The organism is Halorhodospira halophila SL1, assembly GCF_000015585.1.
GTDB classification, from domain to species: domain Bacteria; phylum Pseudomonadota; class Gammaproteobacteria; order Nitrococcales; family Halorhodospiraceae; genus Halorhodospira; species Halorhodospira halophila.
The window spans coordinates 955,001-1,010,184 of the sequence record NC_008789.1 but is presented as its reverse complement, the minus strand read 5'-3'; the positions used below and the strand labels follow the sequence as shown (position 1 = coordinate 1,010,184).

The 55,184-nt window shown below is 71.2% G+C and carries 56 protein-coding genes (2 of these 56 running past the window's edge); 34 read left to right on the top strand and 22 right to left on the bottom strand.

Annotation, left to right across the window (positions count from 1 at the left end):
- Positions 1–1,305: the 5' portion of an adenosylmethionine--8-amino-7-oxononanoate transaminase gene (locus tag HHAL_RS04755; RefSeq protein ID WP_011813731.1), read on the bottom strand. It extends 54 nt beyond the left edge of the window; the window shows 1,305 of its 1,359 coding nt (coding positions 1–1,305); the start codon lies at positions 1,303–1,305; its stop codon lies off the left edge, out of view.
- Positions 1,306–1,485: 180 nt separating this feature from the next.
- Between HHAL_RS04755 and HHAL_RS04750 the strand changes: the two genes are divergently transcribed.
- The 5 genes from HHAL_RS04750 (at position 1,486) to HHAL_RS04730 (ending at position 8,505) form a co-directional block, all read left to right on the top strand.
- Entirely contained in the window at positions 1,486–1,947 is a 462-nt protein-coding gene (locus HHAL_RS04750; RefSeq protein WP_011813730.1) for a hypothetical protein, read from the top strand.
- An 11-nt stretch (positions 1,948–1,958) separates the two neighbouring features.
- Positions 1,959–2,975: a DUF2169 family type VI secretion system accessory protein gene (locus HHAL_RS04745; protein WP_011813729.1), complete on the top strand. Its 1,017-nt coding sequence runs from the start codon at positions 1,959–1,961 to the stop codon at positions 2,973–2,975.
- Entirely contained in the window at positions 2,972–4,000 is a 1,029-nt protein-coding gene (locus HHAL_RS04740; protein WP_011813728.1) for a hypothetical protein, read from the top strand. The genes HHAL_RS04745 and HHAL_RS04740 overlap by 4 nt, the downstream gene beginning before the upstream one ends.
- Positions 3,997–7,680: a PAAR-like domain-containing protein gene (locus HHAL_RS13490; protein WP_011813727.1), complete on the top strand. Its 3,684-nt coding sequence runs from the start codon at positions 3,997–3,999 to the stop codon at positions 7,678–7,680. The genes HHAL_RS04740 and HHAL_RS13490 overlap by 4 nt, the downstream gene beginning before the upstream one ends.
- Before the next feature lie 276 nt (positions 7,681–7,956).
- A complete protein-coding gene (locus HHAL_RS04730; RefSeq protein ID WP_144446094.1) occupies positions 7,957–8,505 on the top strand; it encodes a hypothetical protein in 549 nt (182 codons plus the stop codon).
- A 14-nt stretch (positions 8,506–8,519) separates the two neighbouring features.
- On the opposite strand, the gene HHAL_RS04725 is transcribed toward HHAL_RS04730, so the two are convergent.
- Positions 8,520–9,794, bottom strand: coding sequence for an FGGY-family carbohydrate kinase (locus HHAL_RS04725; protein ID WP_011813725.1), 1,275 nt, complete (start codon positions 9,792–9,794; stop codon positions 8,520–8,522).
- 75 nt (positions 9,795–9,869) lie between these two features.
- Here HHAL_RS04725 and HHAL_RS04720 point away from each other — a divergent pair, with 75 nt between their 5' ends.
- Positions 9,870–11,132, top strand: coding sequence for a M20/M25/M40 family metallo-hydrolase (locus HHAL_RS04720; protein ID WP_011813724.1), 1,263 nt, complete (start codon positions 9,870–9,872; stop codon positions 11,130–11,132).
- 101 nt (positions 11,133–11,233) lie between these two features.
- Here the strand turns inward: HHAL_RS04720 and HHAL_RS04715 are convergent, their stop codons facing one another.
- A complete protein-coding gene (locus HHAL_RS04715) occupies positions 11,234–12,445 on the bottom strand; it encodes a DEAD/DEAH box helicase (protein WP_011813723.1) in 1,212 nt (403 codons plus the stop codon).
- A gap of 229 nt (positions 12,446–12,674) precedes the next feature.
- Between HHAL_RS04715 and HHAL_RS04710 the strand changes: the two genes are divergently transcribed.
- The 3 genes from HHAL_RS04710 (at position 12,675) to HHAL_RS04700 (ending at position 14,739) form a co-directional block, all read left to right on the top strand.
- Positions 12,675–13,292 (top strand): SDR family oxidoreductase, encoded by a 618-nt coding sequence (locus tag HHAL_RS04710; protein ID WP_011813722.1) that lies wholly within the window; start codon positions 12,675–12,677, stop codon positions 13,290–13,292.
- Between the two features lie 118 nt (positions 13,293–13,410).
- Complete coding sequence (locus HHAL_RS04705; RefSeq protein WP_011813721.1) at positions 13,411–13,803, top strand: YajD family HNH nuclease; 393 nt, start codon at positions 13,411–13,413, stop codon at positions 13,801–13,803.
- Between the two features lie 57 nt (positions 13,804–13,860).
- Positions 13,861–14,739: a PfkB family carbohydrate kinase gene (locus HHAL_RS04700; protein ID WP_011813720.1), complete on the top strand. Its 879-nt coding sequence runs from the start codon at positions 13,861–13,863 to the stop codon at positions 14,737–14,739.
- 293 nt (positions 14,740–15,032) lie between these two features.
- Here HHAL_RS04700 and HHAL_RS04695 read toward each other — a convergent pair whose 3' ends face one another.
- Both HHAL_RS04695 and metK read right to left on the bottom strand, forming a co-directional pair.
- Positions 15,033–15,809, bottom strand: coding sequence for an SDR family oxidoreductase (locus HHAL_RS04695; protein ID WP_011813719.1), 777 nt, complete (start codon positions 15,807–15,809; stop codon positions 15,033–15,035).
- A 32-nt stretch (positions 15,810–15,841) separates the two neighbouring features.
- On the bottom strand, positions 15,842–17,002 hold the full coding sequence (metK, locus tag HHAL_RS04690) for a methionine adenosyltransferase (RefSeq protein WP_011813718.1): 1,161 nt from the start codon (positions 17,000–17,002) through the stop codon (positions 15,842–15,844).
- Positions 17,003–17,205: 203 nt separating this feature from the next.
- Between metK and gap the strand changes: the two genes are divergently transcribed.
- Positions 17,206–18,216, top strand: a complete 1,011-nt coding sequence (gene gap / locus HHAL_RS04685) for a type I glyceraldehyde-3-phosphate dehydrogenase (RefSeq protein WP_011813717.1) — start codon at positions 17,206–17,208, stop codon at positions 18,214–18,216.
- A 120-nt stretch (positions 18,217–18,336) separates the two neighbouring features.
- Here gap and HHAL_RS04680 read toward each other — a convergent pair whose 3' ends face one another.
- The 7 genes from HHAL_RS04680 to HHAL_RS04650 all read right to left on the bottom strand — a co-directional run bounded on the left by HHAL_RS04680 (position 18,337) and on the right by HHAL_RS04650 (position 25,735).
- The gene (locus HHAL_RS04680; RefSeq protein ID WP_041595061.1) at positions 18,337–19,029 is read right to left on the bottom strand and encodes a Crp/Fnr family transcriptional regulator; all 693 of its coding nucleotides are present in this window, start codon (positions 19,027–19,029) and stop codon (positions 18,337–18,339) included.
- 155 nt (positions 19,030–19,184) lie between these two features.
- Positions 19,185–20,072 (bottom strand): phosphoribosylaminoimidazolesuccinocarboxamide synthase, encoded by an 888-nt coding sequence (locus tag HHAL_RS04675; protein ID WP_011813715.1) that lies wholly within the window; start codon positions 20,070–20,072, stop codon positions 19,185–19,187.
- 10 nt (positions 20,073–20,082) lie between these two features.
- Positions 20,083–21,516 carry a cryptochrome/photolyase family protein gene (locus HHAL_RS04670; RefSeq protein ID WP_011813714.1) on the bottom strand — a complete coding sequence of 478 codons (1,434 nt, stop codon included), beginning with the start codon at positions 21,514–21,516 and terminating at the stop codon, positions 20,083–20,085.
- Positions 21,517–21,521: 5 nt separating this feature from the next.
- Positions 21,522–22,418, bottom strand: coding sequence for a MerR family transcriptional regulator (locus tag HHAL_RS04665; protein ID WP_011813713.1), 897 nt, complete (start codon positions 22,416–22,418; stop codon positions 21,522–21,524).
- Entirely contained in the window at positions 22,411–23,634 is a 1,224-nt protein-coding gene (locus HHAL_RS04660; protein ID WP_011813712.1) for an SAM-dependent methyltransferase, read from the bottom strand. The genes HHAL_RS04665 and HHAL_RS04660 overlap by 8 nt, the downstream gene beginning before the upstream one ends.
- Entirely contained in the window at positions 23,631–24,395 is a 765-nt protein-coding gene (locus HHAL_RS04655; RefSeq protein WP_011813711.1) for a DUF1365 domain-containing protein, read from the bottom strand. The genes HHAL_RS04660 and HHAL_RS04655 overlap by 4 nt, the downstream gene beginning before the upstream one ends.
- Positions 24,392–25,735 (bottom strand): NAD(P)/FAD-dependent oxidoreductase, encoded by a 1,344-nt coding sequence (locus HHAL_RS04650; protein WP_011813710.1) that lies wholly within the window; start codon positions 25,733–25,735, stop codon positions 24,392–24,394. The genes HHAL_RS04655 and HHAL_RS04650 overlap by 4 nt, the downstream gene beginning before the upstream one ends.
- Before the next feature lie 146 nt (positions 25,736–25,881).
- Between HHAL_RS04650 and djlA the strand changes: the two genes are divergently transcribed.
- The 3 genes from djlA to HHAL_RS04635 all read left to right on the top strand — a co-directional run bounded on the left by djlA (position 25,882) and on the right by HHAL_RS04635 (position 28,720).
- Positions 25,882–26,688: a co-chaperone DjlA gene (djlA, locus tag HHAL_RS04645; protein WP_011813709.1), complete on the top strand. Its 807-nt coding sequence runs from the start codon at positions 25,882–25,884 to the stop codon at positions 26,686–26,688.
- Positions 26,689–26,766: 78 nt separating this feature from the next.
- Positions 26,767–27,312 carry a macro domain-containing protein gene (locus HHAL_RS04640; protein WP_011813708.1) on the top strand — a complete coding sequence of 182 codons (546 nt, stop codon included), beginning with the start codon at positions 26,767–26,769 and terminating at the stop codon, positions 27,310–27,312.
- Positions 27,305–28,720 (top strand): M20/M25/M40 family metallo-hydrolase, encoded by a 1,416-nt coding sequence (locus tag HHAL_RS04635; RefSeq protein ID WP_011813707.1) that lies wholly within the window; start codon positions 27,305–27,307, stop codon positions 28,718–28,720. The genes HHAL_RS04640 and HHAL_RS04635 overlap by 8 nt, the downstream gene beginning before the upstream one ends.
- A gap of 3 nt (positions 28,721–28,723) precedes the next feature.
- On the opposite strand, the gene HHAL_RS13435 is transcribed toward HHAL_RS04635, so the two are convergent.
- Genes HHAL_RS13435 through trhA form a run of 4 tightly spaced genes read right to left on the bottom strand, consistent with a single transcriptional unit; the run spans position 28,724 to position 31,230 of the window.
- Positions 28,724–28,876 carry a hypothetical protein gene (locus HHAL_RS13435; RefSeq protein ID WP_011813706.1) on the bottom strand — a complete coding sequence of 51 codons (153 nt, stop codon included), beginning with the start codon at positions 28,874–28,876 and terminating at the stop codon, positions 28,724–28,726.
- A 2-nt stretch (positions 28,877–28,878) separates the two neighbouring features.
- A complete protein-coding gene (gene gloA, locus HHAL_RS04630) occupies positions 28,879–29,424 on the bottom strand; it encodes a lactoylglutathione lyase (protein ID WP_011813705.1) in 546 nt (181 codons plus the stop codon).
- Between the two features lie 33 nt (positions 29,425–29,457).
- On the bottom strand, positions 29,458–30,522 hold the full coding sequence (locus HHAL_RS04625; protein ID WP_011813704.1) for a calcium/sodium antiporter: 1,065 nt from the start codon (positions 30,520–30,522) through the stop codon (positions 29,458–29,460).
- Positions 30,523–30,552: 30 nt separating this feature from the next.
- Positions 30,553–31,230, bottom strand: coding sequence for a PAQR family membrane homeostasis protein TrhA (trhA, locus tag HHAL_RS04620; RefSeq protein WP_011813703.1), 678 nt, complete (start codon positions 31,228–31,230; stop codon positions 30,553–30,555).
- A 466-nt stretch (positions 31,231–31,696) separates the two neighbouring features.
- On the opposite strand from trhA, the gene glyA reads away from it, so the two are divergent.
- The 14 genes from glyA to lnt all read left to right on the top strand — a co-directional run bounded on the left by glyA (position 31,697) and on the right by lnt (position 44,238).
- Entirely contained in the window at positions 31,697–32,947 is a 1,251-nt protein-coding gene (gene glyA / locus HHAL_RS04615; protein ID WP_011813701.1) for a serine hydroxymethyltransferase, read from the top strand.
- Positions 32,948–32,967: 20 nt separating this feature from the next.
- Positions 32,968–33,435: a transcriptional regulator NrdR gene (gene nrdR / locus HHAL_RS04610; RefSeq protein WP_011813700.1), complete on the top strand. Its 468-nt coding sequence runs from the start codon at positions 32,968–32,970 to the stop codon at positions 33,433–33,435.
- Positions 33,422–34,537: a bifunctional diaminohydroxyphosphoribosylaminopyrimidine deaminase/5-amino-6-(5-phosphoribosylamino)uracil reductase RibD gene (gene ribD / locus HHAL_RS04605; protein ID WP_011813699.1), complete on the top strand. Its 1,116-nt coding sequence runs from the start codon at positions 33,422–33,424 to the stop codon at positions 34,535–34,537. The genes nrdR and ribD overlap by 14 nt, the downstream gene beginning before the upstream one ends.
- Positions 34,538–34,541: 4 nt before the next feature.
- Positions 34,542–35,201: a riboflavin synthase gene (locus HHAL_RS04600; RefSeq protein ID WP_011813698.1), complete on the top strand. Its 660-nt coding sequence runs from the start codon at positions 34,542–34,544 to the stop codon at positions 35,199–35,201.
- Positions 35,202–35,205: 4 nt separating this feature from the next.
- A complete protein-coding gene (gene ribBA / locus HHAL_RS04595) occupies positions 35,206–36,327 on the top strand; it encodes a bifunctional 3,4-dihydroxy-2-butanone-4-phosphate synthase/GTP cyclohydrolase II (protein ID WP_041595059.1) in 1,122 nt (373 codons plus the stop codon).
- Between the two features lie 96 nt (positions 36,328–36,423).
- Complete coding sequence (gene ribH / locus HHAL_RS04590; protein ID WP_011813696.1) at positions 36,424–36,894, top strand: 6,7-dimethyl-8-ribityllumazine synthase; 471 nt, start codon at positions 36,424–36,426, stop codon at positions 36,892–36,894.
- Complete coding sequence (gene nusB, locus HHAL_RS04585) at positions 36,894–37,361, top strand: transcription antitermination factor NusB (protein WP_011813695.1); 468 nt, start codon at positions 36,894–36,896, stop codon at positions 37,359–37,361. The genes ribH and nusB overlap by 1 nt, the downstream gene beginning before the upstream one ends.
- Positions 37,358–38,332: a thiamine-phosphate kinase gene (thiL, locus tag HHAL_RS04580; RefSeq protein ID WP_011813694.1), complete on the top strand. Its 975-nt coding sequence runs from the start codon at positions 37,358–37,360 to the stop codon at positions 38,330–38,332. The genes nusB and thiL overlap by 4 nt, the downstream gene beginning before the upstream one ends.
- Positions 38,329–38,829 carry a phosphatidylglycerophosphatase A family protein gene (locus HHAL_RS04575; RefSeq protein ID WP_011813693.1) on the top strand — a complete coding sequence of 167 codons (501 nt, stop codon included), beginning with the start codon at positions 38,329–38,331 and terminating at the stop codon, positions 38,827–38,829. Before thiL ends, HHAL_RS04575 begins: the two co-directional genes overlap by 4 nt.
- Positions 38,830–38,919: 90 nt before the next feature.
- Positions 38,920–40,290, top strand: a complete 1,371-nt coding sequence (gene miaB / locus HHAL_RS04570; RefSeq protein ID WP_041595401.1) for a tRNA (N6-isopentenyl adenosine(37)-C2)-methylthiotransferase MiaB — start codon at positions 38,920–38,922, stop codon at positions 40,288–40,290.
- Between the two features lie 4 nt (positions 40,291–40,294).
- A complete protein-coding gene (locus tag HHAL_RS04565; protein ID WP_011813691.1) occupies positions 40,295–41,374 on the top strand; it encodes a PhoH family protein in 1,080 nt (359 codons plus the stop codon).
- Positions 41,371–41,835, top strand: a complete 465-nt coding sequence (gene ybeY, locus HHAL_RS04560) for an rRNA maturation RNase YbeY (protein WP_011813690.1) — start codon at positions 41,371–41,373, stop codon at positions 41,833–41,835. Before HHAL_RS04565 ends, ybeY begins: the two co-directional genes overlap by 4 nt.
- An 8-nt stretch (positions 41,836–41,843) precedes the next feature.
- Complete coding sequence (locus HHAL_RS04555) at positions 41,844–42,719, top strand: CorC family transporter (protein ID WP_011813689.1); 876 nt, start codon at positions 41,844–41,846, stop codon at positions 42,717–42,719.
- Positions 42,706–44,238 carry an apolipoprotein N-acyltransferase gene (gene lnt / locus HHAL_RS04550; protein WP_011813688.1) on the top strand — a complete coding sequence of 511 codons (1,533 nt, stop codon included), beginning with the start codon at positions 42,706–42,708 and terminating at the stop codon, positions 44,236–44,238. The genes HHAL_RS04555 and lnt overlap by 14 nt, the downstream gene beginning before the upstream one ends.
- On the opposite strand, the gene HHAL_RS04545 is transcribed toward lnt, so the two are convergent.
- Genes HHAL_RS04545 through HHAL_RS04535 form a run of 3 tightly spaced genes read right to left on the bottom strand, consistent with a single transcriptional unit; the run spans position 44,224 to position 45,987 of the window.
- Positions 44,224–44,955, bottom strand: coding sequence for an LrgB family protein (locus HHAL_RS04545; RefSeq protein WP_011813687.1), 732 nt, complete (start codon positions 44,953–44,955; stop codon positions 44,224–44,226). The genes lnt and HHAL_RS04545 overlap by 15 nt on opposite strands.
- Positions 44,948–45,319: a CidA/LrgA family protein gene (locus HHAL_RS04540; protein WP_011813686.1), complete on the bottom strand. Its 372-nt coding sequence runs from the start codon at positions 45,317–45,319 to the stop codon at positions 44,948–44,950. The genes HHAL_RS04545 and HHAL_RS04540 overlap by 8 nt, the downstream gene beginning before the upstream one ends.
- A complete protein-coding gene (locus HHAL_RS04535) occupies positions 45,304–45,987 on the bottom strand; it encodes a histidinol-phosphatase (RefSeq protein WP_011813685.1) in 684 nt (227 codons plus the stop codon). The genes HHAL_RS04540 and HHAL_RS04535 overlap by 16 nt, the downstream gene beginning before the upstream one ends.
- 123 nt (positions 45,988–46,110) lie before the next feature.
- On the opposite strand from HHAL_RS04535, the gene HHAL_RS04530 reads away from it, so the two are divergent.
- The 4 genes from HHAL_RS04530 to bfr all read left to right on the top strand — a co-directional run bounded on the left by HHAL_RS04530 (position 46,111) and on the right by bfr (position 49,832).
- Positions 46,111–46,656, top strand: a complete 546-nt coding sequence (locus tag HHAL_RS04530) for an RNA pyrophosphohydrolase (protein ID WP_011813684.1) — start codon at positions 46,111–46,113, stop codon at positions 46,654–46,656.
- Positions 46,657–46,667: 11 nt separating this feature from the next.
- Positions 46,668–48,935 (top strand): phosphoenolpyruvate--protein phosphotransferase, encoded by a 2,268-nt coding sequence (ptsP, locus tag HHAL_RS04525; RefSeq protein WP_011813683.1) that lies wholly within the window; start codon positions 46,668–46,670, stop codon positions 48,933–48,935.
- Positions 48,936–49,004: 69 nt separating this feature from the next.
- Positions 49,005–49,277, top strand: coding sequence for a bacterioferritin-associated ferredoxin (locus tag HHAL_RS04520; RefSeq protein WP_011813682.1), 273 nt, complete (start codon positions 49,005–49,007; stop codon positions 49,275–49,277).
- Between the two features lie 48 nt (positions 49,278–49,325).
- On the top strand, positions 49,326–49,832 hold the full coding sequence (bfr, locus tag HHAL_RS04515) for a bacterioferritin (protein WP_011813681.1): 507 nt from the start codon (positions 49,326–49,328) through the stop codon (positions 49,830–49,832).
- A gap of 78 nt (positions 49,833–49,910) precedes the next feature.
- On the opposite strand, the gene hemJ is transcribed toward bfr, so the two are convergent.
- Positions 49,911–50,336 (bottom strand): protoporphyrinogen oxidase HemJ, encoded by a 426-nt coding sequence (hemJ, locus tag HHAL_RS04510; protein ID WP_011813680.1) that lies wholly within the window; start codon positions 50,334–50,336, stop codon positions 49,911–49,913.
- Positions 50,337–50,474: 138 nt separating this feature from the next.
- Here hemJ and argC point away from each other — a divergent pair, with 138 nt between their 5' ends.
- Positions 50,475–51,509 carry an N-acetyl-gamma-glutamyl-phosphate reductase gene (gene argC / locus HHAL_RS04505; RefSeq protein WP_011813679.1) on the top strand — a complete coding sequence of 345 codons (1,035 nt, stop codon included), beginning with the start codon at positions 50,475–50,477 and terminating at the stop codon, positions 51,507–51,509.
- A 99-nt stretch (positions 51,510–51,608) separates the two neighbouring features.
- Positions 51,609–51,980: an iron-sulfur cluster insertion protein ErpA gene (erpA, locus tag HHAL_RS04500; protein ID WP_011813678.1), complete on the top strand. Its 372-nt coding sequence runs from the start codon at positions 51,609–51,611 to the stop codon at positions 51,978–51,980.
- An 18-nt stretch (positions 51,981–51,998) separates the two neighbouring features.
- Here erpA and HHAL_RS04495 read toward each other — a convergent pair whose 3' ends face one another.
- Together HHAL_RS04495 and HHAL_RS04490 are read right to left on the bottom strand one after the other, a co-directional pair.
- Positions 51,999–53,123, bottom strand: a complete 1,125-nt coding sequence (locus tag HHAL_RS04495) for an anhydro-N-acetylmuramic acid kinase (protein WP_011813677.1) — start codon at positions 53,121–53,123, stop codon at positions 51,999–52,001.
- Positions 53,120–54,544 carry a peptidoglycan DD-metalloendopeptidase family protein gene (locus HHAL_RS04490; protein WP_049751446.1) on the bottom strand — a complete coding sequence of 475 codons (1,425 nt, stop codon included), beginning with the start codon at positions 54,542–54,544 and terminating at the stop codon, positions 53,120–53,122. The genes HHAL_RS04495 and HHAL_RS04490 overlap by 4 nt, the downstream gene beginning before the upstream one ends.
- A gap of 230 nt (positions 54,545–54,774) precedes the next feature.
- Here HHAL_RS04490 and tyrS point away from each other — a divergent pair, with 230 nt between their 5' ends.
- A protein-coding gene (tyrS, locus tag HHAL_RS04485) for a tyrosine--tRNA ligase (protein ID WP_011813675.1) crosses the window boundary here: on the top strand, positions 54,775–55,184 show its 5' end (the start). It continues 793 nt past the right edge of the window; the window shows 410 of its 1,203 coding nt (coding positions 1–410); it begins with the start codon at positions 54,775–54,777; the stop codon falls past the right edge of the window.

Here is a 55,184-nt window from a genome sequence, read left to right as displayed (position 1 = left end):
GATCTCGTCCGGCTCGATCACGTAGGGCGGCATCCAGTAGAGCACATTGCCGATCGGGCGCATCAGCACGCCGCGCTCCAGGGCGTGGCGGTAGGCGATCAGACCGCGCCGTTCCTGCCAGGGGAAGGGCGTCTTGCGGGCCGGATCGCGCACCATCTCCATGGCCAGGATCATGCCCTGCTGGCGGACTTCGCCGATCCGCGGGTGGTCGGCCAGGGGTGCGGCGGCCTCGGCCATGCGCCGGGCGGTGTCGCGGTTGTGCGCCAGCACCTGGTCGCTTTCGAAGATCCCCAGCGTCGCCAGGGCGGCCGCGCAGGCCAGCGGGTTGCCGGTGTAGCTGTGCGAGTGCAGGAAGCCGGTCAGCCGGGTGAAGTCGTCGAAGAAGGCCTGGTAGATGGGCTCGCTGAGCAGGACCGCGGCCAGGGGTAGGTAGCCGCCGGTGATGCCCTTGGAGACACACATGAAATCCGGCGCGATGCCGGCCTGCTCGCAGGCGAATAGCGTGCCGGTGCGGCCGAATCCGGTGGCGATCTCATCGGCGATCAGGTGCACCCCGTGGCGGTCGCAGGCCTCGCGCAGGCGCTGCAGGTAGACCGGGTGGTACATGCGCATGCCGCCGGCCCCCTGGACCAGGGGCTCGAGGATGACCGCCGCCGTCTCGTGGCCGTGCTCCTGCAGCGCCGCCTCCATGTGGGCGAACATCTGCTCGGAGTGCTCCGCCCAGTCCGTGCCGGGTTCACGGTGGAAACAATCCGGCGACGGCACGGTGATCGGCTCCATGAGTAGCGGTTTGTAGGCGTCCTTGAACACCCCTACATCGCCGACGCTCAGCGCACCGATGGTGTCGCCGTGGTAGCTGTTGGAGAGGTTGATGTAGCGCGTCTTCTCCGGGTGGCCGGTGTTGCGCCAGTAGTGGTGGCTCATCTTCAGGGCCACCTCGATGCTCGACGAGCCGTTGTCGGTGAAGAAGACCCGCTCCAGCCCCGGCGGGGTCAGGTCCACCAGGCGCTCGGCCAACTCCACCGCCGGCTCGTGGGAGCAACCGGCCAGGATCACGTGCTCGAGCCGGTCGAGCTGGTTGCGGATCGCTTCGTTGATCCGCGGGTTGCAGTGGCCGAACAGGTTCACCCACCAGGAGCTGATGGCGTCCAGGTACCACTTGCCGTTGCGATCCTGGAGCCACGCACCGCGGCCGGCCTCCACCGGGATCAGGGGCAGCCCGTCGTGGTGGTCCTTCATCTGCGTGGTCGGATGGAACAGGACGTTGAGGTCGCGGCGGATCAGTTCGCTGTTGCGGTCGTTCATGGCCGGGCTCCGGGCAGTGGTGGGTCGCGGCTCGCCGGGCGGGAGTCTGCCTCGTGCCGGCGAATGGGTCCAGCGTGCCGGCGACAATCCGCGCGCCCTGTCGGGTTGACGGGACGCTGGCGAACGGTGTTCCTTAATAACAACCACCAAGGATGGTCTACCACAGGGAGCACGATCGTCATGGAAGATGATCCGGTTCTCGGCCCCGTACCCGTGGGCCTGTACGCCGCCACCGCCGTCTGCTGGGCGGAGGTTCTCACCACCAGCCGTCAGGGCCGGGCCACCCGTGTGGCCGTCGACACCCCCGAGGGGATCACCGAGTGGCCCGTGGCCGGCCACGCCCGCGAGCTCTCCGCACTCAAGCCCGGCGATCGGGTGGTGGCACTGCTCGACCCAGCCGATCAGGGGCTCTACCTGATCCACGCCCTCGCCGATGCCGATGAACCGCCCCGTGCGGGCCTGGAGCGCCGCCCCGACGGCAGCTACCTGCTGCGGGCCGAGCACGGCAGCATCCGCCTCGAGGTGGCCGGCGCCGAGTTGGAACTCGGTGCCGACGGCGCCATCCGCATCGACGGCGAGGTGGTCGAGGCCAGGGCCCGCGGCGAGCACCGCATCCGCGGGGCCCGCGTCGCCATCAACTGAGGTGCCCTGGAATGTTGCCTGTCTCGGTCCAGGGGCCGCTGGATGCGCGGGCCTGGGTGGACCTCGATGCCGCTGGGTGCCCGGGGATCGCGGTGGCGGTCAAGGCCGGCTTCCGCGGCGGCGATGCCGCCCGGCTGCGCCTCGATGACGACACGCCGGCGCTGGAGACCGCCGAACGCTACGCCGGTGATCCCGCCGCTCACGCCCCGCTCACCGCACCCGACTGCGTTCCCTTCAAGCACGGGGCCGAGTGCCTGCTCCACGGCGCGGTACAGGTCGGCCCCGGGCGGTCGCAGGCAGCGGCCTGTCTGGGGGTCGAGGACGCCGGCGGCCGGCCCCGGTTCGGCCCCAAGCGGGTGTGGGCGGTGGCCGAGCCGCCGCCGCGGGCCTCCGATCCGCCCGGTGCGCTGGAGGGGCCGGTGCCGCTCACCTACGAACTGGCCTACGGCGGACCACTCGGTGGGCCGCGGCACCGGCGTTACGCTCGCAACCCGGTGGGCCGGGGGCATCGGGCGGCGTGGTGGGGTGCCGCCGCCGGGCCGTCGCCCCGGCTGCTGTGGGACGACCACCGCGCCACCCGGCGCGGGGCGCCCGCCGGCTTCGGGCCTCTGGCGGCGGCCTGGGCGCCCCGGGCCCGGCGTTTCGGGCGCCTGGATGCCCATGCCTATCGCCAGGGCCAGCTGCGCTACCGCCGCCTGCCCCGGCCCGACGCCTGGAATGCCGCCCCGGCAGACCAGTGCCTCGACACCCCGTTGTGCGGCGACGAGCGCATCCGCCTGCAGGGGGTCCTCCCTGGGGTGGACCCGGACCACACGGTCATCTGGCAACTGCCCGGCGGCGGTCCGCAGGTCACCCTGCACCGCCCGGGGCGCGGACAGCGGGTGACGGTGCAGGCGGACACCCTGGGGATCGACGCCGACGCCGGCCGGGTGTGGCTGGTCTGGCGGGGGTGGGTGCCGGAGCCGGCGCCGGGGCCGGGCTGGGCATTGCGGGTCGATGCCGACGGGATCGGGGGCGGAGAGCGATGAACCACGCCACCACCGCCCCCGTGCTGTTCGAGCCGCTGGCCGCCTGGCACGCCGCCGGCACCGATCCCGAGGCCCTGGCCCGTGCGGTGACCGACGCCCCGCCCGTGGCACAGCCCGAGCTGCTCGGCGAGGCGCCGCAGCAGCCGATCCCAGTGCTCAGCGATCCGGCGCTGGACGGCCAGGGCTACGCCGCGCGCATGGACCGCCTGGTCGCGGACAGCGCCCCGCGGCTGAGCGAGCGCCTCACCGCCGCGCCCCCCGCGGCGGCGGTGGTGATCCCGCCGGGGCCCCATCAACCCGGGGTGCGCTGGGCGCAGCACCACTGGCTGATCGGGCAGCTGACCGATCGGGTATCGCCGCTTCGGCGGGTGGCCTGGTGGCGGCCGCAGGGGCCCGTATCGGCGGTGCAGTTGCTCCACCGGGCCGCGCAGGCGGTTGCCGAGGGTCGGCTGGCGAGCCTCCTGATCGGCGGCGTCGATCCCTGCGCGGCCCCGGCGGCCTGCGCCGATCCGCGCTTGCGCCGCCGGTGCCTCCCCGCCATCGACGGACCCCCCGCCGCGGATGGCGCCGCCTTCCTGCTGCTGCGCACCGCCCCCGCCGGGTCGGCCGGCCTGCTGCTCCAGCGCGCGGCCCTGGGCGGTCCGTCGGAGCAGCCCGCCACCTGGCAGCGACTGCTCCAGGAGACCGTGCCGGAAGCAGACGCTGCCGGCGCCCTGGTCGAGGCCCACGGGTTCGGCGCCACCCCGGCAGAGCGCCAGGCCTGGGCCAACGTCCGCCGGCTGGTGCCCGCCCTGCGGCGCACCCCGGCCGCCGCGCGCCACCTGCTGTGGCGCGGCCTAGGGTTTTCCGGCGCGGCCACACTGCCCCTGCAGCTGGTGGCAGCCGCCGGGCTGCTGCACGCCGCCGAGGGCCCGCAGCGCATCCTGCTGACCGCCGCGGGGGACGGCGTCGCCGGCGTGTTCGACCTGCGCAAGCCGGCCGAAAGCACCGTGGGGGGTGGCGCCTCCTCTGGGGGTGCCGCGTGACCCGGCCCACGGTAACCGCCAATGGCCGCACCCTGGTGCACGCTGGCTCCGGGGGCGAGTTGCTGACCACCGACGTCTGCCGCACCACCGTCGGCAGCTCGACGGTGTCGATCCCGTACCTCAATGTGGCCGAGTCGCGGGACGCCGCGGAGACCGCCCGAACTGTCTTCGTCGAGGGGCACCCGGTCTGCACCGAGGCCTCGCAGTTCGCCCGCTCCCGGGGCGACGAGGGGGGTGATCAGGGCGGGACCGTTTCCGGCACCATCACCGGTCCGGCGACCTTCCTGCCCGGCAGCGGCTCGCCGGACGTCTTCGTCGAGGGCGTGCCGGTGGCTCGAGCCCTCGACGCCATGGTGGCCAACCACGAGAACACCCCGCCGGCCCCGCTGCTCCAGGAGCAGCTCCCGCCCACCACCCTGACCGGCGGCGATCCGCCGCCGGACGCCGAGCCACGACCGCGGACGCGGATCGACATCGGTGGCGGGCCGCAGGCCCCGCTCCCCGGCGAGGTGGTGGTCGAGCCGGCGTCGGGCGGCTGGCACCGCAGCCGGGCCCTACGCTGGAGCCACCACGACGGCGAGCGGTGGGGAGCCGCCATCGAAGAGCTCCCCGAAGGGACCGAAGCGCTGCAACTGAGCCTGATCGACGCCGACCGGCGTCACCACCTCTGCAAGGTCCCGCTCACCCGCGGGGCCGAACAGCCGGCGTGGCTGCCGGGGGAGGAGCCCGAGGTCTCCCCGCCGACGGTCCTGATCCCGACGCTGGTGCGCTTCGCCCGGGACGCCGAGCTCCGCCACCGCGACGCCGGCTTCGGCTTCGGGGGGTGGCTCTACCTGTTCCGTCGGGAGGGGGATCGGCGCTACCTGTGGCGTGAGTGCTATGTCCACCCGCGTGGCCGCCTCCACGAGGTCAACCTGGCCTACGAGCACGGCGACCTGCGCCGGCCCACCGGTGATGGGCGGCCGATGCTGCTCCTGCCGCTGCGCATCGGCGGCGAGCCGGTGGTCCTGGAGGGGCTGTTTTCTGCCGTCCAGCTCCCCTGGGCGCGCATCGCCGCCGCCGGCGGGCTGGCCCCCGACGATCCCCGGGCCGGGGTACACGGTGAACCGGACGGCGCCGCCGAGCCACCCCCCGAGGCGCGCTTCTTCCCCATTGAGCTAACCGAAGACCCCGACACCGGGCCCGGGGCGGCCGGCCGCCTCGGGGGGAGTGGCGCCTTCCGCGACGCGGTGGCGGAAGAAGGCGAATCCGAGCCGGTCCGCGAGGATCTCGCCCCCTACGCCGAGGACGGTCTGGCATTGCTCTACCTCGACGACCCCCTGGGCGAGGCGCGCGGGTTGGCCCATGAGCAGGCGGCGCTGGCGGATCGACTCGAGACGCTGGTCGCCGGGCTGCAGACCGGCACCAATCCGGAGCGAAGCACCGTCGGCGAAGGGGAGGGCGATCCGCAGCAGCCCGACGAGCAATGGCTGGCGGCGGCCGAATCCCTCCACGCCGTGGCGGCGGGCACCTTTCGTCTGGCCTTCGTCGAGGAGCGCCTGGGGCCCGGCGAGCAACCGCCCGACCGCGAGCTGCTCGAGCGCCTGCTCGGTGTCGCCGAACGCAGCGAGATCCGCGCCGAGATTCGCCGGGTGCGCCGCAAGCGCTTGGCGCTGCTCAGTAGCCAACGTTACGCCGATGCCTTGGCCGACTACGCCGGCAACACCCCGCGCCGGGTCTTCGAGGGACTCGCCGCCCTGGGCGCGCACTTCCGGGAGCTGGCCGTGCCGGCGGACACCGCCGACGGTTACATCGGCGACATCCCCGCGGCCGAGGGCGAGGCGGAGGCCGCAGAACTGGATCAGGCCCGCGCGCTGCTGCGCACCGTCCTGGAGGCCGAGGGTGATCCCTCCGGGCTGGCCCGGGTCGCCGCCCGGTTGTTGGCGGCCGAGCCGCTGACCCTGGGCGCCGGGGCGCGGGGCGGCGGCTTGCCCCGGCCGCGCCGGGAGCTGGAGCTGCAGCTGGCGGCGGCGCCGCGGCGTCTCCAGGCAGTGGAGCGTTGCTGCGACCTGGCCGAGCAGCGCCGTGCGGTGACCGCCGAGGACGCGGCGGAGGTCCTGTACGTGTTGCTGTCGACCTTCGCCGAGTCGGTGAGCTATCAGGGCGACGCCCTCGAGCACGTCATGCGCATCACCTGCCGCTTCCAGGAGCTGCCCGGTCTGGCCCTGCTGGCGGGGTTGGAGGTGACCACGGTCAGCTACCCGGCGCCGGACTTCGACGGCGTCCCGCTGGCCGAAATCCAGCGCCGCGCCGGAGCGCCTACGGGAGGCGAGGCGCGCACCCTGCGGATCGAGCACCAGGGCTACGAGCGGCGCTTCCGCATCCTCGCCGCCGGCAGCGACGACTACCACGCCGCCGTGGCCGATGCCGGCCGCGGCCCGGTGCAGGTCCTCGGCAGCCCCCTCACCGCCGAGCTGCGCATCGAGGACGAGATCCGTGTCCGCGAACTGCGTTCCACCCGCCTGCCGGAGGGTCGCCTGGCCGACCTGGCCGAGCGCCTCTCCACCAGCTCCGGCGGCCACGCACTGCGCAGCGTCTTCGGCGCCTTGGAGCTCATCAACCTCAACCAGGCGGTACGCCAGACCCGTACCGAGGCCTGGTACCACATCGCCAGCGCCGTCGCCTCCTCCCTGACCCTGGCGGAGCTGCTCGCCCAGACCCGGCTCGCCTATCTGAAGCCACGGATTCCGGTGGGGGATCCGAGGTATGGGCGTATCGAGCGGTTGGGATTACGGGCGCAAGTGCTTGGTGGTGCAGCCGCTTTCGCAAGCGCGATCTATGCCGCGGGCCGCGGCTACAGTCGATCCTCACGTGGTGATGAGGTAGCCAGCCGGACGTGGTTCGTGGCGGGGTTAGCTTACCTGGGTGCGGGTGGCTTCTGGCTTGCGGGTAGCGGAGGTGTTGGTCTGTCGTTTCTCTTGGTAGCCGTCGGTGCGTCGGCTATAGCGGGCTATGTTTCAGATACTTCGTTTGCCGATTTCTGTCGCAATGGCCCCTTTACCCCAACAGCCCGGGAGCGGCTGGGTGGCTCGGACCGGGATTCGGGGTGGGCCTGGGTGGCCCGGGCGGTGGAGGTGGGGCCACCGGTGCAACGGCCCGCCGAGACCGGGAGCTGGGACGACTGGCCGGCGGTGGCCGCCTGGTGGCAGCGCGTCCTGCACCGCCCGCCGCTGCGGGTGGCCGCCGAGTACAGCCAGCAGCTGGGCGGCCGGGGCGCCCTGCGCCAGGTCCGCCTGACCCTGGCGGGGGTGGCGTGGCGGCGGGACCGCCTGGAGTGTCGGGTGCTGCTCTGCCCGGAGGACGGTGCCTGCCAGGAGGTGACCCCGCTGCCTCCAGCGTTCATCAAGGCGGCGCCGGGGGAGGGCTCCGACGCCCTCACGGTAACCCTCGCCTGGGACGCCCTGCCGACGGCCCCGGGGTGGCGCGGCGAGCTCTGCTTCCTCATCCGGCAGCGGGCGGTAGCCGGCGCCGGTGACGACGCCCTGCCGGAGCCCGAGGCCGACGGCACGCCCCGCTACTGGGTGGCCCGGGTGCCCGTGCCCGCCTGGCAGGGTCGGGCCAAGGCGGCGGTGGCGCCCCGTGCGCTGACCGTGGACGAGGTGCTCAGGGAAGAGGCGGCCGGGAGCCGGTCGCAGGGGTGACAGGGAGGTCCGGAGATGGCGTGGACATTCTACCGCCCGCCGTTCATCAGCCGCTGGGTGGCCCGTCGCTCCGCAGGTAAGCGTTGGTTGGTAAAGGATTCAGAAAGGCTCCCTCCTTTCCCGGTGCTCGATGATGACGGGACGGAGAGGGAGTTAGGGATCTTGGCTGATGATGAGTACATCCAGCGTCCCTGTAGATGCGACGAGCTAGCGCAGGCATTAATTCCTCTCTTTTTTAGCGGGGCTTTCTTGGCGGGATCCATTGTCTTCGGAGTAATGGCAGTAGTGTTCGCTGTGGAGGATTTTCCAGCCTGGTATTTCTCGGTCATGGTTTTCGCTGCCATGTTCTCGGCAGGGCTGGCTGCGCTAACGGCTTTTTCTTTATGGATCTCCCTGCGCCAGCTGCGCAGCTATATCCGCATGCGCCGCGGCAAGCGGCCACCGCACACGGTGACCTTCGACCGTCGCAAGCAGACCGTCTCCCTCCCGCCGGTGGGCGAAGGGGACTACATCGAGGTGCCCTGGCGGGAGCTGGAGGTGATCCCCGAGTACAGCCCAGGGTCCTACGGGGGACACTTCGGCGGTATCAGCGCCCTTCGCCCGGACAACCACCTCAGCGTACCCCTGGGGCGGATGCAGGAGGAGTGGGATTTCTACTGCTGGTACATGGATCCGCGCAAGCCGCTGCCGCCGGGGCGGGTGTTCGACCCCTACCGCCAGCGGGACGATGAGCGCCGTGCCCGCGAGTACGGCCCGGAGGTGCTGCACCGCTACCCAAGCGCCCTAACCGACGGCACCCTCAACGGCCTGACCTTTTGGCGCTAATGGGCGTGCCAGGGCTACGCGGTCATCAGTCCGCCGGCCAGCCGTGCCGTGCCCACAGCGGCTTCCGACTCCTCGGCCGGCACCACGGGGACGCCCAGGTAGCGGCTGCGGATGCGGGTCCAGGCCGGGTTGGCAGCGCCGCCGCCCACCGTGAGGACGCGCTCCAGCGCGGGCGCGCCCAGCTCCTGCAGGCGGCGGTAGCCCTCGGCCTCGACGGCGGCGACACCCTCCATCAGTCCCTGGAGGAAACGGCCCGGATCCTCCGGGCGGGGTTCCAGTCGCGGCTGCAGCTGCGGGTCGGCGTAGGGGAAGCGTTCCCCGGCGGTGGGTAGGGGGTAGTAGTCGAGCCCGGTGTCGCGATCCGGGTCAAGGGCGGCGCTCAGGCGCTCGAGCTCCACCTCGGTGAAGTAGCGCGCCAGGATGCCGGCGCCGCAGTTCGAGGCGCCGCCGGCCAGGAAGCGCTCGCCCAGGCGGTGGCTGTAAACCCCGTATCCCGGGGCAAAAACCGCCTGCGGGCAGACCTGTTTCAGGGCGAGGGTGGTGCCTAGGGAGGTGACGGCGTCCCCCTCGCTGCGGGCCCCGGTGGCCAGGAAGCCGGCGATGGAGTCGGTGGTGCCCGCGATCATCCGGCAGTCGTCGCGCAGGTGGGTGGCCCGGGCCACCTCGGCGCGCACCGTGCCAATCTCGGTCCCCGGGGCGAAGGCGGCGGGCAGGCACTCCGTCGGTAGCGGTACCTCCTGCAGCCAGTCCGGCCAGCGCCGCGCCACCGGGTCGTAGCCCAGCTTCAGGGCGTTGTTCTCGTCGGTGCAGTCGAATCGGCCGCACAGCCGTCCGGCGATCCAGTCGGCCTGGCTGAGCAGCTGACAGGGGCCGCGCAGCCCGTACAGGGCGGCCAGGTGCAGGGCGCGCGCCAGGCCGGAGCTGTTGCCGTGGGCGCCGCTCTCAGCCGGGGCCTGGCCGGCGATGACCGCCGCCCAGGTGCCGGCGGCGGGCTCATCGTAGCGCATGGCCCGGGTGAGCGGGGTGCCGTCGGCGGCCGCCCACAGCACCGTGCCCGAGGTCCCATCCACGGCCACCCGGCCCACCGGGCGCCGCGCCTCAGCGACGGCGCGGGCCAGGGCGGACCGGGCGACCACCCACCACGTCTCCGGGTCGGCGGGCATGCTCGCCTCCGGCCACTCGACCCGGGCGCGGGCGAGGACGCCCCCCTGGGGGTCAACGACGGCCGCCTTGCACCCGGAGGTGCCCACGTCGAGTCCGGCGCTGGCGTATCTGCGGTTCGATGCCACGGCTTGAGCTGCGCTATGGTGTGAGCGTAGCGACCAGTATCCCGCAATCCGATAGCCACACGCGAGAGGAGGCCCATGACCCAATCCAGCAAGCCGTGGACCCAGTCCATGCCCGAGGAGCAGTTCGAGCGCATGCGCGAGGTCCTCGCCGCGCCCAGCCCGGTCGGCCTCGAAGGGGCCATGACCTACGGGGTGCTCAAGCCGTACTTCGAATCCTTCGCGCCCGCCGAGTGGCGCGTCCACCAGTTCCAGGGGCACGCCGGCATCGTCCTCGACACCCATCCGGGCCGGGACGATCTATTCAAGGTGATGGTGGTCGGCCACGCCGACAAGATCCGCATGCAGGTGCGCAGCATCGGCGACGACGGCAAGGTCTGGATCGACAGCGACTCCTTCCTGCCCGGCACCCTGATCGGCCACGAGGTCACCCTGTTCAGCGAGGCCCCGGAGAACCCCGGCGCCTACCGGCGCATTGAGGGCGGCACCGTCGAGGCTCTGGGCGCCATCCACTTCGCCGACGAGGAGACGCGCACCGGGCGTAAGGGGGTCAGGAAGGAGCAGCTCTACCTGGAGCTTCACATCCACGGCGAGAACAAGAAGAAGCAGGTCGAGGACCTCGGCGTCCGCCCCGGCGACCCGATCCTCCTCAACCGGCCCATCCGCCGGGGCTTCAGCCCGGACACCTTCTACGGGGCCTATCTGGACAACGGCCTGGGGTGCTTCACCACCGCCGAGGCGGCGCGCCAGATCGCCGAGGCCGGCGGCGCCCGCAACGTGCGCATGCTCTTCGCCATCGCCAGCTACGAGGAGATCGGCCGCTTCGGCAGTCGCGTGCTGGCCAGTGAGCTGCGCCCCGATGCGCTGATTGCCGTGGACGTGGACCAGGACTACGTCGCCGCCCCGGGGGTCTCGGACAAGCGCTTCCAGCCCCTGACCATGGGTGCCGGCGTCACCTACACCGTTGGCGCGGTGGCCAGCGATCAGCTCAACGCGGTGATCCAGCGGGTGGCGACCGAGCAGGACATCCCGGTGCAGCGCGACGTCAGCGGCCGCGACACCGGCACCGACGGCATGGCCGGGGTGCTCGGCAACGTGGATTGCACCGCCGCCTCGCTGGGGATCCCGGTGCGCAACATGCACACCATCTCCGAGAGCGGCCACACCGGGGACGTCCTGGCGGCCATCCACCTGGTCACCGGGACCCTGCAGGCCCTCGATGCCCAGGACGACGGCAGTGGCCGACTGCGCGAGACCTTCCGCCAGGGGCATCCACGCCTGGATCAGGCGGCCGGGCTCAGCCACCCGGGCCCGAAGGCCAAGAACGGCGAGGCGAAGTAATACCCGTACCGGGCTCCGGGCCAAGAAAAAGGGGGGTGCCGCCGCGGCGACACCCCCCTCTTCTGGCCCGGCGCTGGGCCGGGCCGTTGGTGTTGCAGGCCTTAGGCCGCGCGACCGGGCCGCCCGCCCTGACCGCGGCGCGGGTTATTGCGCCGCGTGGGGGCGCTACCCCCCCGCCGGACCGGCTCGAAGCCCTGAGCGATCTGCGCCGGGATCTCCCGCTTGACCAGCCGCTGGATGGCCTTGAACTGGCCCCGCTCCTCACCGCCGACCAGCGACCACGCCTCGCCGCTGTCCCCGCCGCGGCCGGTGCGGCCGATGCGGTGGATGTAGTCCTCGGGGTTGTTCGGCAGGTCGTAGTTGACCACGTGGGGCAGACCGGCGATGTCCAGGCCGCGGGCCGCCACGTCGGTGGCCACCAGGGCGCGGACCGACTTGCGCTTGAACGCCGCCAGCGCCCGGCCGCGCTGGCCCTGGCTCTTGTCGCCGTGGATCGATTGCGAGCGGATGCCCTCGCGCTCGAGCTGTTCGGCCAGGCGGTCGGCGCCCCGCTTGGTGCGGGTGAAGACCAGCACCTGGCGCCAGTCGCCGTCGTTGATCAGTTGGGTGAGCAGCTCGCGCTTGCGCCCGGCGTCGACGAAGTACGCCCCCTGTTCCACCGCCTCGGCAGCGGCATTGGCGGTGCCGGCCTCGATGACCGTCGGCTCGTTCAGGAAGCGGCGCGCCAGGCCGCCGACAGCGCCGGAGAAGGTGGCCGAGAAGAGCAGCGTCTGCCGCTGGTTCGGCACCGACTTGAGGATCCGCTCGATGGCCGGCTTGAAGCCCATGTCGAGCATGCGGTCGGCCTCATCGAGGATCAGCATGTCCACATGGCGGAGGTCGACGTTGCCCCGGTCCAGATGGTCGATCAGCCGGCCCGGCGTGGCTACGACAATGTCGACGCCGCGGCGCAGGGCGGCGGTCTGTTTGCCCATGGGGGCACCGCCGTAGATCTCCGTAGAGCGCAGCGGCAGGTGACGCCCGTAGGTGGCCACGCTCTCGCTGACCTGGGCCGCCAGCTCGCGGGTGGGGGTCAGCACCAGGGCGCGGATGCGTCGCTGGCCCTGCTGCGGGGCGGTGTCGCTCAGGCGCTGGAGCAGCGGCAGGGTGAATGCCGCGGTCTTGCCGGTGCCGGTCTGGGCGCTGGCCATGACGTCGCCGCCGCCTAGAACCGCCGGGATGGCCTGGGCCTGGATGGCGGTGGGTTGGTCGTAGCCCTGCTGGGCAACGGCGCGGAGCAGTTCTTGGGAAAGGCCGATATTCTCAAAGGTCATAGAGACACTCCTGGATCAGGACACGCCAAGGCGCCGACGCGAGCGCCGGTAGTGAGAGGAACATCGAGGAAAGGCCTTGGCGGATCGATCCACGACCGGTTCGAGGGTACCGAGCCGGGATCGCGCAGGAGCGTCGGGCGGTAACCTGGGGCGCCAAATTTTGGGGGCGCCTCTGCAAACACGGGTGGACTGTAGCACACTCAACTTCCCAAGGGGAGGAAAATCATCTATGAAAATTGCGGTGTTTGGTGGGACCCGCGGCGTCGGGGCCGAGGTGGTGCGCCAGGCCCTGGGGCGCGGATGGCGGTGCCGGGTGCTGGCGCGCAGCGCCGATCGGGTGCCGGAGCTGCCCGGGGTCGAGGTGGTGGTCGGCGACGTGCTCGATCCCGAGGCCGTGGGCCGGGCCCTCTACGACTGCGATGGCGCGGTCATCGCCCTGGGGCAGACCCGTCGCAACCCGCCGCGGTTGTGCAGTGAGGGCACCCGGGTGATCGTCGAGGCCATGCAGCAGCAGGGCGTCCCGCGGGTGGTGGCGGTCTCGGCCATGGGGGTGGGGGACAGCTACGCCCAGGTGTCGGTGGTCTTCCGGCTGCTGATCCGCACCCTGATGAAGGGTCTGATGACGGATAAGGAGCGCCTCGAGCAGGTCCTGGCTGCCAGCGATCGCGACTGGGTGGTGGTGCGCCCCGGGCGGCTGACCAACCGACCGGGGCGGGGCGAGTGGCGCGCCGGCACGGATCACGACACCGGCGCCGGGTCGGTCAGCCGGGCCGATGTGGCGACGTTCCTGCTCGAGCAGCTGGGCGACGACCGTTACCTGCGTCAGGCGCCGTACATCACCGGGTGAGGACCGGTGCCAGCGCCTGGGTCGACCGGTGGTGCTGTGGCGCCGTGGTCACGCCGGCGGCGGCTGGCTACTATGGGCGGTGTATGAGGTCCATCGAGCCGGATCAGGGAGGTCAGCCATGGGGCAGCCCGACGGGAAACGCCTGGACGCCATTGTCGCCCGCGCCCAGCAGGAGCGCGCGCAGCGCGAACACGGCTACCGGGAGAAGGCACTGAAGCGCTTCCCCTGGGTGTGCGGGCGGTGTGGGCGCGAATTCGATCGGCGCAACGTCCGCGAACTCACGGTCCACCACATCGACCACAACCACGACCACAACCCCGAGGACGGCAGCAACTGGGAGCTGCTCTGCCTCTACTGCCACGATCACGAGCACCAGCGCGAGATCGGCCCGGCCACCGGTCCCGAGCAGCCGCGCCGCAAGGGCCGCGGGGCCGCCCCCCAGTCGACGCACTCGCCCTTCGCGGGGCTCGGCGACCTGCTCGGGCGGGATCCGGAGCAGGGCAGCGACTGACCCCGGCGACGCCGCAGTTGCTCCTGCTCCAAAGCAGCCAGCGGAAGGAGCCGAACCATGCCGTCGATCCTGGCCGTAGGGGTGGCCACCCTCGATATCATCAACACCACCGAGCAGTACCCGGCTGAAGACGACGAGGTGCGGGCCATCGCGCAGCGGGTGGCCCGGGGCGGCAATGCCGCCAACACCCTGGATGTGCTGGCGCAGCTCGGTCACCACGGTCGCTGGCTGGGGGTGCTGGCCGACGACCCGGACGCCGGGCGCATCGCTGCGGCGCTGGCCGAGCGGGGTATCGACCACGGCCATGCACCGGTGCACCCCGGAGGGCGCTCACCGGTCTCGTACATCACGGTCAGCCGCGCCACCGGCTCGCGGACCATCGTCCACCACCGCGATCTGCCCGAACTCACTGCGGCGGATTTCGCTGCGGTGCCGCTGGGGGGAGTCGACTGGCTCCACTTCGAGGGGCGCAACGTGTCGAATACCCGGGCCATGATCCGCGACGCCCGACACCGGGCCCCCGGAGTACCGATCTCGGTGGAGATCGAGAAGCCGCGGGCGGAGATCCATACCCTGGCCGAGGTGGCCGATGTGGTGATCTACGCCCGTGCCTTTGCGTTGGCCACCGGTGCGGCCGATCCTCGGGCCTTCCTGGCTGCGGCGCCCGGCAGCAGTCTGACCTTCTGCGCCTGGGGGGCGGACGGCGGTTGGCTGCGGCACACCGACGGGACCCTCCACCACCAGCCGGCCTGGCCGCCGGCGCGGGTGGTGGACGCGGTGGGCGCCGGCGATTGCTTCAACGCCGGGGTCATCGACGCCCTCAGCCGCGGTGAGGCGGCGGAGCCGGCGCTGCGCTGGGCCAATCGCCTGGCCGGGGCCAAGTGTGGGCAGGAGGGGTTCGCCGGGCTGGCCCAGGCGGTCACGGGGGCCGGTTGATAGCCCGCGGTGGGCGGCCGCGGTGCCACTGCCCTGCGGTTGGGAGGGGGCGGTCCCCGGGGGTCCCTTCTGGACGCGCCGAGCAGCGCAGCCCCGGCGGGGGTTCAGCGCGAACCTTTGCCGGTTCGCGCTGATCAGCGAGGTTTTGTCCGAGCGGCGCGCAGCGCCGCGAGTTAAGCGAGCGGCCCCGCCGGGGTGAGCCGCGCAGGGGACCCCGCCGTCAGGCGGGGCGCGTACAGCGGACCCCCGGGGACCGCCCCCTCCCAACCGCAGGGTAGCCGCACCGCGCGCCCTCACCAGGGGATCGGCTGCCCATCCCAGGCGAAGAAGCCCCCGCTGTCCTCCGGGGCAAGGTCGTCGATCACCGCCAGCAGCTGGCGCACCGTCCGCTCCGGCGCAAACAACTGCTCCGCCGGCACCCAGGCCTGGAACGGCGCCGAGAGGTCCGTATCCGTGGTCCCCGGGTGCAGCGATACGCACGTCACCGCCGGCGCCCGTCGGCGCAGCTCCACGGCCAGGGTGCGGATCAACTGATTCAGCGCCGCCTTCGACCCCCGGTAGGCGTACCACCCTCCCTTGCGATTGTCGCCAATCGACCCCACCCGTGCTGAGATCGCCGCGAAGACCGCCGGATCGCCGTGCTCGAGCCGTGGCAGGAAGTGGCGCGCCACCAGCAGCGGGCCAGCGGCGTTGACCTGGAACAGCGCCGCCAGGGCCTCCGGCGAGACATCCTCCAGGCGCTTTTCCGGACGGATCCGCCGCGCTCGGTCGTGCAACAGCCCGGCAGCATTCACCACCAGGTGCAGCCGCCCCTCGGCGGCCTGGACCTCCGCCGCCGCAGCGCGCACGGTGGCCTCGTCGGTGACGTCCAGGGTCAGCAGCCGCAGCCGGTCCGGGTGGGCGCCCGCCAGCGCCTGCAGCGCCTCCGCCTGGTCGGGGTTTCGACACGACGCCCAGACCCGGCCGATGTGCGGCTGCGCCAGGCACTGCTCGACCCCGTTCAGCCCGATGCCGCGGCTCGCCCCCTGGATCAGGACCTCGCCCCCTGCCGGGATCCAGTTCAACGCCATGCTCGCCCTCCTGCTCGAGGTGTTCGTGTGCGCTAGCCCCCGGCGTCCGCCGCCAGGGCCTCGGCGCGGTCGGTGCGCTCCCAGGTGAAGGTCTCCCCGTCGCGGCCAAAGTGCCCGTGGGCGGCGGTGGACTGATAGATCGGCCGCAGCAGGTTCAGATCGCGGATGATGGCGTAGGGGCGCAGATCAAAGTGGCGGCGGACCAGCTCCGTCAGCCGCTCCCGGGGCAGGGTCCCGGTGCCGAAAGTCTCCACCGAGATCGAGACCGGCTCGGCGACGCCGATGGCGTAGGCCACCTGAACCTCGCAGCGGCGTGCCAGGCCAGCCGCCACCAGATTCTTGGCCACGTAGCGGCAGGCGTAGGCCGCCGAGCGGTCCACCTTGGAAGGGTCCTTGCCCGAGAAGCAGCCGCCGCCCACCCGGGCGATGCCGCCGTAGGTGTCGACCACCACCTTGCGCCCGGTCAGCCCGGCATCGCCTAGCGGCCCGCCGGTGACGAAGCGCCCGGTGGGGTTGATGTAGAAGCGGGTCTGGTCGTCCAGCCAGGCCGCCGGCAGGGTGGGCCGCAGGATCTCCTCGATGACCGCCTCGCGCACCGTCTCCAGGTCGGCTGCCTCACCGTGTTGCGTGGACAGCACCACCGCGTCGATGGCCACCGGCTCGCCGTCGGCGTAGCGACAGGTGACCTGGCACTTGGCATCCGGGCGCAGCCACGGCAAGCTCCCGGCGCGGCGCAGCCGGGCGTGGCGCTCCATCAGCCGGTGGGCGTAGTGGACCGGAGCCGGCATCAGCGCTGGGGTGTCGTCGCAGGCATAGCCGAACATCAGGCCCTGATCCCCGGCGCCCTGGGCCTCGGGATCGCCCTGGTCGACCCCCCGGGCGATGTCCGGGGACTGCTGCCCCAGGGCCTGGAGTACGGCGCAGGTGTCGGCATCGAAGCCCAGGTGCGATCCGCTGTAGCCCAGATCGCGCACCGCGTCGCGGACCACCCGCTCGAAGTCGATGTGCGCCGAGGTGGTCAGCTCGCCGAAGAGCAGCACCATGCCGGTCTTGACGGCCGTCTCGCAGGCCACGCGGGCGTGGCGGTCGGCGGCGAGGGCGGCATCGACCACGGCGTCGGAGATGCGGTCGGCCATCTTGTCGGGATGGGCCTCCGAGACGGATTCCGAGGTGAAAAGGTAGTGATCATCCATGGCAAGCCCCTGACAAATCAGCTATCGCACCAGCTAATTACCGGCATCCTCAATCTTGATGGCCCGTATCCCCGCAGCGCGGACGGATCGGTTACACTGCCGCGGTCGCCGTTTCGACGCAACGGAAGCGGTGCAGGGCGTCGGGGGCGCCGTCGAGTACCGCAGCAGATTCAAGATGAAAGCGTAATGAGGGAGGAGGATCCATGACCATCAACGTAGCGATCAACGGTTACGGGCGTATCGGCCGCAATGTCCTGCGCGCGCTCTACGAGAGTGGCCGCACCGACGAGATCCGCATCGTCGCCATCAACGACCTCGGCGATGCCGAGACCAACGCCCATCTGACCCGCTACGACACGGCCCACGGCCGCTTCCCCGGCGATGTGCAGGTGGAGGGCGGCGACCTGGTGGTCAACGGTGACCGCATCAAGGTCTGCGCCGAGCGCAACCCCGCCGATCTGCCGTGGAAAGATCTCGGGGTCGATGTCGTCATGGAGTGCACCGGGCTGTTCACCACCAAGGAGAAGGCCAGCGCCCACATCCAGGCCGGCGCCAAGAAGGTCGTGATCTCCGCCCCCGGCGGCAAGGACGTCGACGGCACCTTCGTCTACGGCGTCAACCACCAGCAGATGACCTCGGGGCTCGAGGTGGTCTCCAACGCCTCCTGCACCACCAACTGCCTGGCACCCATGGTCAAGGCCATCCAGGACAAGATCGGGCTCGAGGGCGGACTGATGACCACGGTCCACGCCTATACCAACGACCAGGTCCTGACCGACGTCTATCATAGCGACCTGCGCCGCGCTCGCAGTGCCACCCATTCCCAGATCCCGACCAAGACCGGTGCCGCTGCCGCGGTGGGCCTGGTACTGCCGGAGCTCAACGGCAAGCTCGACGGCTTCGCCATCCGCGTGCCGACGATCAACGTCTCGCTGGTGGATCTCACCTTCACCGCGTCCCGGGACACCAGCGTCGAAGAGGTCAATGAGGTGGTGAAGGCCGCGGCCCAGGGTGAGTTGGCCGGTGTGCTCGCCTACAACGAGGACCCGCTGGTCTCCATCGACTTCAACCACAACCCGTCGTCGAGCATCTTCGATGCCACCCTCACCCGCGCCATGGGCAGCCGCCTGATCAAGGCCTGCGCCTGGTACGACAACGAGTGGGGCTTCTCCAACCGCATGCTCGACACCACCGTGGCGCTGATGCGCGCCTGACGCGCATCGGTTCGCGCCCACGGCGTGACGGCCGCCCCATCCGGTGTCACCGGGTGGGGCGGCTTTCGTTATGGCGTCCGTGGAAGCTTGCCGAGGGCGGCAGGGTTGCCGCCCAAGGGGCTAGGTGCCGGCGTTGTCGACCAGTTGATGGAGTTCGTCCGTGGCCAGCAGGCGCACGTGGCCACTGCGCTCCTCGAACACCCGTTCGCGCTTCCAGCGCGCCATCACCCGGCTCACCGTCTCGACGCGCAGGCCCAGCAGATCGCCGAGCTCGCTGCGGGACAGCGGCAGCGGGAGCCACTCGGCCTGGCGCCCGTGCTTGGTCTGCCAGTGGAGCAGGAAGGAGGCCACGCGCTCCTCGGCCTTGCGTGCGCCCAGGTCCAGGGCCAGGGTCTCGACCTCGTTGAGGGCCCGCCGCCAGCGGTTGAGCAGGGCGTTGGTGAAGGTCGGGTCGGCGGTGCGCAGCTGCTCCATCAGGGTGTTCGGCAGCCGGCAGAGGAAGACCGGGGTGAGGGCGATGGCGCTGTGGTGATGGCCGTCGCCGAACAGCCCCTCGGCGCCGAAGAAATCGCCGCCGACCAGCAGCCGGACGATCTGCTCGCGCCCCCCGGGCTGGTTGCGCACCAGCTTGATGATGCCCTCGCGCAGGGTGAAGGCCGAGTCGGCGTTGCTGCCCTCCTCGTAGAGCACTGTACCGGCCGGCTCGCGAAACTCCCGCGCCTGATCCTGAAGTTGCGCAACCGTCTGTGGGTCGATCTCGCCGAACAGGGCGACGGAGCGGATGGCGCAGTTCTCGCAGTCGCTTGGTTCCATGGGAATCCACTCCGCGGGGTTGATGCCCTGACGGGGGGACTCTACCACATTCGCGACGTCTGTATTGTGCATAATCAATTCGGCCCCGTGGGTCGTTCCATCGCTGCAGGTCCGCGGGCGGTCCGGGGGTGCTGCGCGAGCGCCGGCGGGGGCGCCTAGCGCGTCAGCAGCCGCTCGGCCTCGCGGTACTTCTCAGCGGTCTGGCGGATCACGTCGTCGGTCAGGTGGGGCGCCGGCGGGCGCTTGTCCCAGCCCAGCGCCTCCAGGTGGTCGCGGATGTACTGCTTGTCGAACGCCGGCGGCGTGGCACCGGGCTGCCAGGCGTCGGCCGGCCAGAAGCGGGACGAGTCCGGGGTCAGCAGCTCATCGATGATCACCGGCTCGCCCTCGGGCGTGACACCGAACTCCAGCTTGGTGTCGGCGATGATCAGGCCGCGGGACTCCGCATACTCGGTGGCCAGGGCGAAGACCTCCAGGGCGATGGTGCGGATCCGCTCGGCCAGGTCGGCGCCGATGCGTTCGACGGTCTGCGCGAAGGAGATCGGCTCGTCGTGGTCGCCGACCGCGGCCTTCGTGGTCGGCGTGAAGATCGGCTCGGGCAGTCGATCCGACTGGCGCAGGCCGTCGGGCAGCGCCACCCCGGAGACGGTACCGTCGCGCTGGTACGACTGCCACCCGGAACCGGCCAGGTAGCCACGCACGATGGCCTCCACCGGCAGGGCCTGCAGGCGGCGGACCACCACACCCCGGTCGCGCACCTGATCGGCCTCCTCCGGTGCCACCACCGACTCCGGCGGGGTGTCGAGGAGGTGGTTGGCGGCCAGGTGGGCGGTCTTGCGGAACCAGAAGTTCGAGACCCGCGTGAGCACCGCCCCCTTGTCGGGGATCGGGTCCGGCAGGATCACGTCGAAGGCGGAGAGCCGATCGGTGGCCACGATCAGCAGTCGCTCATCATCGACGGCGTAGATATCACGGACCTTGCCGCTGTGCAGCAGCGGCAGGCTCTGGATGTGCGTCTGGGCAACGGGAGTACTGGCTGTCATGCGCCCTACCCTAACCGAGGGCATGGAATGCTGCCAGCGCCTCCTTGCGGCTGGTGGCCAGATCGACCAGGGGCTCCGGATAGTCCCGCCCCAGGTGCAAGCCGCAGCGGGCCCGCGCGTCGGCGGGCGCCGCCCAGGGTTGGTGGATGTGGCTCTTGGGCAGGCCGGCCACCTCCGGGACCCAGTGGCGGACGTAGTCGCCGTCGGGGTCGAAGCGCTCGCCCTGGCGCACCGGGTTGAAGATGCGGAAGTAGGGGGCGGCGTCCGCCCCGCAGCCGCTCACCCACTGCCAGCCCATGCTGTTGCTGGCCAGGTCCCAGTCCACCAGAGTATCGCGGAAGTGCGCCTCACCGTGCTGCCAGGGCAGGCGCAGGTTCTTGACCAGGAACGAGCCGACCACCATGCGCACCCGATTATGCATCCAGCCGGTGGCCCACAGCTCGCGCATGCCCGCATCCACCAGCGGGATGCCGGTGGCGCCGCGGCGCCAGGCGTCGAGCAGGGCGCCGTCGGGGTCCTCGCGCCAGGGGAAGCGGCTGAAGCGCTCGTCGATGGGCGTGCGGTGGAGTTCCGGCTGCTGCCACAGCAGGTGGTAGGCGAACTCCCGCCAGCCCAGCTCGGCGAGGAAGGTGTCCAGGGCGTCAGCCGCCGCCGGCTGCATCTGCTGGGCGTCGCGCACCGCGTGCCAGACGGCGCGGATGCTGATCTCGCCGAAGTGCAGGTGGGGCGACAGCCGTGAGGTCCCCGGTTGCGCCGGGAAGTCGCGCCGTTCGCCGTAGGCCGGCCCCGCCCCATCCAGGAACCGCTCCAGGCGCTGCTGGGCCCCGGCGGCGCCGGGCTGCCAGCAGGGGGCCAGCTTCTCGTCCCAGCGGATGCGCGGCAGCAGCCCCAGCGTCTCCAGCGGCTGCGGCTCCGGGATGGCCTCCGGCAGGCCAGGCAACGCCGGCGGCGGCGCGGGGCGGGGCGGATCCAGCTGCGCCCGCACGCTGCGCCAGAAGGGCGTGAAGGCGCGGTACGGGGTGCCGCTGCGGTTGCGTACGGCGCTAGGATCGGTGAGCAGGCCGTCGGCGAGGACCTCCAGGCGGACGCCGATCGCGGCCAGGGCCTCGGCCACGGCGGCCTCCTGTTGCCGCGCCCACGGCTCGGCGATGGCGGTGCAGTAGACCACCGCGGCGTCGCTGACCTGCGCCCAGTGGCATAGGCGCTCGGCGCTGGGGCCGGTGTCCAGGCAGAGTCGACTGCCGGCCGAGGCCAGCTCGGCGTCCAGTGCCGCCAGGCTGTGGTGCAACCACCAGCAACTGGCGGCGCCTACGGTCGGTCGGGTCTCTGCGGGGGCGTGGATGTAGACCGGGGCCAGGCGCTCCGCGGTTTGTGCGGCGCGGGCCAGGGCCGGCTGATCGGCCAGGCGCAGGTCCCGGCGCAGCCAGACGAGGGCGTTGGTCAACGGGGTCAGGCTCCTGATGGTGGTGGGTGGCAGAGGCGGTCGATGGCCTGGTGGGGCTCGCCGACCAGAACCCGGACCTCCGGCGGCAGGCCGTCGGGCTGCTCGGCGGCCGGACCGGTGACCGCCGTCTGCCCCGGCCAGGCGGCAGTGAGTTCGGCGACTGCTTGTCCCCAGGCTGCCCCCGGGTGGGCGTCGCCGTAGATCAGCAGGTGGTCCGCCGCCGCGCGGCGGACCCCGGCGGCGATGGCCGGCGAGGGCACCGCCTCTCCCAGCAGCACCGGCCGGTGCCCCCGGTTCAGGGCGGTCAGGGCGAGGATGCACAGGGCCACGCCGGTGATCCCGGGGGAGGACTCGGACTGCGGCGGCGCGGCCAGCAGGATGCGCACCCCGGTGCCCCGCGCCGGGGTGCGGTTGACCAGGTGCCCCAGGCGACCGCGCAGGTAGGTGGCCAACAAGTGTCCTTCGGCCACCGCCTCGGCGTCCCCGGTCAGGCGCGCCTTGAGGACCGGGAGCAGCACGTGGCTCGCCGCCCGATCCACTGGATAGAGGCTGAGTAGCTCGCTCAGCGCACCGTCCAGGGCGGTGGGCTCGAAGTGCGCCAGTGCCCGACCCAAGTGGCTGCGCCAGGCCGGCCAGGGGGCCTCGCCGGCGGCGAGTTCCTCGCCGCTCTCCTCAGCGGTCAGCGCCTCACGGGCCCGGCTGATCAGTACCCCGCGATCGAGGAGCTCGACAATCCGCCGGATCCGCGCGATGTCGTTCTCCGAGTAGAGGCGGTGCCCCTTGGCGGTGCGCTGGGGCCGGATCAGACCGTAGCGTCGTTCCCAGGCGCGCAGGGTCACCGGGTTCACGCCGGTGAGTTCCGCCACGGTGCGGATGGGGTAGACCGGCGTATCGTCAGCCATGCGGGCGCTGGACCCGGAAGCGCTGGAGATCGATGCGTCCGCAGCGGAAGCCACCCTCACAGTAGCCCAGGTAGTAGCGCCACATGCGCTGGAAGCGCTCGTCGAAGCCTTGGGCCCGTACCTGCTCGCGGCAGGCCAGGAAGTTCTCGTGCCAGGCGAGCAGGGTGGCGGCGTACTCCTCGGCGTGGCTGGTCACCGCCTCACAGTGCAGGCCGGCGGCGGCCAGCCCGTCGCGCACGTGGCCCTCGGTGGGCAGCATGCCGCCGGGGAAGATGTAGCGCTGGATGAAGTCCGGGCCGCCGGTATAGACCGGCCAGGCCGCCTCGTCGATGGTGATGATCTGCAGCAGGGCCCGCCCCCCGGGACGCAGGCAGCGGTGAACGGTCTTGAAGAAGGCCGGCCAATGCTCCTGGCCGACGGCCTCGAACATCTCGATGGAGACGATGTGGTCGAACTCGCCGGAGACCTCCCGGTAGTCCTGGAGGCGCAGGGTGGCCTGGCCGTCCAGCCCCGCCTCGGCCAGCGCCGCTTGCCCCCAGGCCAACTGCTCGCGGGAGAGGGTCAGCCCGGTCACGGCCACCCCGGCCTGGGCCGCCTCACGGGCGAAGCCGCCCCAGCCGCAGCCGATCTCGAGAACCCGGTCGCCGGGCTGGGCGCCCAGCTCTTCGAGAGTGCGCAGATACTTATTGCGCTGTGCCTCGGCCAGCGGCTGGTCGGGCTCGGCGAATAGCGCCGAGGAGTAGGTCATGGTCTCGTCCAGCCACAGCCGGTAGAAGTCGTTGCCCAGATCGTAGTGGTAGGCGATGTTGCGCCGGCTGCCGCGCAGCGTGTTGGCGCGCAGCCGATGGAGCAGCCCGAGCAGGGCGCGGGTGTACCACCGCCCCGCGGGGGTGGCGTTGTAGGCGTGCTCGTTGCTGGCCATGACCTGGATCAACGGCGCCAGCGCCGGGGTGTCCCACTCCCCGGCCATGAAGCTCTCGGCGAAGCCGATGTCGCCCCGGTGCAGCACCCGCCCCACCAGCCGGGTCGGCCGGTGCAGGGTCATCTCGGCGGCCGGGCCGTCGACCTCGCCGCCGAACATCAGCGAGCGGCCATCGGGCAGATGCAGCCGCAGGGTGCCGGTGCGAAAGCGCGCCAGCCAGCGGATCAGCGGCCGCGCTGCCAGCGGGACTCCGGCTTGTGTGTGGGCAGATCCGGTCTCGCTGATCTGCGTCATCCCACGAGCTCCTTGGGTGGTTCGGGTTTGCTGTGGAATCGGCCCCCGCGCAGGTAGATCTTCAGCGCCTGCCAGTGGATGCCGACCAGGGCGCGGAGCCCGGGCGGCGGCAGCCGGCCGAGGATGCGCAGCAGCTGGCCGTCGGTGAGCGGCCGGCGCTCGCCGGTCTGCACCGCCGACAGGCGCCGCCCCTCTTCGCCATGGTAGCCGATCGCCACCGCCAGTGACTCGGTCAGTGCCGACAGGCGGAAGCGGTATTCGCCGTCCACGGGCAGGAACGGCGAGACATGGAATACCTTGGTGGCCTGGCTGCGGATGGGGAACGGCATGGGCGCCCCGTCCTGGTGGAGCAGGTAGCCGTAGACCTCGCCAAAGGTGTTGTGCACCTCGCAGAGGACGGCGCGGGGCTGCTCATCCCGGTCCAGGCAGAACCACACCGACAGCGGATTGAAGGCGTGGTTCAGCACCCGCGGTACGGTCAGCAGCAGCACGCGGCCATCCGCGGTGTCCAGGCCGCGTTCGGCCAGTACCGAGTCGATCCACGGGCGCAGCGGTGTGCCGTCCCGGGGGCCGTAGTCTTGGTCGTGGAGGCTGATCAGCCCGCGCCGGTTGTAGGCGAACAACCGGCTGCGGGCGTCGAGCGCCGGCAGGTCGTCCACATCGAACAGGAACGCCGCGTAGCGGTAGCGGAAGAAGTACTTCGGAGCGATGCTGCGCCGGTGGGTGACCCCGCCGACGTAGAGCGCAGGGGCCTCGATCATGCCGGCTCTCCCACGGGTTGCCCGGTAGGCGCGGCGGCGTCGGCTTCGGCCTCGGCGGTCTGCTGCGCGCCGCCCCACGGCGGCGGGCAGCCGAGCTGTTCGGCGACACGCACCGCCGAACGCAGGCCGTCCTCGTGGAAGCCGAAGCCGGTCCAGGCGCCGCAGAACCACAGCCGGTCGCGACCCTGGATCGTTGGCAGGGCGTCCTGGGCTTCGGCAGCGGACCCGTCGAGGACCGGGTGGGTGAAGGACAGCCGGCGCTGGACGTAGGCGTCGTCGATGGCGTCCACCGGGTTGAGACTGACGAAGACGTTCTGCTCGCTGGGCACCTGCTGCAGGCGGTTGAGCCAGTAGGTGACCGATACCGGCCGCTGGGAGTGCTCGTCGGCGGCGCTGATGTGGTTCCAGCTGGCCCAGATCGGACGCCGGCGCGGCATGGCCGTCGGGTCCGTGTGGAGTAGGGCCAGGTTGTCCTGGAAGCGGCACTGGCCGAGCAGCCGTGCCTCCTCGTCGGTGGGGGCGTCGAGCATGGCCAGGGTCTGATCGGCGTGGGCGGCCAGGACCACCTCGTCGAATTCCCCCAGTTCTCCCTGATCGCCGCTCAGGCGCACGCCGCCCGCGTCCAGGCGCTGGACCCGGCGCACCGGTGTGCTGGTGTGCACCGCGTGGAGCGCCGGCAGGATCTTGTCGATGTAGCGCCGCGCGCCGCCGGGGACGGTGTGCCACTGCGGCCGGTTGGCCAGATCGAGCAACCCGTGGTTGCGGAAGAACGCCAGGAACCGACGCGCCGGGAAGGCGCGCAGGGTGCTCGGCGAGGCCGACCAGATCGCCGCCGCCATGGGCATCAGGTAGTGGCGGCGGAAGCCGGGGCCGTAGCCGCCGGCGTCCAGGTAGTCGCCCAACGGCAGGCTGTCGTCCAGGCTGCCAGCCAGGTCCCGTTTGGCGCGCCGGTTGAAGCGCAGGATGTCGTAGACCATGCGCAGGAAGCCAGGGCGGACCAGGTTGCGGCGCTGAGCGAAGAGCCCGCGCAGGCTCTCGCCGTTATACTCCAGGTCGTCGTCGCGGTCGGCGCAGGCGAAGGACATGTCCGAGGCCTGGGCGTCGATGCCCAGGTGGTCGAACAGGGCGCAAAGATGGGGGTAGTTGCGCGGGTTGAAGACCATGAAACCGGTGTCCACCGGGTGGGTTCCGTCGCTGAGCTGGGCGTCGATGGTGCACGTGTGACCACCGACGTAGTCCTCGGCCTCGAACAGCGTGACCCGATGGCGGCCGGCGAGCAGCCAGGCGGCCCCGGCGCCGGCGATCCCTCCGCCGACCACTGCGACATGCTTGTCCTGCACGATGATTCCCCTTTTTGTTGGCAGCGTCCGTGTCCCCTAAGGGTCACCCGACGGACGAGCATTGTAAAACGCGGCGACGGATGCAAGCGGGATGCCCTCGATGGGGCGGCTCGGGTATCCTTGGCGCGCGCTGGAAGGTGAGGTGGATGCAGCAGCCGTACCGCATAGTTCGACGCTGGTCAGGGCGGATTCTCGCGACCCTGGGCGGCTGGCTCATTGCCGGCTGGAGCGGAGCGGTGGCGGGGCTGGCCGTGGGTACCCTGATCGACCTGTGGGTGCGTCTGACCCAGGTCGTCGGGCTGGTGTGGAGCGGCTGCGGCCTGGCCCGCACGCAGCGGCTGTTCCTGGGGGCCACCGCCCTGACCATGGGCCACCTGGCCAAGAGCGATGGCCGGGTCAGCGAGCAGGAGATCGCCGCGGCCCGGCGGGTGCTTGGCGAGTTGCCGCTGGATGAGCGCGGCCGCCGGCGGGCGATCACCATCTTCAACCGCGGCAAGGCGCCGGATGCCCCCCTGCGCCCGGTGCTCGGCCTGCTGCGGTTGATGGGGCGCAACCGCCCCCAGGAGCTGGCCCGCTTCCTGGAGTTCCAGCTGCGCGTGGCGTTGGCCGACGGCACCCTGGACAAGCCCCGGGAACGGCTGCTGCGCCGCGTCTGGCGCCAGGTCGGGGTGTCGCAGGCCGACCTGGACGCGCGGCTGGCCCAGCTCCAGCGCGGCAAGGTGCGCCGCGGTGTGCGCCTGACGCTGGACCACGCCTACCGGCTGCTGGGACTGAGCCGCGGGGCGAGCAGCGACGAGGTGCGCCAGGCGTACCGGCGCGCCATCAGCCAGAGTCACCCCGACCGGCTGATCTCCCGCGGTGTCTCCCAGGCGGAGCTGGAGGCCGCCGGCGAACGGACCCGACAGATCCGGGCCGCCTACGAGACCATTCGCGAGGCCCGCAGCAGCTCCTGACTGCTACCTTCCTGGTAGGGGTGCTGAGGCTTCCCCGCGCGGTCCGCGGGCCGCCGGGCGCTGTCGTTAGGAGGGACCATGCAGGCACGGTTTGCGGAACTCACCGTGGAGACCCGGGTGGGGGATATCGCCGCCCAGGGCGACTGCGATGCCGTGGTCAATGCCGCGAACGCCCAGCTGATGCCCGGCGGCGGCGTGGCCGGGGCGCTGCATCGCGCGGCCGGGCCGGAACTGGCCGAGGCGTGCCGGCCGCTGGCGCCCATTCAGCCGGGGCAGGCGGTGATCACCGCCGGCTTTGGCCTGCCCAATCGGCACGTCATCCACTGCCTCGGTCCGGTCTACGGCGTCGACGAACCCGGCGAGCAGCTGCTCGCCGCCTGCTACCGCAACGCTCTGCACCGGGCCGAGGAGCACGAGCTGACCCGGGTGGCGATGCCGGCGCTGTCCACCGGCGCCTTCGGTTTTCCTATGGAGCGCGCCGCCCGGGTGGCCATCGGCACCCTGCAGCGGACGGCGGCGCAGCTCCGGTACGTCCGGCATGTCCGCTTTGTCCTGGCCGACGCGGCGGCGCAGCAGATCCACGATCACGTGATTCAAGAACTGGCGGAGAACACAAGTGGCTAACGTGCTGGAAACGCAGCGGGTGATTGATACCTGGAACCGGGAGGCCCTCCCGGCCCTGGAGCAGTTCGTGCGCATTCCGGCCAAGTCCCCCCACTTCGATCCGGAGTGGGCGGCCCACGGCTATCTGGACGAGGCGATGGAGCTGGCGTCGGCATTCTGCCAGCGCCACCTGCCGGCGGCGCAGGTCCGCATCGAGCGGCTCGAGGGCCGGACCCCGCTGCTCTTCGTCGATGTGCCGGGCAGTGACGAGGCGGCGGGCACCGCTCTGCTTTATGGCCACCTGGACAAGCAGCCCGAGAACAGCGGCTGGTCCGACGGCCTGGGCCCCTGGCAGCCGGTGGTGCGCGAGGGCCGGCTCTACGGTCGCGGCGCGGTGGACGATGGGTACGCGGTCTTCTCGACGGTGGTGGCCATCGCCGAGCTGCAGGCGGCGGGGCTGCGATATCCCCGCTGCGTGCTGGTCATCGAGGCGTGCGAGGAGAGCGGGAGCTTCGACCTGCCGGCCTATCTCGACGCCCTGGCGCCGCACATCGGCCAGCCGGAACTCATCGTCTGTCCCGACGCCGGGTGTGGCACCTATGACCGACTCTGGAACACCACCTCGCTGCGGGGCATGATCACCGGCACGCTGCGTGTGGACGTACTGCGCGAAGGGGTTCACTCCGGCGACGCCGGCGGTGTGGTGCCGTCAAGCTTCCGCATCCTGCGCCAGGTGCTCAGCCGCCTCGAAGACCCGGAGACCGGTCGCGTCCTGCCGCAGCTCTGTGGCGTCACCATCCCCGAACTGCGCCGGCAGCAGGCTGACCATGCCGGCGCCGTTCTCGGCGACCTGACCCGCGACCGCTACCCGTTCCTGCGCGGGGTCGAGGCGCAGTCCGAAACGCCGGCCGAGCGCATCCTCGATCGCACCTGGCGTGCCGCGCTGGAGGTGGTGGGGGCCGAGGGGCTGCCGCCGGTGGAGGCCGCCGGCAACGTGTTGCGCCCGTTCACGGCCACCAAGCTGGCGCTGCGGCTGCCGCCCACCTCCGATGCCGAGGCCGTGGCCGAGGGGCTGGAGGCGCTGTTCACCGAGAACCCGCCGGCCGGAGCGCGGGTGGAGTTCGAGGCCGATGCGGTGGCCTCCGGCTGGGCCGCGCCGGAGCCCGAGGCGTGGCTGGCCGACGCCCTGGAGCAGGCCTCGGCGAGACATTTCGGGGCGGCGCCGGTGCACATGGGCGAGGGCGGCACCATCCCACTGCTCAACTGGCTCAAGCAGCGCTTCCCGCAGGCGCAGTACCTGGTCACCGGGGTGGCCGGGCCGGGTTCCAACGCCCACGGCCCGGACGAGTTCCTCCACCTGGACGCGGCCCGGCGGCTGACGGCGTGCCTGGGGGAGGCCCTGCACGCCCTGGCCGCCCGGCCGCGCTAGCGGTCAGATCGTCCGGGTGAAGGCGAGGATGGCCAGGATCAGCAGCACCGCCGCGAGGATGAAGGCGGTGTTGCTGATCACCTCGGTGCGGTCGCGCACGGCGATGCCGGCGACGATCAGCACCGCCATGCCGAGCAGCATCAGGACCCCAGGCATGGTCAGCCGATCCCCTGGCGTTCGAGCAGGTCGGGCTGGACCACCTCGATCCAGTAGCCGTCCGGGTCGCGGATAAAGGCGATGCCCTGCATCTTGCCGTCCTGGGGGCGTTTGACGAAGTCCACCTGCAGCGTCTCGAAGCGCTCACAGGCGCTGTAGACGTCGGGGACCGAGATGGCGATGTGGCCGAAACCCTTCGGCTCGCTGTTGCCGTCGTGGAAGGCGACCTCGGGGTCGTTCTCGTCGCCCCAGTTGTGAGTCAGCTCCAGCACCCCCTCGCGGCCGAAGTTCCAGGTGGTTCGCGGGCCGTCCTCGGCGGGGACCTCGGCGGCTTGCTGGTCGTCGAGGAAGGCGAGGAAGTAGAGCGTGAAGCGCATCTCCTCGAAGTCCAGGCGGCGCACCAGGCGCATGCCCAGCACCCGGGTGTAGAAGTCCAGGGAGCGCTGCGGGTCCTTGATGCGCAGCATGGTGTGGTTGAGCTTGAATCCGGCGGTCTCCGGCTCGGGCTGCTCGCACAGGCCGGCAGCGGCGTCGAAGTGGCGGCTCATGATCGGTTACTCCCAGGCGGTTCGGGTGTCAGGTCAACTATACAAGCCGCGGCGGCGGTCACGCAGCTGCCGCGTGACCCCGACGCCCAGGGTGATCACTGTCAGCGGGAGGGCGAAGCCGAGCATGACCGCGCTGAACGGCCCCAGGGCTTGGTGCTGCGCGGCGGCCAGGAAGAGGAAGGCGCAGTAGGCGGCGTAGTAGCCGAGGAATACGCCCCCTTCCCAGCGGGCGATGGTGTACCCGGTGAAGAAGACCGGCAGGCAGGCGAAGGAGACGGCGAGCATCACCGGCAGGTCGAAGGCCAGGGCGGCGCCGGCCACCGCGACGCCCTCGGGGGCGAGGAGCGCGGCCACGCCGAGGACGGCCAGCAGGTTGAAGATGTTACTGCCGACCAGGTTGCCGACGGCCATCTGGCGGTCCCCCAGCCGGTAGGCAGCGAGGGTGGTGGCGATCTCCGGCAGGGAGGTGCCCACCGCCACCAGGGTCAGGCCGATGACCAGGTCGCTGATCCCCAGCGCCGCCGCGAGGGCTGCCGCCGCGTCGACCAACAGGAAGGCGCCGCCAGCGAGCAGCGGGATGCCCAGCAGCAGGCCGGCCACCGCCCGCGGCAGGGGCGCCGGCGGTGCCGTCTCGGCAGCCGCGCTAAGTGGTGTCCGGTCGCGGACGAGGGTCAGGGCCAGGTAGCCGGCCAGCCCGGCGAGGAGGATGGCGCCGTCGACGGTGCCCAGGGCGCCGTCCAGGGCGAGTAGGACGGTGAGCAGCGAGGCGGCCAGCATCATCGGCACGTGGATGCGGATCAGCCGGTGGGCGACGACGATTGGGGCGATCAGCGCCGCCAGCCCGAGCACGAGCAGGATGTTGGCGATGTTGCTGCCGACGATGTTGCCCAGGGCCAGGTCGGCGGCGTGGTCGGTGAACGCCGCGCGCACGGTGATCGCCAGCTCCGGCGCACTGGTGCCGAAGGCGACCACCGTCAGCCCGACCACCAGCGGGGCGATGCCGAGGCGCTGGGCCAGCCGGCTGGCGCCGCGGACCAGCAATTCGGCGCCGGCCAGGACGCCGGCCAGGCCGATGGTGAACAGCAGCAGATCGATCATGGCAGGGGGTGAGTCGGTCCGTGGCCGGGGTTAGAGCTGAGTCGGTTCCGGCGCCAGGACCACGCCGGCCAGTATCGCCGCATAATGACAGGCGGCGGCGGCCACCACCATGCCGTGCCAGGCCACATGGTGGTAGGGGAGGTGGTGCCAAAGGTAGAACAGCACCCCGGCGCTGTAGAGCACCCCGCCGGCGATCAGCAGGACCAGCCCGGCTGTGGACAGGGCCGCGACCAGCGGTTCGATGACGATCACCACCGACCAGCCCAGGACCAGGCACAGGATGACCGAGAATAGCCGCCCCGGCGGTCTCGGCAGCAGGAGTTTGGCCCCGATGCCGACCCCCGCCACACTCCACACGAAGGCTAGCAGCGCCCAGCCGTAGGGCGGTTCCAGGGCGTTGACGGTGAACGGGGTGTAGGTGGCGGCGATCATGAAGAAGATCGTCGCGTGGTCGAGCCGGCGCAGTCGCTCGGCCCGGGGCGACTGGTGGTCGGTGAGGTTGTGGTTGCACAGCGCCGAGCTCAGGAAGAGCGCGATCAGCGCCAGGCCGTAGAGGGTGACGCTGCCGATCAGCGTGGGTTCGCCGCGCTGGGCGGCCAGGGCGATCAGCACAGCCGCCCCGGCCAGCGAGGCGGCAATGGCCACCCAGTGCAGGATCCGGTCGGCGGCCTGCTCGGCGCGGCTGTACGGGCGGGCGCAGAGGCTCATGTCGGAAAGTATAAGGGCTGGTTCGGCGGACGTTCTAGCCGCCCTCGGCGCCCGGTGCGGGTGCCCCGGAACGCCTCCGTTCGGCTCCGGCTGGCCCGCCCCCCGGTCGCCGGATCGGCGAACGCGCCCCGCCTAGCGGCGGGGTCCCCTGCGCGGCTCACCCCGGCGGGGCCGCTCGCTTAACTCGCGGCGCTGCGCGCCGCTCGGACAAAACCTCGCTGATCAGCGCGAACCGGCAAAGGTTCGCGCTGAACCCCCGCCGGGGCTGCGCTGCTCGGCGCGTCCGCAATGATCCGGCGACCGGGGGGGCGGACCAGCCGGAGCCGAACGGAGGCAGGACGGTTTCGCGGGCGTCGCTATCGCCCTGATCCATAAGGCAGCGGGGCGGTGATTCGGAGTTCGGAGGAAGTTCGGTTATACTGGCGGATTGTGCAATGCCGGATCCCAAGCCGAGCAAGGAGCCTCTATGTTCTCCCGAGATATGACCATTGCGGGTTACGACCCGGAGCTGGCAGCCGCCATCGAGGACGAGCGCCAGCGCCAGGAGGATCACATCGAGCTGATCGCCTCCGAGAACTACGCCAGTCCCCGCGTGATGGAAGCGCAGGGCAGCGTGCTGACCAACAAGTACGCCGAAGGGTACCCGGGCAAGCGCTACTACGGCGGCTGTGAGCACGTCGACGTAGCCGAGCAGCTGGCCATCGACCGCGCCAAGCAGCTCTTCGGCGCCGACTACGCCAACGTCCAGCCCCACTCGGGCTCCCAGGCCAACGCCGCCGTCTTCCACGCCCTGCTCAAGCCCGGCGACACCATCCTGGGCATGAGCCTCGACCACGGCGGCCACCTGACCCACGGCGCCAAGGTCAACTTCTCCGGCAAGCTGTTCAACGCCGTGCAGTACGGCATCAACGACGACGGCCAGATCGACTACGACGAGATCCAGCGCCTGGCCACCGAACACCAGCCGAAGATGGTCATCGGCGGCTTCTCCGCCTACTCCCAAGTGGTCGATTGGGCGCGCCTGCGCCAGATCGCCGACTCGGTGGGCGCCTACCTGGTCGTCGATATGGCCCACATCGCCGGCCTGGTGGCCGCCGGGGTCTACCCCAGCCCGATCCCCCACGCCGACGCGGTGACCTCCACCACCCACAAGACCCTGCGCGGCCCGCGCGGCGGCATCATCCTGGCCCGCTCCAACCCGGACCTGGAGAAGAAATTCCAGTCGCTGGTCTTCCCGGGGACCCAGGGCGGCCCGCTGATGCACGCCATCGCCGGCAAGGCCGTGGCCTTCAAGGAGGCCCTCGAGCCCGACTTCAAGCAGTACCAGGAGCAGGTGGTGGCCAACGCCCGCGCCATGGCCCGGCGCGTCATCGAGCGCGGCTACAACGTCGTCTCCGGCGGTACCGACAACCACCTCTTCCTGATGGATCTGACCCCCAAGAACCTCACCGGCAAGGATGCGGACGCCGCGCTGGGGCGGGCCAACATCACGGTCAACAAGAACACCGTGCCCAACGATCCGCAGTCGCCGTTCGTCACCAGCGGTCTGCGCATCGGCACGCCGGCGATCACCACCCGTGGTTTCAAGGAGGCCGAGGCCACCCGCCTGGCTGACTGGATCTGTGACGTCCTCGACAACATGGGCGACGAGTCCGTCGTCGAGCGCGTGCGCGGCGAGGTGGAGCAGATCTGTCGCGAATTCCCCGTCTACGGGTGACGCGGGACGCCTGATCGACCATGCGCTGCCCGTACTGCCAGAACGCTGACACCCGCGTGGTCGACTCGCGCCTGATCGGCGAGGGCGAGCAAGTGCGGCGGCGGCGGCAGTGCCCGTCCTGTGGCGAGCGCTTCACCACCCACGAGGCCCCCGAGCTGGTCTACCCGCGGGTGGTGAAGTCCGACGGGCGGCGCGAGGCGTTCGACGAGGACAAACTGCGTCTCGGTTTCCGGCGGGCGCTGGAGAAACGCCCGGTGGCCACCGAGGCTGTCGAGGCGGCGGTGCGGCGTGTCTGTAAGCGCGTCTCCGGCGCCGGCGAGCGCGAAGTGGCCGCCAACGTCATCGGCGAGTACGTCATGGAAGAGCTGCGCGAGCTCGACGTGGTCGCCTATGTCCGTTTCGCCTCGGTCTACCGGCGCTTCGAGGATGTCGGCGCCTTCCGCGAGGTCATTGAGGGCCTGGAGCAGCACCGGCGTGACGACGACTGACCGGCACCCGGACGATCCCCGCTGGATGGCCCGCGCCATTCGGCGGGCGGCCGCGGTATGCCCGCCGCCGCACCCCAATCCGCGGGTCGGCTGCGTGCTGGTCCGCGACGGCAGCGTGCTGGCCGAGGCCGCCCACGAACAGGCTGGCGGGCCGCACGCCGAGGCAGCGGCCCTGCAGGCCGCCGGCGGCGCGGCCCATGGGGCCACCGCCTACGTGACCCTGGAGCCGTGCGCCCACTACGGGCGCACGCCCCCTTGCGCCCGCGCCCTGATCGACGCCGGCGTCAGCCGGGTCGTGGTCGGGCACCGCGACCCCAACCCCCGGGTGGCCGGGGGCGGTATCGCGCAGCTCGAGGCCGCCGGGGTGGCGGTCACCGAGGGCGTGCTGGCCGCCGATGCCGAGGCCCTCAACCGCGGCTTCCTGCGCCGGATGGCCGGCGGGCGGCCGTGGGTGCGGGTCAAGCTGGCGGCGAGCCTGGACGGGCGGACCGCCATGGCCTCCGGCGAGAGCCATTGGATCACCTCGGCGGCGGCGCGCCGCGACGTCCACCGGGGGCGCGCAGAGGCCGCAGCGGTGCTCACCGGGGTGGGGACCGTGCGCGCCGACGACCCGCGCCTCGACGCCCGCGACGTCGAGCCGGCGGTGCCGGCCGAGCGTCAGCCCCAGCGCGTGGTCCTCGACCCGCGCCTGACCACGCCGCCACACGCGGCCCTGTTCCAGGCCCCGGGGCCGGTGCTCATCGGCCACGCCGAGTACGTCAACGAGGCCCGGGCCCGGGCGCTGCGCAGCTGCGGGGCCGAGCTGTTGCCGCTCCCGCTGCAGGAGGGCGGCCTCGACCTGGCTGCCGTGCTCGACGCCCTGGCGGCGCGCGAGATCAACGAGGTCTGGGTGGAGGCCGGCCCCACGCTGGCTGGCTCCTGGGTGCGGGGCGGGTGGGCCGACGAGCTGATCGTCTACACCGCACCCCACCTGATGGGCGACGCCGCCCGGCCGTTGCTGGCCCTGCCCGGCATCGAGACCATGGCGCAGCGCCAACCGCTGGCGTTCAGCGATGTCCGGCGGGTGGGTGAGGAAATCCGCATCACCGCGAGGTTGGTTTAACCGCATGTTCACCGGGATCGTGGAGACCTGCGGCCGCGTGGCCGCCATCGAGCACAGCGGCGAGGGGCGGATCCTGCGCATCGATGCTCCCCGGCTGGGCCTGGCGGAGTGCCGGATCGGCGACAGCATCGCCGTCGACGGCGCCTGCCTGACCGCCACCGGGATCGAGGATGGGCAGTTCCGTGCCGACGTCTCCGATGAGACCCTGCGCTGCACCACCCTGGGCGGGTTGCGCAGCGGGGTGCGGGTCAACCTGGAGCGGGCGGTCACCCCGTCGACGCCGCTGGGCGGGCACCTGGTGACCGGACATGTCGACGGCGTCGGCGAGGTGGTCGAGCGGGCCCCCGCCGGGGGGTCCGAGCGCTGGCGCTTCCGGGTCCCGGAGGGGCTGGCCCGCTATGTGGCGGTCAAGGGCTCCATCGCCGTGGCCGGGGTCAGCCTGACCATTAACGCCGTCGCTGGACGGGAGTTCGAGGTCAACCTGATCCCGCACACCCTCGACGCCACCAACCTGGGGGAACGCCGCGCCGGCGATCCGGTCAACATCGAGGTGGACCTGGTGGCCCGTTACGTCGAGCGGCTGCTCAGCGCCGGTGCCGACAGTGGCGACGGCGGGGGGCTGACCCTGGAGCAGCTACGACAGGCCGGATTCGGCAATGGATGAACGAATGAGCGAGACGGTGCAGTTCAACAGTATCGAGGAGATCATCGAGGACCTGCGCCAGGGGCGCATGGCGGTCGTCCTCGATGACGAAGACCGGGAGAACGAAGGCGACCTGGTGATGCCGGCGAGCCTGATCCGCCCCGAGGACATCAACTTCATGGCCCGCTACGGCCGGGGGCTGATCTGCCTGACCCTCACCCGGGAGCGCTGTGAGCAGCTGCGCCTGCCGTTGATGGTCCATAACAACGACGAGAAAAACACCACGAACTTCACGGTTTCCATCGAGGCGGCGGAGGGGGTGACCACCGGCATCTCGGCCGCCGACCGGGCGCGCACCGTTCAGGCGGCGGTGGCCCCCGGCGCCCGCCCCGAGGATCTGGTCCAGCCCGGGCACATCTTCCCGCTGATGGCCCAGCCCGGCGGCGTGCTTACCCGCGCCGGGCACACCGAGGCCGGCTGCGACCTGGCCCGGCTGGCCGGTTTCGCCCCGGCGGCGGTGATCGTCGAGATCCTCAACGAGGACGGCACCATGGCCCGGCGCGACGACCTCATGGCGTTCGCTCGCACCCACGGGTTGAAGATCGGCACCGTGGCCGATCTCATCGCCTATCGGGTGCGCAACGAGCGCTCGGTGGAGCACGTCGGTGCCTGCGAGCTGCCCACCGAGTACGGCACGTTCCGTATGCACACTTACCAGGACAACGTCAGCGGTGCGCTGCACTTCGCCCTGCTCGCCGGCCAGGTGGACGAGGAAACCCCGGCCCTGGTGCGCGTGCATCTCGAGAACCCGCTGGCCGACCTGCTCGGCGCCACCGGGCCGCGCTGCGGCTGGCCGTTGCGCTCGGCGCTGCGCCAGGTGGCCGAGGCCGAATCGGGTGTGGTGGTGGTGCTGCGCAACGCCGATGCCAACGACGACATCCTCGAGCACATGCGCTGCTATCAGGGCGGTGGCTGCAGCGAGGAGGCCGGCGGCGTGCCGCTGGATCTGCGCACCTACGGCATCGGCGCGCAGATCCTCACCGACCTCGGGGTGCGCCGCATGCGCGTGCTCAGCGCCCCGCGGCGCATGCACGCCCTGTCCGGATTCGGCATGGAAGTGGTGGAGTACGTCACCCCCGAGGCTTGATCACCAGCGCTTGCGGGGCGCCCGCCGGGCTTGTAGTTTAACGCCGGAACCCGCGCAAGCGCCGGTCCTACCGAAACTTTCTTCAGGAAACCAGGCATGCAAGTAACCGAAGGACAACTCGTCGCGCTGCAGGATGCGCGATTCGCCCTTGTGGCGGCGCGCTTCAACGATCTCATCGTCGACCGGCTGATCGACGGCGCCGCCGATACCCTGCGGCGCCACGGGGTGCCGGAGGAACACCTGGAGCTGATCCGCGTGCCCGGTTCCTTTGAGCTGCCGCTGGCGGTCCAGCGCGTGGCCGACGCCGGCCGGGCCGACGCCGTGATCGCCCTCGGCGCGGTGATCCGCGGTGGTACCGACCACCACCAGTACGTGGCCGCCGAGTGCACCAAGGGCGTCGCCCAGGCGATGATGGGCTCCGGCGTGCCGGTCTCCTACGGCGTGCTCACCGTCGAGACTGTCGAGCAGGCCATCGAGCGTGCCGGGACCAAGGCCGGCAACAAGGGCGCCGAGGCGGCGCTCTCGGCCCTGGAGATGGTCGATCTGATGCGGCAGCTCGAGGCGTAATGGCGGCTTCAGGGGAAGGCAAGCGCCGCTCGCGGGCCCGATCCAAGCTCGTCCAGGCGCTCTATCAGTACGCGGTCACCGGCGCGTCGGCGGAGGATATCGAGCGGCAGTTCCTCGCTGCCGGCCTCGGTGACATCGACGTGGCCTACTTCCGCGAGCTGATCTACGGGGTCACGGATCGGGCGGCCGAGCTCGATGAACAGCTCTCGGCGCTGCTCGATCGTCCCCTGGTGCAGCTCGATCCGGTGGAGCGCTCGATCCTGCGCCTGGGCGCCTTCGAGCTGTCCGAGCGCCTGGAGGTGCCCTACCGCGTCGTCATCGACGAATCGGTGGAGTTGGCGCGGCGCTTCGGCGCTGACCAGTCGCACCGCTACATCAACGGCGTGCTCGACCGCTTCGGTGCCACCGTGGCGCTGCGCGCCGCCGAGCGCGGCGAGCGAAAGTCCAGGCGGGGGGATCGGCAGTGATCGGCGGAGGCGAAGCGGCGCTCATCCAGCGCTATTTCCACGGTCTGACCGCGCAGCGCGACGGGGTCGAGCTGGGGGTCGGGGACGACGCGGCACTGCTCCAGACCGAGACGGGGCTGCTGGCTGCCTGTTGCGACACCTTGGTCGAGGACATCCACTTCCCTGGGGATATCCCACCGGAGGCGCTGGGTCACCGGGTCCTGGCGGTCAATCTCAGCGATCTGGCCGCCGTCGGTGCCCGACCGGCCTGGACCCTGCTCTCCCTGACCCTGCCAGAGAAAGACCCGCAGTGGTTGGAGCGGTTCAGCGCCGGATTCAAGGCGCTGGCCGACCGCTACGGCGTCGCCCTGGTCGGCGGAGACACCACCCAGGGTCCGCTGTCGGTCTCGGTCACCGCCCTCGGCCAGGTGGCCGGCGATCACGGCCTTCGGCGCGGTGGCGCGCGGCCCGGCGACGGCGTCTGGGTGACCGGTACCCTGGGGGATGCGGCCCTGGGGCTGGAGCTGTGGCAGGAGCGCGAGGAGGCGACCGCACTGGCCGGCGATCCGGCCTACCTGGCGGGCCGGCTGTTCCGCCCCGAGCCGCGGGTGGCGGCCGGTACCGCGCTGCTGGGGCGCGCGAGTGCTGCTATCGACGTCTCCGACGGGCTCGCCGCCGACCTGTCGCGGGTGCTCGATGAGAGCGGCGTCGGCGCCACCCTGGAGCTGGAGGCATTGCCCCGCTCCCAGGCGTTCATCGATGAGCAGGGCGACCTCCGCCACCTGCTCCACGGCGGCGACGACTACGAACTCTGCTTCACCCTGCCGGCGGAGCGGGAGGAGGAGATGGCCTGCCTGCGCGAGCACGCCGCCACGCCGGTGACGCGCATCGGCACCGTGGAGGAGACCCCCGGGCTGCGCGGGGTGGACGCCGGCGGCGTGGTCTGCGCCCTGGAGCCGGGTGGCTACGACCACTTCGCGGAGGGGTCGTGAGCACCCCGTTCCGGTTGCGTCGGCCGCTGCACTGGCTGGCCACCGGCGGGGGTCTCGGTCTGGCCCCGCGGGCGCCGGGGACGTTCGGTACGTTGGCGGCGCTGCCGCTGTTCGCGCTGCTCTATCCCGCGCCGTTGGCCGTCTACCTGCTGGCCACCCTGGCGGTGGTGGTCGGCGGTATCTGGATCTGCGGCCGGGCCGCCGACGAGGTCGGCGTCCACGATCACCCGGCCATCGTCTGGGACGAGGTCGGCGGTTACCTGGTCGCGGCGCTGCCGCTGGTGACCGGCTTCGGGGTCTTCTCCGTGTGGCTGGACGCCGCGCTGCTGTTCCTGCTCTTCCGCTTCTTCGACGCCGTTAAGCCCGGCCCCATCCGCTGGCTCGATCGGCATCTGCACGGCGGCCTGGGGATCATGGCCGACGACGTCGCGGCCGGGGCTGCAGCGGCGGCGGTGTGGTACGCCAGCGTCGTGCTGTTGACCCCGCTGGCCGGATGATCGAGCCGTTGGGCGTGTTGCAGTGCCAAAGCTAGAATGTCCAGAAACCAGTCCCGTGAAGCGAGGCCAAACCGCGAGGTGGCGCAGACGGTGAGCGAGCGCGTCTACGTAGAGACCCAAGGCTGCCAGATGAACGATTACGACGCCGAGCGGCTCGTCGACGTCCTGGTCAGCCAGGCCGGCGCGCGCCGGGTCGATCGCCCCGAGGAGGCCGACCTGCTGCTGCTCAACACCTGCTCGGTGCGGGAGAAGGCGCAGGAGAAGGTCTTCTCGCAGCTCGGTCGCTGGCGGCGCTACAAGCAGGACAACCCCACCGTGCTGATCGGCGTTGGTGGCTGCGTGGCCAGCCAGGAGGGGGCCGAGATCCTGCGCCGCGCCCCCTTCGTCGACCTGGTGTTCGGGCCGCAGACCCTGCATCGCCTGCCGCAGATGCTGGCGCGCCGGCGCTCCGGGGCCAGCGCCCAGGTCGACGTCGACTTCCCCGAGATCGAGAAGTTCGACCACCTGCCGCAGCCGCGGGCCGAGGGGCCCACCGCCTACGTCTCGGTGATGGAGGGCTGCAGCAAGTACTGCTCCTTCTGCGTGGTGCCGTACACCCGCGGCGACGAGATCAGCCGGCCGGTGGCCGACGTCCTCGCCGAGGTGCGTAGCCTGGCCGAGCAGGGGGTGCGCGAGGTCAACCTGCTGGGGCAGAACGTCAACGCCTACGCCGGCGCCCTCGACGACGGCGAGCGCGCCGACCTGGGGCTGCTCATCGAGGCCGTGGCGCGCATCCCGGGGATCGACCGCATCCGCTTCACTACCTCGCACCCGGCGGAGTTCCACAGTGGGCTCATCGACGCCTACCGCGATGTGCCCGAGCTGGCCGACTTCCTGCACCTGCCGGTGCAGAGCGGCTCGGATCTGATCCTCAAGCTGATGAAACGCGGCCACGACATCGCCGCCTACGAGGCGCTGATCGATCAGATTCGCGCCGTTCGCCCCGGGCTGGTGTTGGCGACGGACCTGATCGTCGGCTTCCCCGGCGAGACCGAGGCCGAGTTCGAGGAGACCCTGGCCATGGTTGACCGCGTCGGCTTCGATGGCGGCGCCTTCAGCTTCGTCTATAGCCCGCGGCCGGGGACACCGGCGGCGGAGCTGCACGACGGCGTCCCCGAGGCCGACAAGCGCGCCTGGCTGCAGCGGCTGCAGGCGCGGCTGCACGAGCAGCAGAGTGCCGCCGCCCGGGCGCTGCTCGGCACCAGGCAGTCGGTGCTGATCGATGGCCCGTCGCGGCGCGACCCGCGCGAGCTGAGCGGGCGCACCTCGGGCAACCGGGTGGTGAACTTCCCCGGCGATCCGTCCTGGATCGGCCGCTTTGCCGAAGTCGAGATCACCGACGCGCGCACCCACTCGCTCCGGGGCCGCGTCGTCTCCGTGGAGGGCCAAGCCATGCACGCAGCAGTCGGCGCAGGCGGGTAACGGCGTGAGCGACCGGCCGTACGCCATCGATCTCGAACTGACCCCAGCCGACAACGAGCGACTGGCGCGCTTGTGCGGGCAGTTCGACGAGAACCTCCGTCAACTCGAGCGGCGCCTGGCGGTGGAGATCCAGAACCAGGGCCACCGCTTCCGCGTCATCGGCGCGGACGACTCGGTCCGCGTCACCCGCCAGGTCCTCGAGGAGCTCTACGAGGCAGCTGCCTCGCAGCATCTGGAGCCGGAGGATGTCCACCTTTATCTTCAGCAGGCGCGGCTGCAGGAGCTCCACGACGAGGTGGCGGAGCCGGACTCGGACTCGGACCCGGGGGAGGGCGCCGACGACACCGCCCCGGTCCCGACGCAGTGGCGCCGCGACGCGCGGGATGAAGAGGCGGCGGTGATCCGCACCCGCAAGACCGTCGTGCGCGGCCGCGGACCGGGGCAGCGGGCCTACGTCCAGCGCATCCGCGACAACGACCTGAGCTTCGGCATCGGGCCGGCCGGTACCGGCAAGACCTTCCTGGCCGTGGCCTGCGCCGTCGAGGCGCTCGAGGCCGAGGAGGTGCGCCGGGTGGTGCTGGTCCGCCCGGCGGTGGAGGCCGGCGAGCGCCTCGGTTTCCTGCCCGGCGACATGGCGCAGAAGGTCGACCCGTACCTGCGGCCGCTCTACGATGCCCTGTTCGAGATGCTCGGCTTCGAGCGGGTCAGCCGCCTGATCGAGCGCAACGTCATCGAGGTGGCGCCCCTGGCGTTCATGCGTGGCCGCACCCTGAACCACGCCTTCGTCATCCTCGACGAGGCGCAGAACGCCACGGTCGAGCAGATGAAGATGTTCCTCACACGCATCGGCTTTGGCTCCACGGCGGTGGTCACCGGCGACGTTACCCAGATCGACCTGCCGCCGGATAAGCCCTCCGGGCTGCGCGACGCGGTGGAGGTGCTCCACGAGGTGGACGGGGTCAGCTTCACCTTCTTCGCCGCCACGGACGTAGTGCGTCATCCGCTGGTCCAGCGCATCGTCGAGGCGTACGATTCGCGGAGCCGCCAGATCGGCGGCCAGGGCACGGGCAAGGGGCGCAAGTGAGCGAACTGGAACTGGCCTTCCAGCACGTCGCCGGGGCGTCGGCGCCGGAGGCGGAACGGGTGCAGGCGTGGCTTGAGCCCGTGTTCGAGGCCCACGGCCGCGGCGGTGAGCTCACGGTGCGCATCGTCGACGAAGACGAGTCCCGGGCGCTCAACCGCGACTACCGCGGGCGGGACAAGCCCACCAATGTGCTCTCGTTCCCCTGCGAACTGCCCCCAGGGCTGCCGGCCGAGGCGGCGCAGATCCTGGGTGATCTGGTCGTCTGCGCCCCGGTGGTGGCCCGCGAGGCCGCCGAGCAGGGCAAGCCCGAGGCCGACCACTGGGCGCACATGCTGGTCCACGGTGCTCTGCATCTGCTGGGCTACGACCACGAGGACCCGGCGCAGGCCGAGCGGATGGAGGCCGAGGAGCGCCGCATCCTGGCCGCGCTCGGGGTGCCCGATCCCTACCAGGAGCGTTGAAACAGGCAATGCCCGACGGAGAAGCGAACAGTAGCAACGGCGCCGGCGAGAGCGTCTCATGGCGTGATCGCCTGCGCCGGCTAGTCACCCAGGTGGAGCCCCGTTCGCGGGATGAACTGGTCGATCATCTGCGCCGCAGCCAGTCGGTGGGGCTGCTCGACGCCGACGCCCTGTCCATGATCGAGGGCGTGCTCCACGTCTCCGAGCTCCAGGCCCGGGATATCATGATCCCCCGCTCCCAGGTCACCACCGTGGCCCGGGACACCGCGCCCCACGACTTGCTGCCGACCATCGTGCGCACCGGCTACTCCCGCTTCCCGGTCACCGGCGAGAGCAAGGACGATGTCATCGGCATCCTCCTCGCTAAGGACCTGCTGCGGCTCTTCTACGAAGAGGGGCACAACGGCTTCCGGCTGCGTGAGGTCCTGCGCCCGGTCCTGTTCATCCCCGAGAGCAAGCGGCTCGACGCGTTGCTCAAGCAGTTCCGCGAGAGCCGCAACCACATGTCGGTGGTGGTGGACGAGTACGGCGGTCTGGCCGGCATCGTCACCATCGAGGACGTGATCGAGCAGATCGTCGGCGAGATCGACGACGAGCACGACTTCGACGAGGACGCCCCCATCCTGGCCCGGGACGACGGCAGCTGGATCGTCAAGGCGGTCACGCCCATCGAGGCGTTCAACGAGGCCCTCTCCGCCGGGCTCAAGGAGGATGACCTCGACACGGTTGGTGGCCTGGTGGCGCAGCGTTTCGGCCACGTGCCGTGCCGCGGCGAGCGCATCGTCTTTGCCGGCTTCGAGTTCCGGGTGCTGCGCGCCGATCAGCGCCGCATCCACCTGCTGCGGGTCATGCCCGTGGGAAGTGAGGGCCATGAGGACGGCTGAGCGCCTGGCCGCCGGGCGTGCCGGTGTGCTCGCGGCCGGGCTGGCTGGGGGTTTGCTGCCCCTGGCGTTGGCCCCGCTGGGCTGGGCCGTGCTGGCGGTGCTGTCCCCCGCCGTGCTCTTCGCCGTGGCGGCGCTGGCGCCACGGCGGCGCGCCCTGCAGGCCGGCTACGCCTTCGGGCTGGGCCAGTTCGGGGTCGGCGTCTCCTGGGTCTTTGTCAGCATCAACGATTACGGCGGCGCCGGTCCGGTGCTCTCCGGGGGAGTCACCGTGCTCTTCGTGGCCTTCCTGGCCCTCTTCCCCCTACTGGCGGTGGTGCTCGGACGGGGGCTGGGGCGCTGCTCCGGGGTGCGCCTGCTGGTGACTCTGCCAGCGGCGTGGGTGGCGGTGGAGTGGCTGCGCACCTGGCTGTTCACCGGCTTCCCGTGGCTGTTTGTCGGCTACGCCGCCCTAGATACCCCGCTGGCTGGCCTGGCGCCGGTGATCGGCGTGCTCGGCCTGAGCGCCCTGCTGGTATTGCTGGCCGGGGCCGCGGCGTGGCTGGTGGTGGCCCCGGGGTGGCGGCGCGCGGCCAGTGTGGCGGCGTTGCTGGTGGCCGCGGTGGCTGCCGGCGTGGCGGCGGATCGGCCGTGGACCGAGGCCCACGGCGAGCCGGTGCGTGCGGCGCTGCTCCAGGGCAACTTCAGTCAGGACCTCAAGTGGGACCCGGCGGAGCTCCAGCGCATCCAGACCCGCTACGCCGAGCTGACTGCCGAGCACCCGGAGGCGGACCTGGTGATCTGGCCGGAGACGGCCATCCCGCGCCGCTTCGATGCGGTGCAGCCGTATCTAGAGCAGGTGGCCGAGCAGGTCCGCGAGACCGGCGGCACCCTGGTGCTCGGCATCCCCTACCAGGAGTGGGCCCCGGATGGCAGTCAGCTGCACAACAGCGTGGCCGTCCTTGGCGAGGAGCGTGACGTCTACCACAAGCGTCATCTGGTCCCCTACGGCGAGTACGTGCCGTTCCGCGACCTCTTCGGCCGCAGCCTCGACTTCCTCGGCGCCCCGATGGCCGACTACAGCCGCGGGCCCCGGCCGGAGCCGCTGGCCGTCGACAACCGCCTGCGTCTCGGGGCCACAATCTGTTACGAGGTGGCCTACCCGGTGGCCGTGCGGCGCACGGCGGGAGAGGTGGACCTGCTGGTCAACGTCAGCAACGACGCCTGGTTCGGTGACTCCCTGGCGCCCCATCAGCACCTGCAGAAGGCGCGCATGCGCGCTGCGGAGTCCGGGCGCTGGATGCTGCGTGCGACCAATACCGGCATCACCGCCGTGATCGGTCCCGACGGTGAGGTGGTCGAGCGTCGACCGCAGTTCGAGGTGGCCACCCTCGCCACCGAGGTCGAGCGCCGCAGCGGCACCACCCCCTACGCCCGCATCGGCGACGGTCCCCTGCTGGGACTGCTGGCCGCTGCGCTGCTGCTGCCCGGAGGGTTGCGGTGGTATCGCCGGCGGCGGGTCGGCGGGTCAGCCGCCGAGTGAGCCCAGCCAGGGCAGGACCACCGGCAGCAGGAAGGCGGTCACCAGCCCGGCCAGCCCCAGGCCCAGGCCGGCGAAGGCGCCGGCGGCGGCGCTGCTGCTGAACGCCTGGACGGTGCCAAAGCCGTGGGCGGACAGCCCCAGGGCCAGCCCGCGGGCGGCCTCGTCCCGGATGCGCAGCAGCCGGAAGACCAGCGGGGCCATCAGGCAGCCCAGGGCCCCGGTGATCAGTACCAGGCCGGCGGTCAGCGACGGCAGCCCGCCCAGGCGCTCGGCGATGCCCATGGCGATCGGCGAGGTGACCGACTTCGGCGCCAGCGACAGCAGGGTCTCCCGCGAGGCGCCCAGCGCCGCCCCCACCCACACCGCCGAGAGCGCCGCCGCCAGGCTGCCGGCCACCACCGAGACGGTGATCGGCAGCAGCAGCTGCCGGATGCGTGGCAGCTGATCGAACAGCGGCACGGCCAGGGCCACGGTGGCCGGGCCGAGCAGGAAGTGGATGAACTGCGCCCCCTCGAAATAGGTGTCGTAGTCCGTGCCGGTGAGCAGTAGGAAGGGGATGAGCAGGGCCGTGGCGATCAGCACCGGGTGGGCCAGCGGCGCGTTGTTGAGTCTTCGCCAGACCGCCTGACCGATCAGGAAGGCCACCAGGGTGATGGTCAGCCCCAGCAGCGGGCTCTCGGCCAGGAAGGCCCAGATGTCCTGAAACTCCTCAGTCATCGTCGTCCTCCGCCTTGGCACTGCGCCCGCGCCGCAGCCACCGCCACTGGAACAGGACGGCGGTCACCGCCAGCGCCACCCCGGTGCTCACCACCAGGGCGGCGACGATGGCCAGCGCGTCTTCCTGCAGGCGCGGCAGGTGCAGGAGGATGCCCACCCCGGCGGGGATCAGCAGCAGGGCCAGGTAGCGCAGCAGGCCCTCGGCGGCGGTGCGCAGCCCGGTGGGGACCCGACCGACGGCAATCAGCGTGGCGAAGAGCAGGGCCAGGCCGATCACCGGACCGGGCAGTGGCAGGCCGAACAGCCGGGCGAGCACCTCGCCGAGCAGCTGGAAACCGAGCAGCAGGGTCAGGCCGAGCAGCACTCGGGGGTCTCCGCCTGGCGCAGGGTCAGCACCGGCCAGCCGTTGCGGCGCGCCTCGGCGCGCAGGGTGTCGTCGGGGTCCACGGCCACCGGGTGCTCGACGTGGCGCAGCAGGGGCAGGTCGTTGAGCGAGTCGCTGTAGAACCACTTCTCGGCCTGCTCCAGGCCGTGCTCGCGCAGCCAGGCCTCGACCACCCGGATCTTGCCCTCGCGGAAGGTCGGCGTGCCGGTGTGGCGGCCGGTGTAGCGGCCGTCCCGCCGCTCCGGTTCAGTGGCCAGCAGGGTGCCCACGTCCAGCCGTTCGGCGATGGGGGCGGTGACGAAGCGGTTGGTGGCGGTGACGATGGCCAGGTGGTGCCCGGCACGGCGGTGCTCCTCCAGGAGCGCCTCGGCGGCGGGCAGCACCAGGGGCTCGATCCAGTCGCGCGTGAAGTCGGCCCGCCAGGCGTGGAGCTGCTCTTCCGGGTGCTGGGCCAGCGGGCTGAGGGCGAAGGCGAGGAAGGCGTCGATATCCAGTCGCCCCTCGATGTAGTCCTGGTGGAAGCGCCGATGGGTCTCGGCGAAGGCCTCGCTATCGACGGCCCCGCAAGCCACCAGGTACTCGCCCCACAGGCTGTCACTGTCTCCGGCGATCAGGGTGTTATCCAGGTCGAACAGGGCGACGGACACTGCACCTCCTTCGGTTGTCGAGGATGGGAAGGGGGGCGGCCTGGCGCTGCGGCAACGTTGCCCAGGTTGCGCCCACTGTGAAAGAATAACATCGGCTTTTTCTGCGTAGGGAGGCGTCTCCGGGTGGTCGATTCAGACGGCTTTCGGCCCAATGTCGGCATCATCGTCGCCAACGACGACGGGCGGGTGCTGTGGGCTCGGCGGGCCGGAGAAGACGCCTGGCAGTTTCCCCAGGGCGGGGTCGAGGCCAACGAGACCCCGCTGGAGGCGCTCTACCGCGAGCTGCGCGAGGAAGTGGGCCTCGGGCCCGCCGACGTGGCCGTCCTCGGCGCCACGCGCCGCTGGCTGCGTTACCGCCTGCCCCGCCGCATGATCCGTCGCCGAGGCAGCCGGTGCATCGGCCAGAAGCAGATCTGGTTCCTGCTGCGCCTGCTCGCCGACGAGCAGCGGGTGCGCGTCGACCGGGTGGCGCGCCCCGAGTTTGACCGCTGGCGGTGGGTCGACTACTGGTATCCGGTCGAAGAGGTCATCTTTTTCAAGCGCCAGGTGTACCGCCAGGCGCTGCAGGAACTCTCCGGCTATCTGCAGGCCGATGACTGGGCCGGCACCGGCACCGAGGGTGGCCCCGCTGCGGTCATCCCGCCGGCGGCTCGGCGCCGATTGCGATAGGGCGGGGCTTGATGCTCGAAATCCTCCACCGCGTCTCCCGAGAAGTGAACGCCGCCCCGAACCTGCGCCAGGGGCTGCGGATCATCGTCGAGCGGGTCGCCGATGCCATGGCGGTGGATGTCTGCTCGGTGTACCTCCTCGACGCCACCCAGGGCGACTTCGTCCTCATGGACACCCGTGGCCTGAACACCGAGTCGGTGGGCCGCGTACGCCTGACCTCCGCCGAGGGGCTGGTGGGCCTGGTGGCCGAGCGCGAGGAGCCGATCAACCTCAAGAACGCCCCGGCGCACTCGCGGTTTCGCTACTTCCCCGAGACCGGCGAGGAGCGCTACTCCTCCTTTCTCGGGGTGCCCATCATCCACTACCGCTCGGTGCTCGGTGTGCTGGTGGTCCAGCAGGCCGAAGAGCGCCGCTTCGAGGAGAACGAGGTCGCCTTCCTGGTCACCCTGGCGGCGCAGCTGGCCGGGGCGATCGCCCACGCCCGGGCCAGCGGCGGGATCCACGACATCGGCGACGAGCCGGTGGCCGGGGACAGTCGCGCCCTGCGCGGTCTGCCCGGGGCCCCGGGGGTGGCCATCGGCACGGCGGTGGTCCCCTATGCCCAGTCGGACCTCAACGCCATCCCCGATCGTACGGCCGCCGACCCCGAGGCCGAGGTGGCGACCTTCGAGGCCGCCGTCGACCAGGTCACCGCCGAGCTGCGCCAGCTCGGCCAGCAGATCTCCGGCTCGGTCAGCGCCGACGAGCAGATGCTCTTCGATGTCTATCTGCGCATGCTCGAAGGCGATAGCCTGGTCAGCGAGACCGTCGAGCGCATCCGCGCCGGCAACTGGGCGCCCGGCGCGTTGCGCCAGGTCATCGGGGAGCACGTGCAGGTCTTCGAGAACATGGACGACCCCTACCTGCGCGAGCGGGCCAGCGACATCCGCGACCTTGGGCGGCGGATCCTCGGGCGCCTGCGCGATGAGGGCGGACGGGTGGAGGACCTGCCCGAGAAGGCCGTGTTGGTCGGCCACGAGGTCAGCGCCTCGCAACTGGCCGAGATCCCCAGTGATCGGCTGGTCGGTGTTGTCTCGGCGACCGGTTCGCGCAACTCCCACGTGGCCATCCTCGCCCGCGCCCTGGGTATCCCGGCGGTGATGGGGGTGGACGACCTGCGGACCCGGAAGATGGACGGCCGGCCGGTGGTGGTCGACGGCTACGCGGGGCGCTTCTACGTCGATCCCACGGAGACCGTGGAGCAGGAGTATCAGCGCCTGATCCGCGACGAGGCGGAGTTCACCGAAGGGCTCGAGGCGGTGCGCGACGAGCCGGCGATCAGCCCCGACGGCCGCAACCTGGCCCTCTACGCCAACACCGGCCTGATCTCCGATATCAATCTGTCGCTGGCGGCCGGTTGTGACGGCATCGGGCTGCACCGCACCGAGTTCCCGTTCCTGATCCGTGACCGCTTCCCGGGCGAAGAGGAGCAGGCTGACCTCTACCGCCGGGTGCTGGAGCAGTTCGCACCGAAGCCCGTCACCCTGCGTACCCTGGATGTCGGCGGCGACAAGTCGCTGGCCTACTTCCCCATCGAGGAAGAGAACCCCTTCCTCGGTTGGCGGGGGATCCGCCTGACCCTGGACCACCCGGAGATCTTCCTCACCCAGCTGCGCGCCATGCTGCGCGCCGACGTTGGCCTGGGGAATCTGCAGATCCTCCTGCCCATGGTCAGTCGCCTGGAGGAGATCGCCGACGTGCGTCGGCTGTTGCTGCGCGCCCGCCAGGAGCTGGCCGAGGAGGGCATCCAGGCGCGCATCCCGCCCCTGGGCGTGATGATCGAGGTGCCTGCCACCATCTACCAGATCGATCGCTACTGCGATCAGGCCGACTTCCTCTCCCTCGGCTCCAACGACCTGACCCAGTACCTGCTGGCTGTGGATCGCAACAACAGCCGCGTGGCCGGGCTCTACGACGAGCTGCACCCGGCCGTGCTCGGCGCGGTGCAGCACGTGGCCCAGGCGGCGCGGCGCCACGGCAAACGTCTGACCGTCTGCGGCGGCATGGCCGGCGATCCGGCCGGGGCCATCCTGCTCATGGGCTTCGGCATCGAAGGGTTATCGATGAGCGTCTCGAGCCTGCTGCGCATCAAGTGGGTGGTGCGCCGCGTGCCCGTCCGGCGCGCCGCCGAGCTGGCCAACCGGGCCGTCGAGATGGACTCCCCCGAGGAGGTGCGCCGCATGCTCCGCCGTACCCTGGAGGAGTACGAGCTCGGCGGCCTCATGCGGGCGGGCAAGTAATCGCTCGCAATTGACAATCACTCGCGTTCAAGGTTTGATGGTGATCAGTCGTGATGATCGGGGCCTGCCATGTACGTCTGCATCTGTAACGCCGTAACCGACCGGCAGATCCGCGAGGCCATGGCCAGTGGCTGCGCCTCCATGCGCGAGCTGCGCGCCCGGCTGGGCGTGGCCGGTTGCTGTGGGAAGTGCGTCCCGGAGGCCCGGCAACTCCTCGGCGAATGTGCCGGGTGCCCACTGGAGCGCCGGCCCGATGCGGCCGGTCCGGAACCGGTCCCCGTTGAGTCGCCCGGGGTCGGGACGGCGGCCGGAGGGGCGACAGACGCGGTGCGCGGGCCCTGATAGAATCACCACTGGACACTCAGGAACGCGTTCATCAAAGGGGGCGCAATGGCGAGCGACAAGAAGGTCATCGAATACCTCAACGGCGGGCTCAAGAAGGAGCTCACCGCGATCAACCAGTACTTCCTCCACTCCCGGCTGGCCTACGATTGGGGCTTCGACAAGCTTGGCGCCAAGGAGTACGAAGAGTCCATCGAGGAGATGCAGCACGCCGATCAGTTCATGCAGCGCATCCTCTTCCTCGGTGGTCTGCCCAACCTCCAGGAGCTGGAAAAGCTCAAGGTTGGCGAGAACGTGCGCGAGATGCTCGAGGCGGACCTGGCCGGTGAGCACGACAGCCTGGCCTATTACCGGGAGGCTGCGGCCTACTGTGAGTCGGTGCAGGACTATGCCTCGCGGGACCTGTTCACCCGCCTGATCGCCGACGAGGAGGGCCACGCCGACTGGCTCGAGACGCAGATCAAGCTGATCGATCAGCTCGGTGAGGCCAACTACCTGCAGATGCAGATGGTTGCGGCCAATGAAGGCGAGGGTGAAGGCGAAAGCGAAAGCTGAGCCCACGGCTTCCAGGATCGCCGCTGTACGGGACCCCGCCGGCGCTGCCGGCGGGGTCCCGTACGCTTGGGGCGGATGCTAGAAAGGCTTGACCACGGCGAGGATCACCACCGAGATCAGGACCAGCACCGGCAGCTCGTTGAACACCCGATACCAGACGTGGCTGCGCTCGTTGCGGTCGTCGGCGAAGGCCTGCAGCAGCTGACCGCAGTAGAGGTGGTAGGCGATCAGCAGGGTGACCAGGGCCAACTTGGTCAGCATCCAGCCCTCGTTGAGCAACTGCGGAAACAGCACCAGCATCCAGATCCCCAGGCCCACGGCGACGATCGCGCTCGGATTCATGATGCCGCGGTAGAGCTTGCGCTCCATGACCTTGAAGCGCTCGTTGCTGATCTCGTCCTCGGCCATGGCGTGGTAGACGAACAGCCGGGGCAGGTAGAACAGCGCGGCGAACCAGGTCACGATCGAGATGACGTGGAAGGCTTGGATCCAGGTGTACAGCACGACGGGTCCTCCTGACGAAAATGAACGGGCGGCGTTGCGCTCGGTACTGACTCCGGGCGTATTGTAGGCCCAGCCAGTGTGCCGGCGGGAGTCCGTGCGGCCATCCGTAACCGGAAACAAGGGGGAGTGGAAAGACCCATGATCGAAGTAGGCATAGTCGGCGGTACCGGATACACCGGTATGGAGCTGCTGCGCCTGGTGGCCCGCCACCCCAAGCTGCGGTTGGCGGAGATTACCTCGCGGGCCGAGGCCGGGACGCGCGTCGACGAGCTGGTGCCGGCACTTGAGGGGGCCGTCGACAACGTCTTCACCGCCCCGGATACCGAGCGCCTGAGCCGGTGCGATGTGGTCTTCTTCGCCACGCCCAACGGCATCGCCATGGAGTCGGCGCCGGCGCTGCTCGAGGCCGGCTGCCGGGTCATCGATCTGGGGGCCGACTTCCGGCTGCGCGACCCGGCGGTCTGGACCGAGTGGTACGGCATGAGTCACAGCTGCCCCGAGTTGCTTGAGGAGGCCGTCTACGGCCTGCCGGAGGCCAACCGCGATGCCCTGCCCGGGGCGCGACTGGTTGCCAACCCGGGCTGTTACCCCACCGCCGTGGCGCTGGGGCTGCTGCCGTTGCTCGAGGCCGGGGCGCTGGCCGATGGGCCGGTGGTTGCCGATTGCAAGTCCGGGGTCTCCGGTGCCGGGCGGGCGGCCAAGGTGGCCACGCTGTTCTGCGAGGCCAACGAGGGGTTCAAGGCCTACGGCGCCAGTGGCCATCGCCACCTGCCGGAGATCGAGCAGACCCTGGCCCGGGTGGCCGGCGCGCCGGTGGACGTGACCTTCGTCCCGCATCTGGTGCCCATGACCCGGGGTATGCAGGCCACCCTGCACGTCGTCGTGGACCGCCCGCTGGACGAGCTCGAGGCCCTCTACCGGCAGCGCTATGCCGACGAGCCCTTCGTGCATCTGGTCGCCTCCGGGGGGCACCCCGAGACGCGCTGGGTGCGCGGGACCAACCACTGCCGGATCGGCCTGCACCAGCCGCCGGGGCGTCCCGACCGGGCGGTGATCCTGTCGGTGATCGACAACCTCACCAAGGGCGCAGCCGGGCAGGCGGTGCAGAACCTCAACCGGATGTTCGGCCTGGAGGAGACCGCCGGGCTCGAGGGGCTGGCCTACGTGCCGTAGGTCGTCGTCGGTTTGACCTGGCCGGTAGGTGCCGACAGAATGCATGTTATCCGCCGTGGGCCAGGTCGGCCCCGGTGTCCATCTGCGGAGGGATAAGCCATGAGCGATATCGCCGAGCCCGAGACCCACGCCCCGGCCGATGATCAGCTGCTGATCTTCACCGACGCCGCTGCGGACAAGGTCCGCGAGCTGCTCGACGGCGAGGAGGGGGGCGACGTCAAGTTGCGCGTCTTCATCACCGGCGGTGGCTGTTCCGGTTTCCAGTACGGCTTCACCTTCGACGAGACCGTCGAAGAGGGCGACACCATTATCGAGAAGCGCGGGGTCAAGATCGTCGTCGATCCGGTCAGCGGCATCTACCTGCAGGGGGCTGAGGTCGACTTCTCCAGCGGTCTCGAGGGCGAGCAGTTCATCATCCGCAATCCCAACGCCACCACCACCTGCGGCTGCGGCTCGTCCTTCGCCATCTAGGCGGCGCCCGAGGCGGGGTTACGGTGCGTAGACCCCGCCCAGGACCGCCCTGCGTCGGGCTCCGGTGACCGACGGCAGGTTGCCGGGGTGGTGGTGCAGCCGGGCCCAGGCCAGCCAGGCGAAGGCCGCCGCCTCCACGTAGTCCGGGTCCATCCCCAGGGCGGCGGTGCTCGCCACCGCGGCCTCCGGGCAGTGGGCCTGGAGCCGCCGCATCAGGTCCCCGTTGTGGCTCCCCCCACCGCAGACCCACACCCGAGCGGGCGCGTCGCCGCCTCGGCCCAGGGCGTCGGCCACGGTGCTGGCGGTGAGTTCCGCCAGGGTGGCCTGCACGTCCGCCGGATCCTCGTCGCCGCGGCGATGCGCCAGGAGCCACTCCAGATTGAAGTGCTCGGGGCCGGTGCTCTTCGGCGGCGGCCGCGCGAAGTACGGGTCCGCCCGCAGGCGGCCCAGCAGCTCCTGATCCACGCGGCCACTGGCCGCCCAGGCGCCGTCGGCGTCGAAGCGGGCGTCCAGGTGGCGCCGCGCCCAGGCGTCGAGCAGGGTATTGGCCGGCCCGCTGTCGAAGCCGATCACCGTCCCGGCCCCGGCCGGGAGCAGAGTCAGGTTGGCGATCCCGCCCAGGTTGACCACCGCCGAGGCCGCATCGCCCGCCCCCCAGCAGTAGGCGTGGAAGCTCGGGGCCAGCGGCGCGCCGTGCCCGCCCTCGGCGATGTCGCGGCGGCGGAAGTCGGCCACCACCGGTAGCCCGGTCCGAGCGGCGATGCGGTTCGGGTCGCCGATCTGGACGCTGCTCGCACCGTCGTCGGTGCCCGCCTCCCGCCCCTGATGCCAGACGGTCTGCCCGTGACAGCCGATGGCGGCCACGGGCAGTTCGGCGGGGGCCTGTCGTTGGATAGTGTCTGCGGCCTCGGCGAAGGCGTCGGCCAGGCGTCGATCCAGCTCGCAGAGGCGATGTAGCGGCGTATCGGCGCCGGCCTGGTGGACCGCCTCGGCCAGCTCGGAGTCCAGCGGGGTGTACCTGGCGGCCAGGATGCCCCGCACCGCGCCGTTGGGGGCCAGGTGCAGCAGGGCGGCGTCAATGCCGTCGACACTGGTACCGGACATCAGCCCGACATACGCCGCGTCGCCATCCCCTGCGCTCAACGCCCCTCCCCTTGGCTGGCCAGCTGGATCTCCGCGGAGGAGTCCCCGCGCAGGGCGGCCAGCCGCGGCGCGACGTGCTCGCGGAAGGCGCGGCGGTGTTCCTCGGGCAGTGGCTCGGCACGGGGCAGGTCCACCGTTACCGGGTTGCGGTGGCGGCCGTTGTCGATGAATTCGTAGTGCAGGTGCGGGCCGGTGGCCTGTCCGGTGGCGCCTACGTAGCCGATGACCTCGCCGCGCTTGACCCGGTCGCCAACGTTCAGCCCCCGGGCGTAGCGCGATAGGTGGGCGTAGAGGGTCTGGTAGCGGTCGCTGTGGCGCAGGGTGATCACCCGGCCATAGCCGCCGTTGCGGCGCCGCTCCACGACCCGCCCGTCCGCGGCGGCGCGCACCGGCGTGCCCGTGGGGGCGGCCAGGTCCACGCCCAGGTGCGGGCGGCGGACCCCAAGGATCGGGTGGCGGCGGTTGCGGTCGAAGTGCGAGCTGATTCGCTCGAAGTCCACTGGATAGCGGGTGAAGGTGCGGGCGAGGCTGGTGCCGTCGGGGGTGTAGAAGCTCACGCGGCCGTCGGGGTCTTCGAAGCGCAGCGCCTCCAGGGTCTTGCGGGCGCCGTCCAGGCGCATGGCCTTGAGCCGCTTGTGCAGGGTGCTGCCGTCCGGGCCAAGGGTGCGCTCGTAGAGCACCGAGAAGGTATCGCCGCTGCGTAGATCCCGCCCCAGGTCAATGTCGCCGTCGAGTACGCGGGCCAACTGCATGATCATCCGGTCATCGAGCCCCGCGCGGCGCGCCGAGAGGAACAGCGAGCCGTCCACCGTCCCCTCCACGCGGCGGATCTCGCGCTCCAGCTCCCGGGGGACCATGCTTGCCTCGAAGCCGTCGTCGCCGCGGCGGACCAGCAGTTTGTGCTCGCGGTCCACGGCCACGCGCACCCCGGCCAGCGCGCCGTCCTTGTCGCGCAGTAGCGTCAGGGCCTGCCCGGGGCGCAGACGGGTCAGTGCGGACTGTGCGGACTCCCCGGCGTTGAGGATGCGCTGGACGTCACCGGGGGTGTGTCCGGCCCGGCTAAGGATCCGCGCGAAGCTGTCGCCGGAGCGGACGGTAATCTCGTGCTCCTCCAGCTCCGGGAGCGCCTTGACGTCCTGAACCGCGCCCTCGGCCGCGGCGTCTGCATCGGCCTCACCCTGGAACGCGCTGTCGGTGGCGCCGGGGGGTGTGGGGATCGGCAGGGTGGTGGGGCGGCCTAGCGGTTCCTGGTCGGTGCCGGATGGGTCGGCCTCGGCCGTGGGAGGTTCGGGGCTAGCCACCGCTACGGCGGGGAGGGACAGCTCGGCGCGGGGCGTCCCCTGCTCGTTGGAGGACGAGCCGCTCACCCCGAGCCAGATCAGGACGGCGGCGGCGCTGGCGCTGCCGGCGGCGACGGCCATCCGGAGGACCGGGCGGCGGTGTCGGCGTCTGCGGCCTGCCGAGGGCCGGCGTCCCTTGAGGTCGAGGTCGGTTAATCGGGTCTGCACGGGAGGAGGCTCCAGTCTGCGCGTGGCGGATCGGTCCCGGGCGCGAGTGCGCGCTCGCCGTCGGCGCGGCGTCGGGCTCGGCCACAATCCGGGGGTTACGGTACAATACGCGATTTTACATAGCGATGGGCAGGGGGCGAGCCATGACGATGGAAGATGCACAGGCGCTGATTCGACGCGGGGTTGAGGAGATCATTCCGGAGGCGGAGCTCGACGAGCGCCTGCGATCGGGCAAGCGGCTGCGCATCAAGGCCGGCTTCGATCCCACCGCGCCGGATCTGCACCTTGGCCACACCGTGCTGATCAACAAGCTGCGCCAGTTTCAGGACCTGGGGCACGAGGTGCTGTTCCTGATCGGCGATTTCACCGCCACCATTGGTGATCCGAGCGGCAAGAGCGCCACCCGTCCGGCACTGACTCCGGAGGAGGTGCGTCAGAACGCGCGCACCTATGAGGAGCAGATCTACGCCATCCTCGACCCGAAGCGCACCCGGCTGGTCTTCAACTCCGACTGGATGGGCACCATGCAGGCTGGCGATCTGATCCAGCTCGC

Coding starts and splice junctions, on each gene's coding strand:
- nusB (WP_011813695.1), top strand. CDS start 36,894: ATGGCGGCTTCAGGGGAAGGCAAGCGCCGCTCGCGGGCCCGATCCAAG.
- HHAL_RS04545 (WP_011813687.1), bottom strand. CDS start 44,955: ATGACTGAGGAGTTTCAGGACATCTGGGCCTTCCTGGCCGAGAGCCCG.
- lnt (WP_011813688.1), top strand. CDS start 42,706: ATGAGGACGGCTGAGCGCCTGGCCGCCGGGCGTGCCGGTGTGCTCGCG.
- HHAL_RS04740 (WP_011813728.1), top strand. CDS start 2,972: ATGAACCACGCCACCACCGCCCCCGTGCTGTTCGAGCCGCTGGCCGCC.
- HHAL_RS04660 (WP_011813712.1), bottom strand. CDS start 23,634: ATGACGCAGATCAGCGAGACCGGATCTGCCCACACACAAGCCGGAGTC.
- HHAL_RS04700 (WP_011813720.1), top strand. CDS start 13,861: ATGCCGTCGATCCTGGCCGTAGGGGTGGCCACCCTCGATATCATCAAC.
- HHAL_RS04665 (WP_011813713.1), bottom strand. CDS start 22,418: ATGGCTGACGATACGCCGGTCTACCCCATCCGCACCGTGGCGGAACTC.
- HHAL_RS04745 (WP_011813729.1), top strand. CDS start 1,959: ATGTTGCCTGTCTCGGTCCAGGGGCCGCTGGATGCGCGGGCCTGGGTG.
- HHAL_RS04625 (WP_011813704.1), bottom strand. CDS start 30,522: ATGATCGATCTGCTGCTGTTCACCATCGGCCTGGCCGGCGTCCTGGCC.
- HHAL_RS04490 (WP_049751446.1), bottom strand. CDS start 54,544: ATGGCCGTCGCCGCCGGCAGCGCCAGCGCCGCCGCCGTCCTGATCTGG.
- ribH (WP_011813696.1), top strand. CDS start 36,424: ATGCAAGTAACCGAAGGACAACTCGTCGCGCTGCAGGATGCGCGATTC.
- argC (WP_011813679.1), top strand. CDS start 50,475: ATGATCGAAGTAGGCATAGTCGGCGGTACCGGATACACCGGTATGGAG.
- gloA (WP_011813705.1), bottom strand. CDS start 29,424: ATGAGCCGCCACTTCGACGCCGCTGCCGGCCTGTGCGAGCAGCCCGAG.
- HHAL_RS04730 (WP_144446094.1), top strand. CDS start 7,957: ATGGCAGTAGTGTTCGCTGTGGAGGATTTTCCAGCCTGGTATTTCTCG.
- metK (WP_011813718.1), bottom strand. CDS start 17,002: ATGGATGATCACTACCTTTTCACCTCGGAATCCGTCTCGGAGGCCCAT.
- HHAL_RS04705 (WP_011813721.1), top strand. CDS start 13,411: ATGGGGCAGCCCGACGGGAAACGCCTGGACGCCATTGTCGCCCGCGCC.
- HHAL_RS13435 (WP_011813706.1), bottom strand. CDS start 28,876: ATGCCTGGGGTCCTGATGCTGCTCGGCATGGCGGTGCTGATCGTCGCC.
- HHAL_RS04710 (WP_011813722.1), top strand. CDS start 12,675: ATGAAAATTGCGGTGTTTGGTGGGACCCGCGGCGTCGGGGCCGAGGTG.
- nrdR (WP_011813700.1), top strand. CDS start 32,968: ATGCGCTGCCCGTACTGCCAGAACGCTGACACCCGCGTGGTCGACTCG.
- ribBA (WP_041595059.1), top strand. CDS start 35,206: ATGAGCGAGACGGTGCAGTTCAACAGTATCGAGGAGATCATCGAGGAC.
- HHAL_RS04695 (WP_011813719.1), bottom strand. CDS start 15,809: ATGGCGTTGAACTGGATCCCGGCAGGGGGCGAGGTCCTGATCCAGGGG.
- gap (WP_011813717.1), top strand. CDS start 17,206: ATGACCATCAACGTAGCGATCAACGGTTACGGGCGTATCGGCCGCAAT.
- HHAL_RS04715 (WP_011813723.1), bottom strand. CDS start 12,445: ATGACCTTTGAGAATATCGGCCTTTCCCAAGAACTGCTCCGCGCCGTT.
- bfr (WP_011813681.1), top strand. CDS start 49,326: ATGGCGAGCGACAAGAAGGTCATCGAATACCTCAACGGCGGGCTCAAG.
- HHAL_RS04655 (WP_011813711.1), bottom strand. CDS start 24,395: ATGATCGAGGCCCCTGCGCTCTACGTCGGCGGGGTCACCCACCGGCGC.
- HHAL_RS04520 (WP_011813682.1), top strand. CDS start 49,005: ATGTACGTCTGCATCTGTAACGCCGTAACCGACCGGCAGATCCGCGAG.
- HHAL_RS04675 (WP_011813715.1), bottom strand. CDS start 20,072: ATGACAGCCAGTACTCCCGTTGCCCAGACGCACATCCAGAGCCTGCCG.
- glyA (WP_011813701.1), top strand. CDS start 31,697: ATGTTCTCCCGAGATATGACCATTGCGGGTTACGACCCGGAGCTGGCA.
- djlA (WP_011813709.1), top strand. CDS start 25,882: ATGCAGCAGCCGTACCGCATAGTTCGACGCTGGTCAGGGCGGATTCTC.
- HHAL_RS04555 (WP_011813689.1), top strand. CDS start 41,844: ATGCCCGACGGAGAAGCGAACAGTAGCAACGGCGCCGGCGAGAGCGTC.
- HHAL_RS04600 (WP_011813698.1), top strand. CDS start 34,542: ATGTTCACCGGGATCGTGGAGACCTGCGGCCGCGTGGCCGCCATCGAG.
- trhA (WP_011813703.1), bottom strand. CDS start 31,230: ATGAGCCTCTGCGCCCGCCCGTACAGCCGCGCCGAGCAGGCCGCCGAC.
- ptsP (WP_011813683.1), top strand. CDS start 46,668: ATGCTCGAAATCCTCCACCGCGTCTCCCGAGAAGTGAACGCCGCCCCG.
- erpA (WP_011813678.1), top strand. CDS start 51,609: ATGAGCGATATCGCCGAGCCCGAGACCCACGCCCCGGCCGATGATCAG.
- HHAL_RS04720 (WP_011813724.1), top strand. CDS start 9,870: ATGACCCAATCCAGCAAGCCGTGGACCCAGTCCATGCCCGAGGAGCAG.
- HHAL_RS04680 (WP_041595061.1), bottom strand. CDS start 19,029: ATGGAACCAAGCGACTGCGAGAACTGCGCCATCCGCTCCGTCGCCCTG.
- HHAL_RS04640 (WP_011813708.1), top strand. CDS start 26,767: ATGCAGGCACGGTTTGCGGAACTCACCGTGGAGACCCGGGTGGGGGAT.
- HHAL_RS04750 (WP_011813730.1), top strand. CDS start 1,486: ATGGAAGATGATCCGGTTCTCGGCCCCGTACCCGTGGGCCTGTACGCC.